Genomic DNA, 57,671 nt, shown 5'->3' with positions numbered 1-57,671 from the left:
GCCAGTTCAATCAAGTAATATCTTATCAACCCGTTTGGCAAGCCATGCGGACGTTTACTTCTCAACGAGAGCCTACCACCCTGGATGAAATTTGGATGTTGGAACATCTGCCTGTTTTTACGCAAGGATTGGCGGGCAAGTCAGAACATATACTTAATACTCATGAGATTCCACTTATTCAATGCGACCGAGGCGGGCAAGTCACTTACCATGGACCAGGACAGCTCATGGTGTATCTGTTGCTTGATCTTAATCGTCTCAATCTTAAAACTCGATCCTTTGTGCGCGCTATTGAAAATAGCATTATTGACTATTTAAAACAATTAGGAATCAACGCCCAAGGAAAGGAAGAAGCACCTGGCGTCTATGTCGGAGAAGCAAAAATAGGGTCCATAGGTCTTCGCATGCGCAAAGGATGGAGCTACCATGGATTAGCATTTAATGTAGCAATGGATTTAACCCCTTTTACTTATATTAATCCTTGTGGATTCAAAGGATTAATGATGACACAAATACGTGATTATGTGAGCAATATTAATTTGCCTACGGTTCGCAAAGCAATCATTCCACTTCTCCTAAAGAATTTCGGATATAATCATCCTCTCATCAAAACAGAAACAACGCTGGAGTTTTTCACCGATGTCTAAGTATGACCCAACTCAGAAAACTCTCGGAAAAGAAAAATTGTCACGCATTCCCATTAAAATCGAAGCTACCGATACGCCGCTGCGCAAACCCGATTGGATTCGTATTCGTTTATCTACCGACAACAAAATCACCCAACTGAAAAAATTACTTCGAAAAAATCGGCTGGTGACAGTCTGTGAAGAGGCTTCTTGTCCCAATTTAAATGAATGTTTTGGTCACGGTACCGCAACGTTCATGATTATGGGTGACAAATGTACCCGTCGTTGTAGTTTTTGTGATGTGGGCCATGGGCGTCCCGATCCTCTCGATCCTGAAGAACCTATCAATTTGGCTAACACCGTAAATCTCATGGCTTTAAAATATGTGGTTATCACGTCAGTGGACCGGGATGATCTACGAGATGGGGGAGCTTTGCATTATGTCCAATGCATTAAGGCCGTACGCGAAAAAAACCCAACGATTAAAATTGAAATTTTAGTTCCTGATTTTCGTGGACGAATGGAAAAAGCTTTGGACATTCTTGCACAAGGACTGCCGGATGTTTTTAATCACAATATTGAAACAGCTCCTCGATTATATAAGCAAGCTCGACCTGGCGCGGACTATCAATGGTCCTTAACCTTATTACAGCAATTTAAAAAGCGCTTTTCTGGAATTCCTACTAAATCAGGCATGATGTTGGGGCTTGGGGAAACGCGTGAAGAAGTAGAAGTAGTGATGCAAGATTTACGAAAACACGATGTGGACATGTTAACACTCGGCCAATATTTACAGCCTACCCGTTATCACATGCGTGTCGATCGCTACGTTACTCCTCAAGAATTTTGTGAATTAGGCAAACTTGCAAAAAGTTTAGGATTTATGAATGTCGCCAGTGGCCCATTAGTTCGCTCTTCGTACCATGCCGATTTACAGGCGAAAGGGGATATATTTCTCATTTCTTAAATAGCAAAAAAAATAATCGGATGATTGAACATTACCTGACGCAAATTAATCATTACCTCCAGGCTCACGCCTGTATTGGGGTGTTATTTGCTTTTCTCGTATCACTCGCTGAATCCTTACCTTTGGTTGGAACTGTTATACCCGGTTCTATCACCATGTCGATCGTTGGTATTTTAGTGGGTCGAGGGATGATTTCGTTAGATGCCACTTTATTTTGGGCGTCGATGGGTGCGTTAGCGGGGGATACTGTGGGTTTTTTTGTAGGAAAACATTATAATGAACATCTTCGTCTGATCTGGCCTTTCAAACGATATCCTCAATGGTTATCGGTGGGAGAAGCCTTTTTCAGAAAACACGGTGGTAAAAGTATTTTAATTGGCCGTTTTGTGGGTCCGGTAAGAAGTTCCGTTCCATTAATTGCAGGCCTTTTGAAAATGAGCTGGCCACGTTTTTTCTTGCAGCTATTCCTTCAGCAATACTTTGGGCAATCGCTTATTTATTACCTGGAGTGCTTATCGGCACAGTCTCCTTGCAATTGTCCCGGCATGTAACCACTACGTTTATATTAACGGGATTAGCTATTATCGTTTTAGTTTGGTTGGTTTTTTGGGCTATCCAACGTTCTTTCAGTTACTTAACTTCCATGGTTAATGACGCCATCGACCGTTTATGGCAATGGTTATATCTTCACCATTCTTCACACTTTTTATTACGACTTATTACTAACCGTAGAATTCCTACTGATCATCATCAATTAACTATGCTACTGTTAGCATTTATAAGTCTTTGTTGTTTTTTCGTATTGGCTATTGTTGTCGCCACACTAGGGCCTGCAACTAACTTTAATGAACCTTTGTTTTATTTCTTAGAAAGTTTGCGATTGCCCAACGCTGATAAATTTTTCACAATCATAACAATTCTAGGCGATCCTAAAGTAATAGTTAGTATCGTTTTACTCTTCATAGCTGCCCTTCTTATTAAAAAACTTTGGCGCCCTGCCTTACATTTAACAGCCCTTACCCTAATAGCAGGTTGTCTTACTTTTATTTTAAAAAATTTAATTTATTCTCCACGGCCCGCCGGCTTTTTAGTTTTTGATCACTCCTCTTCTTTTCCCAGTGGACACATGGGTCTTAGCCTTCCTGTCCTGGGTTTTATTGCCTTCTTAACTTCTCAGCAGATGCCTAAAAAATGGCACTGGATTCCTTACACCCTTGCAACCATTTTAATTATTTTGATAGGCTATTCCCGTTTATATCTAGGCGCACACTGGCTAGAAGACGCTTTAGCGAGTCTTTTTCTAGGATTTTCAATTTTGTTGAGTGTTATCATTTCATATCGACGCTATCCTCTCAAAGCCTTTGGTAATTTAAAATGGTTAATTTTTTTAATTCTTGCTATCACCTTTCCTTGGGCTGGCTTTAACAAAGCAAAATACCACACCCTTATGCACTGTTATGCACCTATATTGGCTATCCAAGAAACAACTATTGAGGATTGGTGGCAAGATCCTTCACAATACATTCCTATTTTCCGGCTTAACCGATTCGGACGTCCCACCCAACCTTTCAACGTTCAATGGGTGGACAGATTAAGTACTATCGAACAAACATTAGAGCAGCATGGGTGGCAAATTATTCATATTAAAACCGATGTCCAAACTACATTAGGACGATTCGCAAGTTATAAACCCGAGCACCATTTACCATTATTTCCTTGGCTTTATCGAAGCAAACCGCCAGTTTTATTTATGATTAAACACCTTTCCCACGCAACTACTATTGTCGAAATTCGATTATGGAAATCGGGCGTGCGGTTTGAAGATACTCCTTTGTCTCTCTGGGTAGGTTCAATCAATTATCATCTAGCACCTAAGCATTTAATCACTTTGCATCGACCTCATGAGATTACGTGGTTGAATGGTGGAGGAATCAATCAACTTATTCCAGCCCTATCTGGCTATCAATGGAGAAAACTACAGATTCATCATCTACCTGGAAAATCCAAAAAAATCCACAGTCTCCCAGACTGGGATGGAACTTTGCTCCTTATTCGATCTTAGGAAGTAGAAATATATCTTATCTTATTGAAAATTAATCAAAAATTGTTTTGTAGGCCAAGTTACATATTTTGTGCTATAGTCTTATTACTTAAAAAATAGGAGACGTTCCCATAAAAAGACAAAGTCAATCTCAACAACAACGTGGACGAGGACAATAACTCCCTTTTTTTAATCCGGTGTTTGTTATACAAAATCCAATCATTCAGTCGAACAGCAAAACGAATAGAAAGTAAATATAGAAAGTAAATAAAAAATTAATAATCTTTTTCTACACCTATTTTTACTAATTCACGAATAATAATCATCGAAGAATGAGAGAAGCCAAAAACAGCAATTGTATCGTCAAATTCACAAATTGCCGCTAATTTTTTTGAGGTTAATAGCATCATAAATATTATTAATTGAGGTCACATTTTTGTAACGATTTTTATATTGAGGTAATGTTTTGGGAGTGGCTCCCGTAGCCCATATTACTTTTTTTGCTTTCCAGACAATACGATGAGATGAACCCCCTAAGGCCAAAAGCTCTCCTAATGCTTGCTTAGGCCTGTTGGGCCTGCACCACAAACCCCACCGCGTATTCGAAATCGGTTGCTGAGCCCATTTAATTACAGTTACCCTACCCCACGCCGTTTTCGCCGTTCATCGGCTTCTGAACGCCGATGTTGTCGACGATAATCCGCTTCTTCATAACGACGCTTTTCAATATCTGTCTCAGGTATTACACCAGGAACTTCGATAGGACTGCGATTTTCGTCTACCGCCACAAAAGTAAAATAGGCTGATAAAATATGATGGACTTCTCTCGTTCTTGAGTTTTCGGCTAACACTTTGACCCCAACTTCCATAGAAGTACGCCAAGCACGATTGAGTGAGGCTCGAATTGACAAAACATCACCTCGTGTGGCCGGAGCCAAAAAATGCAAAGCATCTACTGAAGCCGTTACACACGTACAACCACTATGTCGCTCAGCGACCACCAATGCAGTTCGATCTAAAATGGCCATTACCAATCCCCCGAATACCGTATCCGTAGCATTTAAGTCATTAGGGAAAATTTTATAAGTTTGATCATGTATAGCGGATTCTGATACCGTTTTTTCTTTTTTAAGTTCCATTAATGCCTCTTGTGTAGAACAAAATGATACCAAAATGGACCGCCATAGCCTATAGATATAAAGTAGACATAATTAATGGCGATGGTTTTTTAACTGAGTTAGGAGAAACTTCGATAAAACGGAGGATTTTTATAAACATCATTATTGCCGGAAGGACCGGATTTATTGGCAGTTTCATGATGGAGCGCTATTTAAAGGGAAGATCAACGGAATTACGGTTACTCTAGTCGTTCAGAAGCTTATTGTTAACCTTGAGGGACTGGCATTGCTCTAATAAGCACTGGAGCAAAGCTCGCAAAAAAGAAATTATTGAAAGTCGAATTAAGCCAACAAAAACTCTCACCTCACTTTGCAAGGAGCTAGGAAAAGCAGACACACCCCTTTTCAATGCCAACGCGCTGTTGGGTATTTATGGATTGCAGAAGCTACTACCTCATAATTTGCCCACAGCCTTGTTAGATGAGTCATAATCTATGTTACGAATGAAGCGATTTACCTCTCGAGAAAAGTAGTGCGAGCATGGGAAAAGCTGCCTCATCTGCCAAAAATGAAGGCGTTAGAGTTCTTCATTTGCGCTTCGGTAGTGTGGGGTTTATAGGCAAAGAGGGAGGCGCGGCCCTTTCACGATTTACGCCTGCCTGTAAATTGGGTTTATGAAGATAAATTGGTCAAGGTCGATAACCTTTTTTCTGGATCAGCATCGTTGATCTTTGTCTCGCAATAGATTTTCTCTTGGAAGAACCAGAAATTAGGGGACCTGTTATTGTAGTGGCTCCTGAATGTGTTACCCAGGCTGAGTTTGATGCTACTATGGGGAAGAGGTATTACACCGACTGTTTTTTCTCATTACTTGCGCTTTTGTTGTAAAACTGCTTTTTGGGCAAATAGGTGAAAAGCTTCTTCTGAATGGACAACATGCGATGCTTTGCATGCTTCTGAAGCATGGATTTCATTTTCGATATCCCGATATCGAATTTGCCTTAGGTTACGCTTTGACAACTTAACTATTCCATGTCATAAACTTCCCGTTATTCAGTCTACGGAACTGAAGGAAATAAAAAACGTCATGAGTAAAAAGAATGTCTTTTACGCCCAGTCTGGTGGCGCAACAGCAGTCATTAACACTACAGCCTGTGGTGTCATTCAAACTGCCGCAAAATATCCTTCACAAATCAATAAAGTACTGGCTGGACGAAACGGAATTATCGGTGCACTTAAGGAAGAACTCATTGATACGAGCTTAGAATCTTCCGAAGATATTGCTGCTCTCCTCCACACACCTTCAAGTGCTTTTGGTTCCTGCCGTTACAAGCTCGCAGATATCAACAAAGACCGACGCCAATATAAACGGCTAATTGAAGTTTTTAAAGCTCACGATATTGGTTACGTGTTTTACAATGGTGGCGGGGATTCGCAAGATACTACCTATAAAATTTCGCAAATGAGTCAACTCATGGATTACCCCTTGATCTGCATTGGCTTACCGAAAACGATCGATAATGATTTACCTTTCACGGATAATTGTCCCGGCTTTGGATCGGTAGCTAAATATGTGGCAGTTTCCACGCAAGAGGCTGCTTTAGATGTGAGAGGTATGGCAGCAACTTCCACCAAGGTTTTTATTTTAGAAGTTATGGGACGAAATGCCGGTTGGATCGCCGCTACTGCTGCATTGAGCCAACAATACCCTAATGACGCTCCGCATATAATTTTATTTCCCGAAATTCCTTTGCAAACCGAAGCATTTCTCACAAAAGTCAAAGAAGTGGTCCATAATTATGGCTATTGTGTGATTGTAGCTTCAGAAGGAATTCGTCATCCAGATGGTCGATTTATTACAGAATCAGGATCCCAGGATGCTTTTGGTCATGAACAATTAGGTGGTGTTGCACCTATTTTAGCTCGACTCATTAAAAGACACCTTGGATTTAAATCCCATTGGGCGGTGGCTGATTATCTGCAACGTGCAGCTCGGCATATTGCTTCACAAACAGACCTGGATCAAGCTTATGCGCTCGGACAATCCGCTGTTGAATATGCCTTCGCAGGACAATCCGATGTAATGCTTACTATTCAGCGTGAAGAAAGCCTTGATTATCAATGGCATGTGGGCACAGCTCCTCTCTCTCAAGTCGCCAATGTAGAACACAAATTGCCTCGGAATTTCATTGCTAATGACGGTTTTGGAATAACCGAACCTTGCCGTCGCTATCTGGAGCCGCTCATTCAAGGGGAGAGCTATCCCCCTTATAAAAATGGGGTTCCTGTTTACGTGAAATTAAAAAACCAACTGGTTGAGAAAAAATTAAAAGAAGCTTTCGTATTATAAATTTTTTCCAACTATTGGGTAAAAGCCTCCTGGTCTTTTCTGAATTGATAACTACCAGAAATTTAAGTTCGTGTCCGTTAACCAGAATTTCCCAAGGCCCGGGCCCCATATTAATAAGAAGCCACCACGAGTTTACGACCATTTAACGTCCTATCCCCAATCCATAAATAGCTTCATCCGTATAGATTTTTAAGGTAACGAAATTACGCCCCCGGGAAACATGCAAAAACTTTTGCGTCGGTGATTTTCATTTATTTTTTTCTTCTCTTTTAAAGCTTTTTCTCTCGCACATACAAAGAGGATAGTTTTTTATTTAAATATTTCTAAAGGAATTTCGTTAATTAAATTACGCCCTACCACGGGTATTATTGTTCTAATTTATAAACTACCCCATTTGTTGGGGCTGATACATCGAAAGCCCAGAATATCGCATGTCGCCGCGCAATATCTGCAGGACAGAGCAAAGATCCTGACGGGTGCGTATGGCGCAAAAGCCAAGAATTTTTATTCCCAATGGTGTGGGGGAAGCTTTCACTTCTTTAATCTTGCTTTCGTTCTCAGTTAGCGTCCAATCTACATTTAGCTGATTTACCCGAATACCTTCTTTTCCTAGAGCATTTTCTAGGTTCCGAGCCATAGTCATTAAACCACCCTTCCTAAGAGAATAGACTAACAAATCTGCCTGGACCGCAATAGGCATTTAGAACTAATATTCACAATTATACCACACTCACTGCTTCTTAAATTTCTTAACAACCGCTTGTGTCAAAAATAGAGAGGCTCTGAGGTTTAAACGGACAATCCAATCAAAATCATCCACAGTGAAACTTGAAAGATCATTGCGTGGCAACTTACCAAGCATTATTAATTAAAACTATCAATACGACCAAAATGGTCCATGGTCACCTCTGCAAGTTCGGTAGTGCTTTTGATATCGGAATCTGAAAGTTTCTATAAATTTCTATAAAAAATAGGGGGCCGTTTTATCTTCCCCTGATTTCTTGTACCAGAGCTTTAGCTCGCGCTTCATCTCGGCCATTTATCATCACCTTAACATCCCTTTTGCTATACACACTCTTGTGCGATATCAGCTCCAATACAGCAGCTCCAATACCGGTTATGGATCCAGTCAGGATCCAGTCATTATGACCACTTTATCTTTTAGCAACGTGCAACTTAGCAACACGCAACCTTTCTTTTGGAGAGAAATATGTGTTATGAGTATACGCGAGCTTTACTCTTGTACCAATGAGGGATAGGGTATTACAATCTGATAAAAATCAGGACTGGATATTAAGTGATTGATGACATAAATAATATTCTCGCACCTTTTCTTATCATTCCCGTGATCGTGTTGAATGATGTTGAACACTCTGTGCCCTTGGCCCACGCTTTAGTCGAAGGAGGTATAAAAATAATAGAAATTACCCTGCGAACACCTATCGCCCTAGCTGCAATTAAAGCAATAAAAAAGAACTTACCGAAATATATGGTAGGTGCTGGAACTATTGTAAAACCATGTCAATTAGCGGAAATTAAAGAAGCAAATGCGGATTTTTCAGTAAGTCCTCGTATTTTGAGCAAATTAATTCGAGCCGTTCAGAAAGAAGATACTTCCTACCTGCCGGATGTTGCTACTCCATCCGACCTGTTTCTCGCTATTCAACATAATTTTTCTTTCGTAAAATTCTTTCCTGCTGCTTTAAATGGAGGCCTACTTTAAATGGAGGCGCGAAAGCATTAAGAAATTTTATGAGTATTTTTCTGACTATGCGGTTTTGCCTTACGGGAGAGATTAATCCAAATAATATAATTATGATAATATAATTATGATGAAGTATTTTTTACTCAAAAATGTTGTATGTATTGGCAGCTCATGGTTAGTTCCCCAAAATCTCATTGAAGGTCAGCAATTTGAAGGTCAGCAATGGAAAGCGATCTCTGAATTAGCGGATAAAGCAATAAAAGAAATAAAAAATAAGGAGAAAAAATAATGGCCTTAACTTCATCAAAGATGATCCCATTAGGAACGAAAGCCGCAAGCTTTAACCTGCCTGATGCTGTAAGTGGTGAAAAAAAGTCATTAGCCCAACTGAAATCCGATATTGCCACAGTCATTATGTTTATCTGTAATCACTGCCCTTTTGTTCAGCACATCCAAAAAAAATTGGTTGAAATAACAAAAAAATATCAAGCCAAAGGTATTCAATTTGTGGCTATCAGTTCTAACGACATCAAAAATTATCCGGAAGATTCTCCTGAAAAAATGAAAGTCGTAGCTGAAGAGTTTGATTATCCCTTTCCCTATCTCTATGACGAAACTCAAGAAGTTGCTCAAGCTTATCAGGCAGAATGCACCCCTGATTTCTATGTATTTGACCGCAATCTTGTTTGTATTTACCGCGGTCGTTTCGATGGTTCGAGCCCGGGCAGAGATGTTCCTGTAACGGGTGAAGACCTTAGCAAGGCACTGGACAATATACTTGCGGGTAAACCCATTGACGCCAATCAAAAACCTAGTCAAGGATGTAACATTAAATGGAAACCATAACCAACTGCCGTACATTTAGATTCCATCTTGACGCCTGTCCGTAGAAAGGAGATATTGTCACCACTACAGTTGATATGAAAGCTCGCCATAAATCCTCTTCGGAAGTCATTGAGGAAATTACTCAAGATATAATAAATTTATCTTCAAAATATTACCTTATAATATTATTAACTTTATCTTAATATTAAAAAATTAGAACACTTACTTCATCCTCGTTTAACATTCATGACTTCAGGAGTAATGGAAATAATTAACAGAATCGTTATTTTTGTTTCGCTTTTCTGTTACTTCTACCAATTTCTTTTAGTAACTTCATATTCGCGATACTAATTATCCCATTTAGTCTGAGCCTCATAGAAAGAGATGGAGGGGAGTTCTTATTATTGTTTGGTTATAATTGGAGCTATAGCTATTTATATAAATTTTGTTAAATTTTGTCTATTTGCCTATAGCAACAACAATGAAAACACTCTTTTCTTAAAGATATTCGACGTCAACAATCTCATATTCAGTTATCCCTTCCGGCGTTTCTACTTCTACAACATCCTCAATGTATTTTCCAATCAAAGCCCTCGCCAAAGGCGAGGATATCGAAATTTTATTTTCTTTCAAATTAGATTCATCTACACCTACAATCTGATAGGTGACTTCAGTTTGAGTTTTTAAATTTAACAAAGTAACTGTAGCTCCGAAAATCACTTTCCCTTCATTAGGGATATGCGAAATATCGATTATTTGGCAATTGGACAGCTTTGTCTCGATTTCTAAAATACGTCCCTCTACAAACGACTGACGTTCCCTTGCAGCATGATATTCGGCATTTTCTTTCAAATCACCGTGGGCGCGTGCTTCTGCAATAGCTGCAATGATATTATGGCGTTCGACAGTTTTTAAAAATTCTAACTCCGAGCGTAATTTAGCTATCCCATTTATAGTGATAGGAACAATCGTTTGCATCATTACCACCTCAAGAAAATGTAAAAGTATACAGTATAACAAAACTGCTGTGGCACTGCACATCTTAAGGAGCCGACCGAATTCAGAATAAAAACCTTTTACAAGAAATGCTATGATGCTATAATTATCAGATTAGTATTATCAATGGAAAAATATATTTTTAGGATAAATCCAGGAGCAAACAAACATGAAGTTTAAAAAAATTTAAATGATTCGAATATAGTTGGCCTCAGTGACTTAAATAGGTATTATCAACAGCCGGCATAACTACCCCCCCCCGCGGCTTCACGCTCTCGGTAACCCCGCTTCCTCGCCAGATGCTTTTATGGACCCCGATTATAAAGTCCGTGGAGCCCCACTATACCTCTCTGCTTATCACCTAAAATGGCAGTCCCTCACAAACACTCCCCACAAAGCCAAGAAATCACCACTCTTTGGATACCCGAAAGCTTACTTCGAGTTCCTGTAGGTATCACCATACGATTAACGGATACCGAAAGAAAAACAAATACTTATTATAAAGTTCTCAGCGTTACGCAGCGGGAGTGGTCTTACAACAAGTTCCTTAAATAAGGAAGTGCCCCCTCCTTGTAAAAGAGGGATGGGAGTGTGTTTCACGCGTAGATCTGCTCATCTTTGACGATGAAGATCTTGCAAAGACTGAATACGATTGGAATTCCTCGCCTGTAAGGCTAAAACAGTGGCCTCCCCCCAGCTAATGTCGTCGTGTAACACACTTTGTGTTGGACGGCGCTAATTCGAATAACGTTTGAATCTTCAATGGATTGCTCGCCTTCCGTAGTATTAATAATAAAACTAATTTGGTCATTTTTAATCATATCGAGAATGTGAGGTCGGCCCTCGGTGACCTTATTAACCACGGTACACAAAATTCCCGAATTTTGTAACACCTTAGCGGTCCCTCGAGTAGAAACAATCTCAAATCCTAAATCGGCTAAGGCGCTGGCCACTTTCACCACGCGCTCTTTATCGGCATCCCGAACGCTCACAAAAGCACACCCTCCTCGGGGAATAATATCCCCACCCCCTAATTGACCTTTTGCAAAAGCCTGACCAAAATTTTCCCCTATCCCCATAGCTTCTCCCGTAGAACGCATTTCCGGCCCCAAAATGGGATCGACACCTGAAAATTTATTGAAAGGAAAAACGGGTTTTTTAACAGAGAAATAGTTAGGAATGTACTCTCGCACAGCCTGTTTTTTCAAAGATACATTAACCATACAACGAGCTGCAATTTTAGTAAGAGGAATCCCTGTAGCCTTTGCAAGAAAAGGGACTGTCCGCGAAGCACGAGGATTGACTTCAAGCACATAGATTTCATCCCCCTGAATTGCAAATTGGGTATTAATTAGACCTACTACATTGAGTTCTTTTGCTATTAGCCGGACTTGCTCTCGCAACTGATCTTGAATTTTTGTGCTTAAACTATGAGGCGGAAAGGTGCAAGAGGAATCCCCGGAATGAACGCCGGCCTGCTCGATATGCTCCAAAATTCCTCCAATTAAAACGTTCTCACCATCACATACTGCATCAATGTCCACCTCAATGGCATCATCCAAAAACCGATCTAAAAGTAAAGGTTCATCTTCGGAAACGATAACATCTTTAGTCATATAACGAGTCAATTCTTTCTCACTATAAATAACTTTCATAGCTCGCCCACCCAATACATAAGAAGGACGAATGATTAATGGATAAGCAAATACTTTTGCTAAACGCAACCCTTCTTCAATGCTGCGCACAGTTCCATTGGGCGGCTGTTGTAAATTCAATTCTTGAATCAACATTTGAAATCGCTCGCGATCTTCGGCTCGATCGATAGCATCCGGTTGTGTTCCTAAAATAGGCACTTTTGCCTTTGCTAAGGCTCTAGCTAATTTTAAAGGTGTTTGCCCCCCAAACTGGACAATGACGCCTTTTGGTTTTTCAGCGGCTACAATTTCTAAAACATCCTCTAATGTAAGTGGTTCGAAATAAAGACGATCGGAAATATCAAAATCTGTCGAAACGGTTTCGGGATTACAATTAACCATAATACTTTCATAACCCATTTCACGCATAGCTAATGCCGCATGTACACAGCAATAGTCAAATTCGATGCCTTGACCAATTCGATTGGGTCCACTTCCCAACACCATTATTTTATTTCGCTTCGTTGGGAAGCACTCATTTTCTTCTTCATAGGTCGAGTAAAGATAAGCCGTATCTGTAGCAAATTCGGCGGCACACGTATCGACCCGCTTATAAACGGGACGAATCTTTAATTTATGACGATAATTCCGCACTTGCTCTTCGGTAGTTTTTAATAACTGAGCTAAGCGTTTATCAGAAAATCCTTTACGTTTTAAATAAAAGAAATGTTCGCGAGATAATTTTTTTAAAGATTTATTCTTTATTGTTTTTTCCAAACGAATCAATTCTTTTATTTGCACCAAAAACCAGGGGTCAATTTGACTATCCCAATGAACTTCTTCAACGCTAAAGCCCATTCGAAAAGCATCCGCGAGGTACCATAACCGCTCAGGTCCGGCAAAGCGCAATTCTTTTCTAATCTCTTCACGAAACGCTTCATCGATAGTTTTGGAATCTTCAATCCCCATTTTAGGTTCTAACCCACAAACGCCTACTTCTAAACCACGAATGGCTTTTTGTAAAGACTCTTGAAAAGTGCGACCAATAGCCATCACCTCACCTACTGATTTCATCTGTGTCGTTAGGCGAGGCAGCGTTTGGGGAAATTTTTCAAAATTAAATCGAGGAATTTTAGTCACAACGTAATCAATTGTCGGTTCAAAGGAGGCGGGAATCCTGCCACCAGTAATTTCATTCTGTAATTCATCCAACGAATAACCAATAGCTAATTTGGCTGCGACTTTTGCGATAGGAAAACCCGTGGCCTTTGAAGCAAGAGCTGAAGAACGTGACACGCGGGGATTCATCTCAATTACTATCATTCGTCCGTCCTTAGGATTAATTGCAAATTGCACATTAGACCCGCCAGTCTCTACTCCGATTTCTTGCAAAATCGCAATAGCGGCATCTCGCATTCGTTGATATTCTTTATCTGTTAACGTTTGTGCCGGTGCGACAGTGATGGAATCTCCTGTGTGAATACCTACAGGATCAAGGTTTTCGATACTACAAATAATAATACAGTTATCTTTTTTATCGCGTACAACTTCTAATTCAAATTCTTTCCATCCGACAATAGATTCATCGATTAATATTTTATTAGTAGGAGATAATTCGAGGCCGCGGGTGCAAATTTCTAAAAATTCGTCTCTGTTATAGGCAATGCCACCCCCACTTCCACCCAAGGTAAAAAAGGGTCTAATAATTGCGGGAAATCCAACTTTATCAAGGATTTCCCAAGCTTCTTTCATCGAGTGGGCAAGGCCAGAACAGGTTGTCTGTAAACCAATTTTAGCCATAGCTTTTTGAAAGAGAGCCCGATCTTCTGCTTTATCGATAGCTTCTCTGGAAGCACCAATTAACTGCACCTTATATTTTTCTAAAACACCTTCTCGCACTAAATCCAATGCGCAATTTAAACCCGTTTGCCCCCCCATGGTTGGTAGAAGCGCATCTGGCTTTTCTTTTTCGATAATTTTGGCAATTGTTTCCCAATTGATAGGCTCAATATATGTAGCATCTGCTACATCTGGATCGGTCATTATGGTGGCAGGATTCGAATTAACTAAAATTATGCTACAACCTTCTTCCCGAAGAGCTCGACAAGCTTGCGTCCCAGAATAGTCAAATTCGCAGGCCTGCCCAATGATAATAGGTCCTGCACCGATAATTAATACGCTTTTTATATCTGTTCGCTTTGGCATGTTATTTTATGTCCACGCTCACTTACTAACTTAACAAACTCTTTAAATATCCCCCGCATATCCTGAGGCCCGGGACTTGCTTCCGGATGGCCTTGAAAAGCAATCGCTGGTTTTGTCTTATGTGCAATCCCTTGCAAGGTCCCATCGAATAAAGAACGGTGAGTCACGCGCAAAGTGTCAGGTAAATTTTTTCATTCACCGCAAAACTGTGATTTTGGCTGGTGATATAAACTCGCCCAGTTATACTATTTTGAACGGAATGATTGGAGCCGTGATGCCCAAATTTCATTTTTTCTGTTTGACCACCGCAAGCTAAAGCTAAGAGCTGAAAACCAAAGCAAATCCCTAATAAAGGAATACCGTTTTCTAAAATTTCTTGAATCGCAGCAATGGCATAATCACAAGCCGATGGATCACCCGGACCATTTGACAATACGATCCCACTGGGATTTAAATTCAAAACCTCTTTTATGGGTGTTTGAGCAGGAACTACAGTTACCGAGCAACCATGGTCTACTAATAAACGCAAAATTTGCCGCTTCAAACCATAATCGTAAACAACAATATGATGGTTATCTTTCTGTATAATTTTTTGGCTGCCTTCAAGAGCTAAGGTTCTCTCAATCCAGGTTTGCATTCTTATTGTTGAAGCTGTTTGGGCTAAATCTTTACCTTTTAGGCCAGGATAAGCACGGGCAGATGCAAGAGCTCGATCAGCATCTACGTCTTCACCCGCTATAATACATCCATTCAATGCACCTTGTTCACGGATCAGCCGCACCAACCGTCGAGTATCGATTCCTGCGATGGCAACAATTCCCTCAGATTTTAAATAATTCTCAAGAGATTGCTCGGCGCGCCAATTACTGACTATAGGAGATAATTCACGAATAATTAATCCAGCAGCCCAAATTCGATGTGATTCTTGATCGTCGGTATTTACTCCCACGTTGCCAATGTGAGGGTAAGTCAGAGTAATAATTTGTTCTGCATAGGAAGGGTCTGTCAAAATTTCCTGGTAGCTTGTCAGCGTCGTGTTGAAAATAACTTCCCCGACAGTTTGACCTTCTGCTCCGATAGCGTATCCAAAAAATAAGCTGCCGTCGGCTAATGATAAAATTGCTGGCTTTCGCCCGTTAAGCGGATTTAAGTCGCTCATCGTGGCAGCAGGGACCTCTTTTTTGAGTCTGAAACAAAACTTGTTCAAGGATAAGCGATTCTAGAGCGAATGGGAAGGAAGTTAAAAACCTTGCATTCACGAGATCCCTCGCCGCACTCGGGATGACAAGGTTTTTAAAAGTGGCGGGGGTGACTTCTCGTTTTTATTTAGCGGAAAAAAACTCTTTTACGCTATCAAACCAACTCCGTCTACGTGGACTATGATTCTTATCATCTTTTTCCAATAATTCGGCAAAATATTTTAAGGATTCTTTCTGTTCTGCATTTAATTTTATTGGAGTTTCGACTGTAACATGACAAATTAAATCTCCCACTGTAACACTTCTCAATGCTTTCACTCCTTTCCCTCGCAAACGAAATTGTTTTCCACTTTGTGTTTCCGGAGGAATCGCTAATCGTACAGCCCCATCTAACGTAGGAATTTCAATTTCTCCTCCTAAGGAGGCTGTGACGAAATCAATGGGCGCCTCTGAGTGAAGATCATTACCTTCCCTTTGGAAGATAGGGTGAGGTTTTACTCGAATTTGCACATAAAGATCTCCCGGCGGCGCCCCAAAAAGGCCAGCTTCTCCTTCACCAGAGAGGCGAATACGGTCTCCAGTATCAATGCCGGGAGGAATTTTAACGGATAATGTCTTGATTTGTTGACGACGACCTTGACCTTGACAATCCGAGCAAGGGTCTTTAATAATTCGTCCCGTTCCGTGGCATCCAGAGCAGGTTTGCTGCACTTGCAAAAAACCATGTTGTATCCGCATTTGCCCGCTCCCACCACAGCGTTGGCAAGCAACTGGAGTGGTGCCTTTCTTAGGACCGTTCCCATTACAAGTTCCGCAGGTTACCCAAGTTGGGACTTTAATTGTTTGAGTGATTCCGTGAACTACTTCTTCTAACGAAAGAATAAGATCATAACCTAGATCAGCTCCTCGTTGTGCTCGAGGTTTAGATCGTCCCGCTCCAAAGATATCTCCAAAAATATCACCAAAGATATCTCCGAGATCGCTAAAACCAAAACCTCCTGAGTTCCCTCCAAAAGGTTGCTCTACACCAGCATGACCAAACTGATCATAAGAAGCCCGTTTACGGGAATCAGAAAGCACTTCGTAAGCTTCTCTTGCTTCCTTGAACTTCATCTCCGCTTCTTTATCTCGCGGATTTCGATCAGGATGGTATTTCATTGCCAAGCGACGAAAAGCTTTTTTGATTTCAGCTTCAGTCGCCATACGGCTGACGCCAAGGAGTTCATAATAATCGCGTTTTGATGCCATGGGAGTCTTTTTATTTATCCTGTTTTTTTAACGTCATCCCGAGCATGACCGTCAATCCCGGTTAATCCCGAGTATAGCGCGAGGAATTTAACCGGGATTGACGGTCATGCTCGGGATGAGGCCACTCAGGGTGGCAACTAGCCAGGATGATGGCGAATTTTTATTCGCTATTATTTTTCGTCTTCTTTTTTCCTCTCGTCTTCGACTTCTTCGAACTCAGCATCCACGACATCTTCTTTCTTGTCAGTTTCGGTTTGAGTTTCCGTGGGACCTGTTTCGCTGACTGGAGGAGCTCCAGCAGATCCCTTCTTAGCATAGGCACCTTCTGCCAATTTAGAAGAGTACTTGGTTAATTCCTTCGTTTTCATCTCAATCGCATCTTTATCATTTCCCTTTATTGCTTCTTTGAGTTCTTTAATCGCTTTTTCAATGGCATCTTTTTCATGAGTCGCAACTTCTGCTCCTAAGTCTCTCATGGATCTCTCAACAGCATGAATCATCGCATCCGCTTGATTTCGCGTATCTACTAATTCGTGAAATTTACGATCCATCTCTCGATGCGTTTCCGCGTCTTTGACCATCTTCTCAACTTCGTCATCAGATAAACCGCTCGAAGCTTTAATCACGATTGATTGTTCTTTACCCGTCGCTTTATTTTTCGCCGAGACATGAAGAATACCATTAGCATCAATATCAAAAGTAACTTCAATTTGCGGCACACCACGTGGCGCTGGTGGAATATCTGTTAAGTCAAAACGTCCCAGCGATTTATTCGCTGAAGCCATCTCGCGCTCTCCTTGCAAGACATGAACCGTAACAGCAGTTTGATTATCCTCAGCTGTCGAAAATACTTGATTAGCCTTTGTCGGGATCGTGGTATTTTTATCAATCAACTTGGTCATGACTCCACCTAAAGTTTCAATTCCTAAGGAGAGTGGCGTAACGTCAAGTAACAACACATCTTTTACTTCACCAGACAATACAGCACCTTGAATAGCCGCACCAATAGCCACCGCTTCGTCTGGATTAACGTCCTTGCGCGCCTCTTTACCGAAAAATTCTTTAACGGCTTCTTGGACCTTCGGCATTCGAGTTTGACCACCCACCAAAATCACATCGTCGATTTCGGAAACTTTAAGTCCTGCATCTTTAATCGCTATTTTGCAAGGTTCGATAGTTTTTTCGATTAAATCTTCTACTAAAGATTCTAACTTCGCACGAGTGAGGCGAATATTTAAATGCTTAGGACCGGAAGCATCCGCTGTGATATAGGGTAAGTTAACATCCGTTTGTTGGCTGGACGAAAGCTCAATTTTCGCTTTTTCAGCCGCTTCTTTTAGCCGTTGTAATGCCAAAGGATCGTTATGCAAATCCACCCCTACATCTTTCTTAAATTCGTTAGCTAAATAATCAATCAACCGCAGATCGAAGTCTTCACCTCCTAGGAAGGTATCACCATTCGTGGTCAGGACTTCAAATTGGTGTTCACCATCTACGTCAGCAATTTCAATAATAGAAACATCAAACGTTCCACCACCTAAGTCATAAACAGCGATCTTACGATCACTTTTTTCTTGTCCATTCCATAGGCCAAGGCAGCAGCAGTAGGTTCATTAATAATACGCTTAACATTAAGACCCGCAATTTTACCCGCATCTTTGGTCGCTTGACGTTGGGAATCGTTAAAGTAAGCTGGTACAGTGATTACTGCATCGGTTAACGGATGACCTAAATAATCTTCTGCCGTCTTTTTCATCTTCATTAAGACTTGAGCTGAAATTTGCGGTGGCGCCAACTTTTCAGGACGACCGTCTTTACCAGTCACTTCCAACCAAGCATCTCCGTTATCCGCCTTAGTAACTTTGTAGGGCACCATCTTAATATCTTTTTGAACAACATTATCATCAAAGCGCCGCCCAATTAAACGCTTGATTGCAAAGAGAGTCCGGTCGGGGTTCGTGACAGCTTGCCGCTTTGCGGAGGCACCCACTAAGATTTCAGCGTCTTTAGTATATGCCACAATCGATGGCGTGGTGCGCGAACCTTCGGCATTTTCAATTACTCGTACCTTTCCACCCTCCATCACTGCAACACAGGAGTTAGTGGTGCCCAAATCAATACCAATAGTTTCAGCCATTCTCTTTCCTCTCAAAAACAGAAATTTAGGATGCTTTACTCTCTAAGTGGGGACAGGGTTTAGGATTTCAAGGGATAAAATTCGTTAACATTTTAAAGTCGGTGTAGACCAGAAAACACGACCCTCTAATATGGCCACAATCGTATTCTCCATTCCTCTTCTCTATTCCTCGAAGAAGAGTCAGAGGAAGCAGCAAAGGAAGCATTTCCTTAAGGGTGGAAGTTACTTTGGATCTCATTCAGAATGTTCGTTAAGGCCGTACGATCTACCACCCAATTTCCCTCCAAATAGGCAGCGTCACTTACGGAGATCCTGCAGACTTCCCTCCAAAACACTGCTAAAAATTCCTCAAGTTGGACAAATAATTGATTTTTCGAAGTACTCATGACTTTCCCCATTCATTTAAAAACTTCAGGAAATTTCTCCTGAATAATCGTAACTTCACTTAAAAAAACATAAAATCCCGATAATGTTAACTCACTATAATGCAATATTTACTTAATAAGCTTATTAAGCAGATGAATGACATGGCAGTTATTATTATTCTTTTGTTTCGGATGTTTTTTTCGATTAATTTGGAACGAAATCATATTGGAACTGGAACGTTCATTAAAGACTTTAAATTGCTACACTACGTGGTCAAATTTTCCAATAAATAATTGCTAATATTTTTCCATATCATTTATACGCCGATAGGCATCTATCTCCCAAAACAAATCTATCCATTGGCCTATAAAATCATGGAAGACATGCCATCTCCTCTAGTTTTAGCGTCATCCCACAAAAATAGAGATGATTTTCATAGGCTATTTTAATCCTTAAATATTAAGGCTAATCCTAAACTTAGGCTACCACGAGCACTCGTGCGGCTCGTAATACCCGGCCATTGAGTTGATAGCCTTTTTGCATCACCTGAGCAATTGTATCAGGTTCGGCATTCAGTACTTTTTGAATGGCCATAGCTTCATGAAAAGCAGGATTAAAGGGATCCCCAGGCTTAGGATCAATAATCTCAACACCGTGCTTTTCGAGTGTTTTGTGTAATAAATCCAATGTTAAACTCATCCCTTCTCGCAGACTTTGGGCATGTAGATCACTCGATTCGCGACTTTCAAGACCATGGATTAAACTGTCAACAACCGGTAAAAGATCCGTAATCAATCGCTCTCCACCATATTTTATAGCGTTTACAATATCCCGTTCCGACCGCTTGCGTAAATTATCCATTTCAGCCTGTGAGCGAATGTATTGATTTTTATATTCATCTAATTTTCGCTCCAGACTAGTGAGATGGCTCTCTAACTTTTCGCGGCTGGGAAATTCGAGCTCCTCTCGATTCGGCTCTATCTCTTGAGAAGCATTTTCTTCTACTTTTATTTTTTCTTCCTCACTTTCTAATACTTTTTCCCATTTGTTTTGGAATTCAAGCCCAGATTCGGTCTTCTCTTTTTTGCTCATTCGGATCTCCTCAGTCATATGAGATCAAATACTAAATAAAATATGAGATGCTGTAAAATCCCTCTAGAGTTCTCTGGCTGTAAAAACATAATCTGTAGCTTTCTCATTTTAAAAAAGCTATCCTCAATTCTTATGAAAAAGCCACCATTCCATCGGATCGTTCTAATGGGACGCAAAGGAGTCGATAGGGCCCCCGAAACCCTGCAGGCCCTAAAAGAATATCTTTTATCTCTAAATCGGACTGTTCTCCTTGAAGAACACGCTGCACATATGATGAATGGCCATAATTTAACCGTCCTCTCAGCCAATCAATTGAAAAAAAAAGCAGATTTATTAATCGCAGTAGGCGGAGATGGAAGTTTACTCAATGCCGCACATATTGCTGTTCCTCAAAAGATTCCTGTCCTAGGAATTAATCGGGGACGTCTTGGCTTTCTCACAGATATCCCCCCCATGAGTTCCTAAAAATAAATGCTATTTTGGAGGGAGATTATAGGGAAGAAACCCGATTTCTTTTAAAAATGACTGCAAAATACGAAGGCGAGATCATTACTCAAGGTATTGCACTTAATGATGTCGTACTGCTCCCAGGAGATATAGCAAAAATGATTGAATTCGATATTTCAATTAACGAAGACTTCGTGTGTAGTCAACGCGCGGATGGATTAATCGTTACTACTCCCACAGGCTCGACCGCTTATGCCTTGTCCGGTGGTGGACCTATTTTACATCCGCAATTAGATGCCATTGCTTTAGTACCCATGTTTCCCCACACTTTAAGTAGCCGTCCTATAGTTGTCCAAGCCCATAGCCAAATAAAAATAAATATTTCTTCCCAAAATGATATATCACCCTCTGTAAGTAACGACGGACAACAGCCCGTAGCATTAGCAGCAGGTGGAAGCATCTATATTCATAGATATAAGCATCCATTGCACCTCATTCATCCAACCGATTACAATTATTACGACACATTACGTCGTAAATTGGACTGGGAAAGACACGCCTCGAAGGTGTATCATGTTAACGCATACTCATATTAAAAATTTCACGATCGTTGAATCCATTACCTTTGACTTTGAAAAAGGCTTAACCGTATTAACGGGTGAAACAGGCACAGGAAAGTCTATTATTGTGGATGCTGTTGGTTTATTGTTGGGTGGTCGAAGATCGGATACTGCCCTAATCCGTTCCTCTACAGAACAGTGTGTATATTAGTCTGTGTTTTGATCTTATCCATAATTTGAAAGCTCAAACCTGGCTTAAAATACATAATTTTTTCTCGACAGTGAATGCATAATAGTACGGCGAGTTATTTATCTGGATGGTCGTCGCACTCGAAGCACAATTAATAACGACCACCCTTGTACATAACAATTAATGCGGGAATTTGCTTCTTTTGTTTTACAGATTCATGGTCAACATCAGCATCAAAATTTATTAAAGTGCGATATCCAGAGTGCGATATCCAGCTACAATGATTGGACAATTTCGCACAACATAAAGATTTACTTGAAAAGATTAATGAACATTATCGTCAGTGGCAATCGATCCATACAGAATTAAATCAACTCAACGGACAAGCGAAAAGTCGCGACCACGAGCGTTCCTTATTGCATTATCAATATGAATAATTAGAACGCGCTAAATTATAAGAAAATGAATCAGAAATTTTGAGTCAGCAGCTATGAATCTCACAGTTCTGAATGAAGAAATTTCTGCTTCGATGCTTTTACAGAAAGCTATTGATCATGTAAACAAAATTAAAACCCGAGACCACTCAGCTTATCGCTATCCTTATCGCTATCAGAGAAATGTTAAATACCGCCGCTGTTTATTCACAAGAAGCCGGAACAGAATTAAATCATTATCGCGAAAAACTCGATTCAAGTTCTGAGAACCTATATGAGCACCTATAAACTATGGAATTTCGATTATCTCTTTTACACGACCTTGCTCGAAAACATTATGTTGGTTTTGAGGAATTAATTGATATAAAAAAGTTGCTTTATCATCGTATAGAAAAATTTGAAACTCTTGAAGTACGCATTCAGGATTTAAAAAATCAGAAAATCCGTATTAAATCTGAATATGAAAAAATCGCTCAAAAACTTACCCGAAATAGAAAAGAAAAAGCAAATTACCGAAAAAATGCAACAGCTAGGAATGATGGGTCGATGCTTTGTTATTCGCTTTGAAGAAAGCAAAAAAGAAATTTCGTCCCTGGGGAGAGAAAGAATTGTTTTTTTATATCAATACCAATCCTGGACAGGAACTGCTTCCTTTACAAAAAGTAGCCTCAAGAGGAGAATTATCCCGAATTAGCTTGGCTCTTCAAGTTATCACAGCTCAAAAAAAGGGACGCACACATTAATTTTTGATGAAGCCGACACAGGAGTCGTCCGGGGGTAAAAGGGCGGAAATAGTAAGTCGATTGCTTCACAAATTAGGCGAAAAAACTCAAGTGTTATACATTACTCATTTATCCAAGTGGCTGCTTAGGGCTGTCCCACCACCATCTTTACGTAAATAAAATTACCACAAAAACCGATGTCTTAACAACCATCAACGGCTTTAAAGCCCAAAGAACACATTGAAGAATTAGCGTTAATGTTGAGTGGTGTCAAAATAACTCAACAGACATCAAAATAACTCAACAGACAATTGCTCACGCAAAAATCTTGCTTAAATGCAAATAATGATTCTTTAGCTATCAATAAAGGAATGTCCTTCGCAAGGCTGACAAATACCGTAAATTGTTAGATCATGGTCGGTCATTTTAAATTTGGATTTTTTAGCAATTGCTTTTTGGCGGCTTTCGATAATTTCGTCGATGAATTCTTCCACTTTACCGCAATTGATACAAACCAAATGATCGTGATGGCCTCCTTGGTCCATTTCAAAAACAGAATGCCCACCCTCAAAGTTATGCCGTTTTACCAGTCCAGCTGCTTCGAATTGCGTGAGCACGCGATACACCGTAGCAAGTCCCACATCTTCACCGATATCTACTAGTTTGCGATAAATATTTTCAGCGCTCATGTGATGGGGATCGAAGCTTTCTAAAATTTTTAATATCTTAAGACGCGGGAGCGTTACCTTAAGCCCAACCTTACGCAATTCTCGATCTTCCAACGTAAACATCCTCTGATATTTAAAGTTATTCTAACATAGCAGTTTTTGGAGGTTAGCTCTAGATATTTACCTTAAGAGCAGTGTGTTACCGCTCAAAATCACTAAAGTAACATGGCCCAAAATCCTCTCTTATTTGAGAGCATGGTGGGGGGACAATCTGCATAAGGGAACATTATTACAGATAAAGATCTAAGTAACTTAGATACAGGAATGGCAAAGATACAGAAATGACAAAAGATCAGGTTCGGACAGCAATGGATAATCCAGCGCTTGTCAATATTTTTACTGATAACCGAATGGTGTATATTTATACTCTCCAACCGGTCGTCCATCGGCGAATGCAATCGACCTGTTTAATTTAATTGTTTAATTTAATTATTTATTTATGCAATAATCACGTCACCAACTTTTGGACAGACAAAAACAAACCTATTGGCCGAGTGGATCTACCCAATCCTTAAATTATTTTGCTCTTGCAATCTTACAAGAGAAACGCTGAACTCGTAATAAACGCGCTTGTTTTGGATCAATAAGGAGAGAACGGTAGATTTCAATTCGGTCGCCATCCCGCACGTTACCATCCAAAGTGGTACGTTTACTGTAAATTCCTACGCAGACTTGGGACAAATTAATTTCCGAAAATTGCTGCAAAATACCTGAGCGCTTGATTGCTATAGCTATAGTACAGTTTTCTTCAACTTCCAGAGGAATCTCCACTTGTTTTTTTGGCGTAGCGTAACAAACACTAATCTTAATCATGAATTTTTCCATAAATAATATCAGCACGTTTACAAAAGGCACCAACTAGCATAGTAGCAACTTGGTTGAATAAAGCACCAAACGTCAAGGCAAGCCATCGTGAGGAAAACTCAAATTCCAAATCTAACAACACTCGACAACCCCCTTTCTCCAAAGCTTTAAACTGCCAAAAACCCTCGAGTTGTCGGAAGGGTCCGTTCACTAAACGTATTTCCACCATTTTGTGAGGTTGTAGGCGGTTTAAGGTAGTGAACGATTTATTGAGCCCACCTTTTGAAAATGACAACCTTGCTCGTATTTCATCGTCCGTACGACTATTGATTTGACTATCGCTACAAAAGGGAACAAACTGGGGGTAGGATTCAATATCATTTATTAGGTTGTACATTTCTTTTTGCCCATAGGGCACTATTTTACTTTTATTGATATCAGGCATACCGTTCCGATAATATAACCAACGCCATGAACAAGCAAATCACAAAAAAACCTGCGCCCCGCATTATTGCTTTAAATAAAAAGGCGCTCCATGATTATCATATTGAGCAGCGATTAGAAGCGGGATTAGTCCTGGAGGGTTGGGAAGTCAAAAGTATTCGGGCTGTACAGGTTCAGTTACGGGATAGTTATGTCATTTTTAAAGCTGGAGAAGCTTGGTTAATTGGAGCTCACTTCTCTCCTCTTCCTAATGTAGCTGACTACATGAAACCCGATCCTCAACGATCTCGTAAATTACTTTTAAGTAAGCGCGAAATTGGCAAGCTATTTGGCACAGTTCAAAAAGAGGGGCTTACCGTTGTGCCTTTGGATCTTCATTGGCATAAAAATCATGTTAAGGCCGAAATTGCTTTGGCTAAAGGTAAAAAAATACACGATAAACGGGAAACGATTAAACGTCGGGAATGGGAACGCGAAAAGCATCGGGTGTTGAAGTCTCATGGATAAGCGTCCTTCTTTTTCCACCTCTCGTCCGTGAGATTACGTGTGACCAGATGACAGAACCCGATTTTCAGGGCGAATATACCGCGGCCCTGGCAGATAGGGGAACTTACCTTTGCCGTCAATGTGGTTTGACACTCTCTTTCGTTCAAAGAATAAATTTCACTCTGGCTGCGGCTGACCGAGCTTCGAAGAACCCATTGTAGAAACTGTGAAACGACTTCCCGACTCCGATGGGAAGAGCACAGAAATTCGATGTCAAGAATGCGATTCGCATTTGGTCCATGTCTTTAAAGAAGAAGAAGCGTTCACACCAAAAAATACCCGTCATTGCGTTAACTCGTTGAGTTTGGATTTTGTTATTGATAATCAAGTTCGCGATACAGAAGAAGGGATTTTAGCAGGCGGTTGTTTTTGAGGCGTTTATTATTATTATTTCAAACAACTTCCGGGGGTTTAAAAACAGAGGTAGGCTATACAGGCGAGGAGATGAAGAAACCGACTTATGAGGCCGTTTGCAAAGGAAAGACAGGACATGTGACATGTGGAAGCTATTCTGGAAGCTATTCGTGTTTTATATGATCTCCAACGAATTAATTACGATAAAGTTATCCGGTATTTCTCTAAAATTCATGACCTGACGCAAACGAACGGACAAGGCCATGTATTGGAAAGCAATACGAGAGTATTATTTTGATTATGATAATCGACAAAAACAAATTGCCGAAACAGCCATAAACCAGTTGACAGTAAAAGATTACCCCTGTTGCCATTCGCGTCGTTTCTGTTAGCACTTTTTAGCGAGCTGAAGAGTACTATCAAGACTATTACGGCAAGAACGAGAAAGAAGCTTACTGTCATCACTATGTGAAACGATTTTAGCTATCTTTACGATACCCTCCTGTCTAATCTATAATTATATGGGGGGCGATCAGGCTTCGACGCGAATCCTGAAACCTGAGACGCATGCCGAGCCGGCAACGAAGGCTCGTAAATCCATCAGTTGCAATTGTATATCTGCAAATGATACACAATACGCTGTAGCTGCCTAATAACGCAGCTTCCCATTGTCAGGATTGACTTGTAGATTCTGTCTAATGGTCATATTTTACAAGCTCGCTTTCAAAGCATGGCCCATGACTTGGAAGTTAAACTTCAGGGCTCGCTGTCAATCTCCCCTGTACGTCTGGTGGTTGTCAGCTAAATAATAGACGATGCTAAGCATGTAGGGTCAAAGGCGGATGCATTTACGGACGCGGGTTCAATTCCCGCCGCCTCCACTATGTAATGCAATGTCTCACATTAAAAATCACCGATTCCTTCATTTAGAATGTCTAAATAACGTTGGTAGGTATAAATTTTATGACGTTCTTTTCCTGTAATTTCTTTAGCAATACCTAATGTTTCTAAATGTTTAATGGATTTTGTCGCGATAGGAATCATGATATTGCAATGCACTCCAATTTTTTCCAATATCCGTTACAGAATGCTTTTCTTTCTAAATAATGATGCACTAATAATGCAGAAGCGGATGGGTCTACCTAGATCTTCAATTTTTCGGCGATCTTCCGTACAAAGTTCAATGATATCTTTTGTATTTTTTACAGCTTGATTGAGGGGAACAAACGTAGTATTATCCAGCCATGTGCCGCCAAATCCAGTTTTGAAAGCGACGAAATTCACCAGATTCCTTGACACTGTCCCCTACCTTTACTTAATAAAATTTCATGAATTTCTTTTATCAAACACAAACTCAGTGGAAAGGCTTCACTTAAACGTTTAAAGCCGTACTCCATAGAGGCCACATAATTTGAAACCTCAATGACATCGTATTCCAGCACACCAGATACACTTCTTCATTTTCATACATCAGAAAATTCGACAATGAAGATTGAGTTCTTTCAATTTGAGAAGAAAGCACGGCTTCCTTTCGAATATACATGTAAAGAAATAATTCTTGATTCGGTAAAATGTTCCCAATGCCATCCAACACCGGCCAATGGCGAGATTGGCTCGATCCAAAAAGGGGCAGATCGGCTTCAGTTGCAGCTCAGGTTTCGGTGGTAACAGCTTTGGAATATAAGCAAAGTAGCCCCCGTAGATGATTTCACTTTTTGTCCAATTCGTTCTTTTGTGTTCATGAATCGCGCTTATTAAACTTTAAATCAAAATCTTTTAACTAATCACATCTTAACTAAAAAGCTTAATTAGTAAGATCTAATTAAAGGAAAATGTGCTCTCATACTCCAAACAAAAATTGCAGTCCATCCTCGATGGGCTCATTTTCTTTCTGTATTTTCCACATATTTTCATGAATATTTTCTTGTTCCTTAATCCAGAAAAGAAAGAGGAAACGTTGTCCAATCAGACAGCAGATTGATCTTCCAGGGATTGATTTTCTCTAAAAAAATATAAAAATATGAGAAAAACAACAAACAAGTGCTATTCAACAATTTAGAATAAACGGTCTTAGAAAGCAGTCTTTCTTCGTAATAAACCATTCAACTCATCTTAGTCCAGGAAAGGAACCTCAGTAATTGCCTTTCACTCTCTCCGGATCACCCGTTAAAATAAAATCTCTAGATTGACATCTTGGGTAATTCATCTTTGCTTTCTGAAATTTTATTTGCTAGTTGCAATATGACATCTCGATTAGCGAATTGTTTTTCTACCAGTATTTCTGCTAATTTCTTACTCGTCAATAATTCTAACATTTTAAGTAAACACATTGCTTTCCTTCCTTCAATTGGAATAATATCCGTGTCAGACAAATAATGTGTACCATCTTCCAGAAGATAGATTGCCTTGTCTTTTTCTAGCACGACGTCTTACAATTCTGAATACATAAATTCTAAACGTTCTATTTCATCTGTTATAAGATTAGAAAATCGAATATCAAAAATCTGGATGAAGATCTCATTTTCTACGTGTAGTTCTAAAAAAATTCTCTCAGCTCCTCTAGCAATTTCGTATCTTCACTCTTAAAGATTAACAAGAACTGATTTGAAAAAGACTCGGTTGCTAAAGATATTGATCGAAGATTCTCAAAAAATTTTTCCATCTCCTACACTATATAATGTTGCCCCAATTCTTCACCACTATACCGAAATTCTTCTATATGTTGGCATCGAGCTTTTATCCAAGAAAAGATTTTCCTCCACAAGCCGTTGTCGTAATATCCCAGGATTTGACAGGGCCGACCCTTCCTCATAAAATCGATATACCAAACGATGCGGCACACTTGAGATAGTTCCTTGAGACATAATTTTATCCGATAAATAAACAGTAGCGCCCCTATCAGTCTGTCGACAGCGGAATTGCGTCGAATAGAAGCTCCCTATTCTTTCTGGGCAACATCGACATCTAAATTATCTATTCCAATAAGAGGGAGGGCGTAGTAAGAGGGAGGGTATAGGATGTCATGAATCATCGTGCGATGTTTTTGAAAGGGCTGTCCCTTACCTTATTAAGTGGGATCACCAAAATGGTCATCGCCCAAATAACGCGCCTCAAAAGTTTTAATTTTAGAATCGAATAAACAATTTTTCTGCAATATCAGCGAAGCTACGTCGGCCAAACTGGATATGAATACGCCAGAGATTGACTTCAAGTTTTTTTAGCTGCCTGAACTAAAAATTTATTAAAAATTCTTCTAAAAGTAAGACTAGAAACTATATACCGTCTGGTAAAATTCTCCTATATCGAGTCCTATACTTCTGAATCCTCTGTTACTTTCGTCCCTTCCATTACTGCTAGTATTTCTTTAATAGTATACCGTTGCTTCAATTCAGCTTCGGATAAAAGTTCAACAAAGGTATCATACCGTCCAGCTCCTTTTAGGGCTGAAGCAACGTACTGTCCAGTCTAACTATCCCATATAAATCAATAGCTTGGTATAATCCACACGACCTGTCTTGAGATTTAACCACCGCATATCATCTATCCTTCGAAAGGTAAACAATTGTGTATTGTACTTATGTAACAGGAATCTCATTCGCATTTTCTGCTACTAATTATTTTCTGCTGCTAATTTAAGTAAGGTTAAAAATGGATTTTGAGCAACAGGAATAGAACTTTCAGAGAACAACTCGGCAAAAGGAAAATGAAGTTCTTCCAGTAGGGCATTCAGTGAATTTACCGTCATTCTTTCTCTTGCCTAGAGCTAGCTGGCGGCGAGCAACCTTCCTTCACTAACGCAGAACCCGCTACTTCTTCAGCTCCTTTGGATGCTAATAGATGCTAACAGTCCAGCGTCAAACCACACATCCAAGGAAAGAAAAGCACCTTCCAATAGAACTTCTTTCCAATGTTTATCTTTAACACCATCAACCATCGTTTCGACAGAACTGATTACCAGTAACTAGATTACCAGCAACTAATAGAACCACTCCTTTAAAATTGGCTACAACTACGTTTGATGGCCTTGCGTTTTGTTTTTATATTTTCAAAAACCGCTTTATTTCTTGCTCCAGATTGGCATAGGTGACTTTCATACCCTGCGATTCTAAGGACTGCGTTCGATTTTCCCAAATCTAAAGATCGCTGCTTAAACGATCAACAAGATCATCTATAAAATCCTTTTCTTTTTTCTGTAATTAAGATTTAAGCTTTAAAATTCGGCTATTACAAAAATCCAATTCTCGATGGGTAGCTAATCATTCTCATTAGCATCCATCAAAAATTTATTAATCATATTCCCGATGTTCGAAGGTAACCAGGACCGAGCTGCCCTGGTAGGCTGTATTTGAGTCTTATCAAATTTCCTGAAACTACTTTACAAGTTTGATCCTAGAAAATTTCCTCATCCCACAAACCGTATTCTCTTAGAATTTCCAAGACATCTGTTCAAAAATTAAAATCAATTTTTAACTCATTAGCGTGCTAAGGATCTAAAACCCTTTCAAATTAGTTAGCTAAATAATTCAATAAAAATTTTATCTTTTGCTTCCAGTTTTCACTTTCAATAAAGATTTTTCACTTTTAATAAGGATACTTCTGGAACAAGTCAAATGCAGCGCTAAAAATATTTTCGGCTGAAAAGGACAGTTGTTGCCATTTTTTTCACACACTTTTTCTTCTTCCATAAAAAATTGAATTAATTATTGCTTATTCTTAAACTATAGTAATATTTTAGGATAGCGATAATGAAAAATACGGATTAGAGAGAAATCCATCGAATACCATAATCTGTCAAATTCATACTACGTGCTTTCTCCTATTTTTTCAAACGCTTCTTGAAGAAAATCGTATTTCTGCACTGGCGTCAATTTTTGATAATCCGATATTTTTTCTAATTCTATCCGTATTAACAATATCCAGAACGATTTATTTTTAGCGTTCTTAAAAGAAAATCTATCAAAATAAATATTCTTGCTTTTATCCACATCGCCATTGATTTGAAATAATTGATCAAATATTTTTTGTTTTTGATACCCCGAATTTAATGTTTCTAAATAAACAGAACGAAATTTATTTACTGAAAGTTTATCGCTCATCCGAATATCGTTAAATACATTTTTTTCCAATCGATTCTAAATCAAATCAGGCTCAACCAAAGATCGAAGATGAGGAAACTTTTAATTTTAATATTGAATTGAAGGGTTATCTCCTAGAAATCTGGATCTGGAAAAGTCTGATTATTATGTATTAAAACTGTCTTTAATACTTTTAACGGATGACCTTTTAACGCATCAACTTTCTCAAAATCAACCGATTGCAAATTCTCTTTTAATTTATAAAGACACCTTTCTTCCAAAAAAGTGAAAGCGTCAAAAGTTCCTTATCTTCAAATAAGGAAATCGCGTAATTGTAGATTATATTGTATCCTGATTCAGGATGAAGATCGATATAAGCCCAAATCACCAAGTTTATCAAACCCACTTTTATCACACGTCGGTAGGCGTCCTTATCTAAAAATTACCATTCATTTATTAATCGATCACATAAATATAGATCCACGTTAAAAAATAATTGAAATTGAAGTCGATTATTTAATTCTTTATATACAATTTTTGGAGTACCGTGGGATTCTGATTTTCTAAAAGCTTTCTTGTATTACACTCTTTACTTTTTTATAGAGATGACGCCTACCAATTTTCAAAGAAAGAAGCTAATGAAATACTGAGGAGATATTGTTTCTAAAGGCAAAACAAGAAGAGAGTTATTTTTTGTTTTTGAGGTAGTACTGAAAGAAGAAATCCTCTTGTAAAATTAAAAAATTTATAGGTGATAAAATCGAATGGAAGCATAATTTATATTTTTTTTAAATCAGAAATTTGATTTTACATGATTTATTTTTATTTTCAGTTTTTCAATAAAAAAATAAAAAGAATTTTATTATTACTTGACTTTATAAAAAACCTAAAAAATTATCAGAAAAAATAATTTAATTTTAAACCTGATTTGAACAACGAATAGTTAATTAAAATAAAGATGACTAAATATAAATTATATTATGAATAATAAATATTTTAGATGCCAGATCGTATACTATTGTATATAATCACACAATCTGTTTATATCAACATTATCGTCTTTAAGATTATCCCGATCCACGCATCTTTTACATCCGCTATTTTATTGAAAATAGCGGCGTGATACCCAAACAACTGTCGGTTCTACGATAATTTTCATCCTTTCAACAAAAAAGAGTATTTGTTTACATAATTGATCATTGCTTACCTTTATAATATCTGTTACAGTTTTAATTAAAATAGGTAAAATGAGTTAGCCAATAAATTGAGTTTGTGCGCTATCTGTGACAGTTTTAGGCGTTGCGATACTAAAAATATTTTTTATTTGAAAAGATTGTTGTACATCATTACCTGACTCGGATTCTACACCAATTACAGTGCAATTAGGTGATAAATGATCTGCACCAATAGAAGATCCTAAAATAAGCCAATATCCCTCTCCCCCACCTACAGGAACGAACAAATAATCCAATTGTCCTCTTTCTTTAAAGAGTTCTTTTATTACAGTACTACTTTGAACAGCAATAATATCTTTATGATTATAGGATAGAATCAATATTAAGCTGTGTTATTAATCTGTGTTTTTTCATTAAAACTTCTGAAATTTTTTTGTCTAGCATTAGTTTTGTCATAAAGAACAATCTCAGCCCTATAAATCAAGGGTTTCAAGTAATTTTACAGATGGTGCGTCATTTGGTATCAAAATCGTCGATGGAACTTTTAAAAGATTTGTAGCTAATGCTAAACTTTGTGCATAATTACCTGATGAAAATGCAACAATGCCCTTTTTCTTTTGTGCACTGTTTAATTGAGCAATTGAATTATGTACCCCACGAAACTTAAACGCACCTGTTCTTTGAAAATTTTCACATTTAAAAAATAACTTAACATTTATTTTCTAAGTTATTTAACGAGATGTGAATACAGGTGTGCGATAAGCAATGCTCTCTAATTTTAAACCTGTGTAATAGATATTATCATAAGTTACCTCCAAGTTTGTTGCTTGCATTATTTATTCTCTATAGTCAAGCAATAAGTCAATACAGTTATTCTATTTTAGAATACCATGATTCTTTACCGATCGCTTGCCAAAGTCAGGGAGATCTTTGAGACTCCTCGGCGGAAGTTAAATGGAAAGGCTTATATTGTTTCAATATTTCAAAGTCTTCACATAAAATGGAATATCCATCATTGAAAATAAGAAAAAGAGATCGAAGAACGAGCATGGGTTCCATTCTTTTTTAAAAACCATTGCATCTCATAGCAGCTTTTCAAATTAGGCTCATATAATTTTTTAATAATACCATGTTGTATTAGCCACATTGGTTCTAATAACGTGCGTTGAAATGTGGGGATATTTCATTTCATTTGAAAATACATACTATTTATTTATACCTCTCATTGGGAATCACAGAGATACCTCAAAAAATATAATTTTTTCTTCAGAAGTGATAAAAAATTTTTCTACTCAGGGTAATCCCAATGACGAGAATGAATCCATTGAAAAAATGGAATATATTTTTTCCATTCTGATAAAACTGATCGACATGATAAAGCGTTCCTTCGATAAATTCTTCTGTTTTAAAAGGAATATCCAAAAGTGAATTGCTAACAATAAATTTTTTAAATTCAAAATAATTATTTATTTTTTGACTTAAAACACTTCTTGTTCCTGTTTAGAATTTTATCACCAATATTGGAAATACTTTTTCAATAAGGTTCTGGTAATAAGCTTTAATATCAGAAAGATAATCAGAAAAATTAATAGCTTCATATTTAGAAATAGAAATATTATCTGACTTAAGACGATCTTTCATTAAAAATTTATTACAATAAGGAGAAAGCGATCATAACTTGGACCAAGAATACCATAAGCATCAAGTATTTTTCTCGATAAGGAAAAATTAAAATCATCGTAAAAATAATACGAATATTTTTTTGCGTGAATAAATAATTTGATTTCTTCCTCTACAATTTTTTTAACTTTATTTTTGTCCAATGACAAAAATAAACTTAGTTTATTTTAAATAATTCCTTTAAAATACAGTATCTTAGAAAGATATTTCTTAATAGATTCAGGAAATTTCTGATAGTAATAATCCAATAATAGGGCAACGAATCGATTAGATTCCTGATCTTGAAACTCTTACCAAAAAATTCATCATAATTCCAATGATTTAAAAAAATAATTTTTTTCATGTTTTTATCTTTTTTTACATTTATTTAAGATAAAATTAAAATAAAAAAATATTCAATATTTACTTAAAAGAAGAATAAATCTTTTTTCAAATTATATTATTTCCTTATTTCCTGAATAAAAATAAAAATTTGAAACCAGATATAAATGCAGTAAAAATAAGTAAAGATGAAAAGAAGATAAGCAAATAAAAACGTACAGTCAGTCATCTTACTATGCCAAAAAATCGATTAATTTTATCACTAATGGTTTAGAAAAATTACTCAATAAAGCATCGGTGATATTAATAATAGCTATAATTTAAGACACAAGCCATACGAAATTTAAGGATTTTCCTACCCTAAATCCCTGCATAAATACACCAGTGCTAAATCCAAATAAAAATAAAGAAATACTTTCAAACTAAATTCAAAAACTAAATAAGTAAAGAGCCGTAAGCAATTAGACTAAGGAAAGAACGAGTCCACTCCACATAATGGTGAAATAGCGATTTAATCGGCCAGAAAGCCAACCCAAAAAAATCGGCACTTACAGCTGATAATCCTAAAAACATACATAAAGTTACTAAAGCTACTTCAGGTCTATCTAAATGAAATAGTGTTTGCTTAAACGTTTTCCGCTACAAACCGCCTAATACCGATAATGCCGAAAAAGTCAATCCACTATACAGAATTTAAAAATCAATTGTGTTTTTATTTTAAAAGCGAAACGAAATCGCTCATTTTACAGCGATCATTGCTTTTGAAAATTGTTTCGACTTAAGTCACAAGGCTGTCATTTTTAAATAACTCAGTGTCTCAAAAAATGTCTATCCTAATTAACCTACGTTCCAGCAAGGCACAATTCAATGTCGACATGTGCGAAAAGAAGGGCTGCTCTTCCGAACGATGTATTAGTTTCTGCGATAAATAATCGTGGATTATAGCGATTTAACAAAGGTCTTACTAAAAGTTGCTCCTATAAATAGTGGTAAAAAAGAAGCAGCTAGATTTCCAAATCCAAAACCATTTAAGTGGAACTGGCGCATAAGCTTTTCGACCATCACACTAGAGGAAACTTGCAATACTTATTTATAAAATAAAAATAACGCATATAATCCTAAGACAAGTTAGATATAACAAGATTAAAACTTCGTGTTTTCTCCATTTTTAATTTATTATTGGCTACTATGCTGTCATAATTGTTCAATAATTTCATGATAATTTAAACTATTTTTTATTAAAGAAATTCATTTTTAAAAGTTGTGTTTTGCTTGAATAGGAGCTTTTGCCTAGAGTAACAAAACGCACCACGCTCTACGACATGTGACTCATGAGAATAGATACAAGAAATAGGCTGGGTGGAAGGAGCAACGTAAAGAACGGCAGAAGTTGAAGAGTACGCCTGGATTGTCAAATTCTGAAGCTCATTTAAATTACACATGTATAAAAATTTATCATTTTTTTCGTTAATGTGAATAAACATTTTTTTAAAATATTCTCACTTACTCCAACCTCAATCAATTTCAAGGCAAGACGGATAAGGATTCCTAATCTTTGATCCAGTATTTACAAAGCCTAAGAAAAAGTTCTAAATGCTTTAATTTAACCTGTCAATTTTTTCGAAATGGTAAGAATTTCTTAAAAACTAAAGGATACTTTCCAGAAATTAAATATATAAATAAATAAAAGAGAAAAGAGACTTAAAATTTCATAATGCAAAATATTATGAACAACAATCGGAGAAATAAAGCCTATCACTAAATTTAGTATAGAAGCGATCAACCTACTTCTGGCTACGATAATCACTCCCAAATGACCCGACAGGAATAAAGAAACCATCACGTCTTTCAATCATACGAAAGCGAAGTCCAATGATTGAAGAAAACATGAAATATATATTAACATGTAAATCTAAGAAGTTAAGGCAGTTAATAACAAATAGGATGCATTTACTCCAGGAATAATAAAAAAGTTAGTGCAAAAAATTCATGATAACAGTTTGAAGAATTAATAAAATACTCAGAACATTTTTATGATTGATACTTTCTAATAAAAAATTTATTTCCTTATCTTTAAAAGTATAAAACAATCTATTTATGGGCGAAATAAAACAATTATTAATGTCACCCATATTCCCTCCAGTGACTAACATCAAAGAAAAAATAGGTAAAATCTAATTCAAATTTTAAACGACGAAAAATGTAAAAAATACTTAAATAATACATGAGGTTAAATTTAAATTTCTTAAAAGAACCAAAATAAAAATTGATAAAGAAGTAAAAAAAATCAACAATATTAGAATAACAATGATTAATAACGCCATCAGATAAGTTTTATTTATTTTATGGGTTTCATTAAAATGTACAGTGGAAACTTCCTGGCTACTAAAAGCAGAAATAATTCCAGTTAATAACGGTAAAATACTCTCTTTAGTATGTGGAAAAGTGTCCGGGGTAGGAAATGAGAGACACCCATTACCTATAGAAAGTTAGATAATACTTGCAAATAATAAAATTATAAGGTAATAACAAGTCTGTAAAAACACAAAAATTACTGAATCTGGTAAATAATTTAATTCTGAATAAATTAAAAAAAGTTATTTCCAAAAATACAAAAAGAATGACACCAATTAGAAAAAATTTATTCGTAATTGATGTTTGAGAAAAAGATCTCCTATAATAAAATATAGAATTAAAGAACTAAAAAAACCTATAACAGATAGGTTACAAACATTTTTAACTTAGTCTGCAATTAGCATAATAAGATTAAAAGTTCCTAATACCAGTGTCGCACTTACATTACTCTCTCTCAAAATATATTTTTAAAACACACCAACCACTTAACTGGCTTTAATATCCTAATTTAGAGGGTAGAAATTTTAATGAATCATAAGATATTATCAATTTTTTGTCCTAAAAATGAAAAAAATTTATTTTTCAATTCCTAATTCTTGATTTTATACGCTCATTAAGAAAGGATATTTCTAATATATTGAACCATTAATTGAGATATTTTAGTATACTCTATTTTGTTTATGAGAGTGTTATCAGTAGGAAAGCATATTAAGATTTTATTTAGGTTTTTTCATTCCCTTAATAAGAATTCTCTCTAGTGGATTTTATTTTCTCCATCATATTAATCAAATAAAACAGTTTATGAAAAATATTTTTCTTATTATTAGTCTTCTTATATGTTCTAACTCTTTTATGAATTTTTCTGTTATACCCATCTAAGAAATTTTGCTTCTAAACCAATCATATTTTTCATTATCATCAGTTTAATTTATTGCCTTTTTTGAATATATGTTTCAGGTTCCAGCAAATCGGATCGGTTTTGATAAGGGCGTTTAACTCTAGCGCAATTAAAAATCGTCCAAGAAATTATTACTTTTTCCGTTTTCGTTCATTTTTCTATTTATTATATGGGACAAAAGTTATATCTAAATTTTTTGTTGGCTGGATTATTTCTACTGGGAGCCATATTTTTTATATTTAAAACATACTAATTAATAGTTCGATTATCTGGTAATCGAATGAATTGAATTAAATTTTTCCTTGATAAAATTAAACTAATTTATAGAATATTCTCATAGCCAAAAGAGTTCCATTTTTAATTAGCCTTCTTTTGATTTTTTCTTTAAAATCCACTTTCGGATTCGGTTAAGCGTTCACTTTTTTAGATTTTTTAAACTACCATCCTCTCATGCTGTTTTAGAATGTACCAACCAAATATTATTTATTCGTCCTATTGCAATGGAAAGAAATAGGAAATATCAGAACTTCGAATTATACAGAATATAAATATCTTTTTACCTATCTTTCATGACCGAATCTAAAAACCAAAGACATAATTTCTCCTAATGTTTGGATACATGAATTAAATATCTATATTCTAAAGTAAAGAAAACTTTCCTCCAATTATGAAGGAACAAATTCCTCACATATATAAAACTTATGATCACCACTGACCTTAAGTGATTATTTTAATTGATTATTATAAAGAAAATATTCCGAAATTCTCCAATCCTACGAATCCCTTTTACTCAAATTATTTAAAATTAATACAAATTGAGGATTTTTTCTTATTTGTCTGACCAATTTTATGGTGAAAAATTATTCACTCTACCTAAATATATCGTTAACTAAAGCGGAGAAGATTTTTTTCTGCCAGATGCTTCTCATTTTTATTTTAAAGAATTACCTGGCCAGAAATTGTTATTTTATATTGCTAATTCAAACCATTTTATTAATAAATTATCACAGGCACTGTTAATATCCTTTTCCTTTCTTGCCTTTTTATGAACGAATTATTAGTCATCGCCCTCTTCGGCTCTTAGAAAAGAGCCAGACAAAAAAGTAGAAATTTTTTATAGAGAAAAATTAAAAAAACTAACACTTCGGATCGCTTATAATTCAATAACTAGAAATTTTCGTTACACATATGGAATAAAATATAAACCCATAAATTTGGCTATTGGAGTTTCAGAAACCGATCTTCAACTCCTACTTCCTAAAGGAACGGAATAGAACGCAGTATTTATAGAAGCTGATTGCAGCGGACTCCATGTAACTACTCCTATCTTCATTTCTCCCCAGACATACCCCACTAAAGAAAATCAAATTATGTCACAACATGATATGTTCAGACTTATTAAGGTACCGAATTTTAATAAATCTAGCAAATAGATACCTCTTCTAGAACAGAAAATTATTCTATAATTTAGATTGAAAATAATTCTTCGGGAGATTATATGAATGGTCGAGAAAAAACAGAAGCTCCTTCATACCAATACGCTACCTATAACCGAGAGGTTTCCAAATCGGCAGCCTTATCCGTAAAAGGTGTCGATTATATTCGCCATTTCTACAGCCCCAAGTCTCTTGAATCTTGGAAAAAAGAAACTCAACAGATAGAGTAATAATTAAAAAAACTTGTCTCTCAACAGATGAACAAAACCTTGGATTATTTATAAATCTAACTGAAATAAATCACTTTATTAATTACAGCAATTTAAGGATGATATTTCTTTAAGATGCCGCCAAGTAAAATAGATGTAGCATTAAGTAAAACCTAGTTTGGCTAAATAATACATTATCTTAGGATGTGTAAAAACCTCTGCTAGAAAGATAACATCGGGATATTCTAATGAGATATTCTAATTTAATTTTGAAAATCAACTACTCCTAAAAAAGAAGGGTTTAGTGTGGGGATTATCTACTCGAAAAATTTTGATTCCTTCCTTGATCCAAAATAATAAAATTTTTTTGCATTCTTTCCATAAAGATTTCTAATCCTCGGTATCAAAATGAAAAGGATAAATGTCTTCATATTTTTAGGATGATTTTCGACATATTGAAAGCTTCCATCCGGACAGATTTTGAACCTTTGAACCATTGAGGGTGATCTTTTAAATGGGTAGGTGGACGCAGCCCTTAGAGCATTATTTTTGCCTTTGCGATTTGAATGACCAATTGGATGGATAGGCGGGAAATAAATTATATCAAATCCCATAAGCTTTGATTCGAGGCAACTACCTCAACATTTTTAAATGAACCATCCTTAGGTTCACTATTTTTTAAATCACAGGACCAAGGAAACAATTCATACTATATGAAGTAACGATAGCTTGGACAGCTTCCGGATTTGCTAACGTTGAAATATTTCCCAGACTATCAAGTTCCCTATTTACTGTTTTACGTAAAATACGTCTCATGATTTTTTCCTGATCAAATCTTAGTGCAAGTCTTTGGCCCATTGAATGCGATCTGGTGTTGCGATGGGATTAATTTTTTTTGTGAACTAAATTATAAATTAATTAATTCTGTCGATAAACGATCATCGATCATCAGGGACTATTCCAAATTTAGGCATCACAAAGGCAAAAAATACCCTGGCCTTTATCATGAGGAAAATCAACTACCGCAGCTTCTGCAATATCAGAATGCGCCACTAAAGCGCCTTCTATCTCATCTGTATCCAATCGATTCCGGATACGTTGATCACATCATCGATACACCCAAATCCAATAAAAATCGTTCTAATCTCGGTGAACTCCATCTCCCGCATAATATACATGCTAGGATATTGAGAAAAATACGTGGTTTTGTAGCTTTGTACCGTTCTGGATCTCCATAAATAGTTTGCATTTGCCCTAGCCACAGTGCTGAGTTTATGAGATTGCCTGATCTTCTCCTTTTAATTTTTGCCCTTTCTCACTCCAAAAAAAAGCAAATGTCGCAGATCCAAGTTTTAAAGGCGTGACTCACTCCCTCCCCGGAAAATCGGCAATCATAATACCGCCGGTTTCTGTTTACCACCATATGTCGACAATAGGACAACGTTTTTCTCCAACGATATTGTAATAACCAAACCCAAACTTCTGGATCAATGGGCTCGCCTACCGTGCCTAAAAACTTTAAGGTCTGAACGGCTTGTGGTTCGTTTAACAACCTCCTCCGATTCTTCGCATTAATGCTCGAAATCGCTATTGGAGCTGTATAAAAAATATTTATCTCATGATTATCAATCTCTTTCTTCTAATAACGAAGAGGACCCCCAGGGTAAGTCAGAATACTTGAAAATATTAGCGTTGTTGCTCCGCTGGCTAAAGGACCATAGACCAAATACGAATGTCCCGTAATCCATCTAATCTGCCGTACACCAGAAAATATCATTTTTTGATAATTAAAAACTAATTGAAAAGTCATAGTTACATATAACAAATATCCTGCATGAATATGCAATATTCCCTTCAGGTTTCCTGTCGAACCATTTCCTGTCGAACCAGACGTATATAAAATAAAAAATGGATCTGTAGCTTCCATAAGTTCCGCAGGATATTCAGGGATTTCGGTAGAAATCAAAATCTTATATTCAATATCCCGAATATTACTTTTTATCCGCTGATTCGTCCGACTTAACGATCACATGCTTGACAGAATCACATGCTTGATAGAAAAGCATTCATCAATAATTTTATCAACGTTGGCCTTAAGGGTATAATTTTTCCTCCTCGCTGATTAACGCACACGGTTACAATGACAGAACATTCAGTATCGTTAATCCTCTTCTTTAAACTCTCCGGAGAAAATCCCACAAACACGACCGAATGCACCGCTCCGATACGCGCGCAAGGCCAACATTACCACACCGCTACTTCCAGTATCATGGGCATGTAAATACAAACACACGGTGGCCTTTCGAAACACCTAATCTCTTTAGACCGTTGGCAAAACGACAAATTTCTTCATACAACTCATGATAAGTTACATTTCTCGACTGCGAGGGATCGTCGTCCCCTTCCCATATAATAGCAGTTTGATTAGTACGCTCGGGGAGATAGGGGATCAATGCAATTCGTACAAGCATTCAATAATGCTCCCGGAAAATGCTCCCGGAAACCAACGGACATTATTTTCGAAAAAATCACCCGTTAAGACTCGACCCCCGATGCCCGCCGTATTCAACTAATGTATTTCTCCGATTGTTCTGCCCAAAAATTTTCTGAGTCTTAGATCGATTTTTGATAGAGAGTTTAATATTCATCGAAAGAAATTGGCACAGTGCTCGAATGGAAACAGTTATGAAATATCTGAGACATTCATTTTCTCTAATTGAATCTATCTAATCATCAAGCTTATTTTAAAATTTCATTTAGAACTTCTGAAGCATGGCTTTCTACTTTAACCTTGGACCAAATAGCGGAAATGTTACCCTTTTCATCAATAAGAAAGGTGGTACGTTCAATTCCTCTATATTTTTTTCCAAAACGATTTTTATCAAACATAACACCGTATCGTTCACATACAGCACCTTCTTTATCGGACAATAAAGGGAAAGGCAAACTATATTTTTTCTTAAAAGATTGATGGGTTTTAATGCTATCTTTTGAAATGCCAAGAATGGTTGCTCCTGCCTTAATTAAATCAGACCATACATCACGAAATCCGCAGGCTTCTTTTGTGCATCCTGGAGTATTATCCTTAGGATAAAAGTACAAAATAATTTTTTCCCCTTCAGGTTTTTAAGCGACAAAAATTCTCTTTCATCAGTTTGTAAAGTAAAATTAGGGGCCGGTTGTCCAATCTCAATAAGCATTTTAGTCTCACCTCACGAAATAAACTCAAAGTCAATTTACAATAGACGGTTCCATATCGAAAGTTATTAATTTGAATTTGTCAATTCGAAAGTAATCAATTATTGCTTCAGCCAAAATTTGATTTTTCCTACTGATTTCTTTATACTTGGGGATTAAATTCCGAAGTGAATCTGTTTCAATATATTCAAAGATATAAATTTACCTTGATTTAGAATCGTATAAATATTCCTCTAAGGAGATCTTCAGAGAAAGTGCTCACCTTACCCTCACAAAAGCTTGATAAATAATATTCCTTTCCATCTTTATAGTACTTCTTGTATTTTGAAGCTGAATTTCCACAAGAACGTGTTGTTGCGTATTATTGTCGTTACAAATATCGATGCCCCACCCTTTGCCTATACAAGATAGGCCGTACTAAAATCCTTTTGGATCTTTCAAAGAGGAAGGATAGCTTACCTGAAATTGATACTCCGGATTAGAAATAGGTTCTCCATTGGGCACTTAAGCAAAAAGGAGCATACAGAAAAAAGTATACAGCTATCATCCAAATTTTCATTATTGTTCTCCTCTTTTAACTTTATCATCCTACTAAAACAAGCTCAAAGAACCAGAAAAAATAGCTAACAGAATTGCTGAGATACTACTCCAGTTGGTAAATCTTTAATTATTTCATATAATTATATAAAAACATAGCCAAGCCAAGTCTTTAAATTACGTTCACCACCCAAGCTCAAGGAGCTGTATGTTATTCGGTAATAAGATTTATATCTGCCTTAGAAAAAGAAAATTTGAAGTTCGTCTATGGAATTAAATAATAACTTTTCGATTATGTCATACTGGTTTGAAGAAGAGCCTTAGGAATCCAATATATAGAGCTAGAAGAAGATCTGCATATTAAACACATTCATGATCAATCTGAAAGGCGTTTTATTACTAAAGACAAAGCAGATCTTAAAGTTGGACTGGTGGAGCTAATGGAAATTAATTTCATTCATCGACGTCGCCAATTCACCATAATTATTTCACCAAATCAGGAAGGGAGGGGCTATGCAATCGAAGCTACGTAACTTGCGATAAAATATTCATTCAATGTCCTTAATTTACTAAACTTTATCTTTTAGCCAAGTCTATTCCGACCTGGTATGGGGTTTATCAATTGATAATAAGAAGACGAGAGCGCAGGCGCCGGATTTTCATTTAAGTGGCGATAAATAAAGAAAATAAATAAAGAAAAAAGTCAGGAAACCGATCGAAAAAATTTTCGTGACAATAGCGAATACATAATGGCGATAGCGAATACATAATAAGGATATTAAAAAAACGCCGATTAAGTTCAGAGCTGACTCGAACTCAATCGGCGTTGAATGAAGAACCGCTACCAATGAAATTAAATAGAGCTTTTCTTATGCGAACGCCCGATTTTTTTTCCAGCTTTAACCGACTTCGTAATGTTTTTTTTGCGTTTTGTTCCGGTTTTCATTGGTGTTCTTTTATTCAGTATCGTATCTCGTCTTTTTTCTACTTTTTTACTTGATTTTCTTATCTTTTCTAATTCCTTTTTAACTTTTGCCTCAGCTTTTTTCAATCGCACCTTTAATTTTTTTACTGCCATTTCAGCTTTTTGAAGAGCAGTTGATTTTGTGGATTTTCTCATCTTACCTCCTTACTCTACCATTTCTTTTAATCGCTTGAGCGGGCGGATTTTAATAACATTTCGTGCTGGTTTAGCCTTAAAAGTCATCGGTTCACCCGTAAATGGATTAATTCCTTTACGGGCTTTTGTCGCTGCTTTCCGCTTAACGACACATTTAGCTAGACCTGGAATAACAAATTCTCCTACGCCACCTTTTTTAAGATGAGCCTGTGCCAAATCAGCTAATGCCTCAAATACTCGGGTCACTTGTCTTTTAGTAAGATCCGTTATTTCAGCTACGTGAGCAAATACTTGAGTTTTCGTCATCCGATTTTTGACGGTTGATATTCTTGTTGTTCTGGATTTTCCAGATTTAGATTTTCGAGAAGTTTGTTTTTTTGTTATCATGATTTTTTTCCTTTTAATAAAGTAGGAACAACAAATTGTAAGTAAATTTAAAAAAAAAAGGAAGTATATTTTTATTAATTCTGATTCGAATAATGAATTATAATCATAACAATAATCCTAAAATGAGCATTTCCATCAAATGAGAGAGCATCATAGTTAAAAAATCAAAAAATATAATTTTTTTAATATAATATAATTTTTTTTAATATAAAATATCAATCGGTAATACATAAATTTTAAAAATGAAAAAAAGAATTAAATAGCTTACTCTATCAGTCCACCTGAATCCCTCAAAAATTTTACAAAAACCAGACACTTTTAAACCACGAAGATCAATGAGAAGTCTTTATTTTATTGAATCCCACGCAGTATAGTTAAGTTAACTTCTCACAATTGACGTTATTGACGTTAAGCTTCTCAAATAAGCTGCCGTATCACACTATGATCTATTGCTATAATCAAAACAAAGAATTCTGGAGACCTAATATGATTTTTCGCGATCCGAAAGATGCTGGAAAACGGCTCCCAAGGCGCTAGGAAACTATTCGAGGCGCCCCAATACCTTTATTCTCGCTTTACTTCCCCGAGGCGAGCCGTGTGCCGGTAGTATTCGAAGTCGCCCAAGCTCTCCTGGGTTACCTTTGGATGGATATTTCCTAGTTCTGAAATTAAGTGTACCAGGACAGGAAGAACTTGCTATAGACGCTATCGCATCAAATGATATTATGGTTTTAAATAAAGACATCGTCCAACAACTCCTAATTTCACGAGAAACAATCCAACATGTAAAAGCCGAGCAGGAGAAAATTCTAAAAGAGCGAGATTTACGTTATTGTGGTCACCGCCCTGCTCCCAATATCAAAGATAAAATAATAATTTTAATCGACGACGGTATCGCAACAGGCGCTACTATGCGGGTTATGCAATTAAGGATCTCTCAAAGCACTTGGATATTATCAGTGTCTAATTATCGCGACCCCGGTTGCTCCGGGATCGACTATTCAGGAATTAGACGCGAAAGTGTATGAGGTGTATTTTGCCTAGAACTTCCCCGAACCCTTTTTCGCTATTGGCAATTGGTATAAAGTATTTCTTCAGACTTTCGACGAAGAAATCCAAAACCTTACTGGCAGAAGCAAACGTAAAATAGACAAATTGGAGGATTTAGCCATTACACCTGGAGAAAATTGAAATGCAAAGGCTCTATTAGAAAACCACGGTATTTGTTGCCAACTAAGGGATGATTTACTCTCCGGAAGCTACCCACTAGGCAAAATTGAGCAGTTTATGGATGAAAAAGATGCTACACTAGCTCGTAACGTGCTTGCAAATAGCATTGGGTGAGAATCATCCGTATTAATTAAGGAAGGTATTTCATGCCTCGGAAAAAAGAGAAAGAGTTTAATTTTGAAAAAGCACTTAATCAATTAACCGAACTCGTCGCAATTATGGAACAGGGAAGTCTACCTCTCGAGGAGTCTCTCAAAAAATTTGAAATTGGAGTCAATCTCATCCGCAACTGCCAACGCGCGTTGGCGGAAGCTGAACAAAAAGTCAAACTCCTAACTTCTCAGCAAGGAAAGGACGTATTAGTCCCATTTGAAACCGATTCTGATACCTAACCTCATGACCCCTCGATTTTTGCGTCAACAAATACACTCATAAATGCCCTCTTCATTGAATTCAGAATTCATCATATTTACCACTAAATGTTCTCTCATACCTTTTTCATAGGTAACAAAATAAGCTTCATCACTTAAAAGTTCCGGCCATTGTGCTTTGGTTTTTTTAATTTTTTCCATTGTTTGGTCTCCGTTTAATATGGCTCACTGGGATTAAGACTTCTTGCTCTTGATCGCTTTGGAAGGAAGTAACCTCGGACCCGAAAGCATGACCATAAATGACTTCAATCGTTGCGGGAATGGTGTGATTTTCGTCTCGCCATTTTTCATAAGCCTTCAGCATTTGATGCCACTGGTTTCTTCCCATTAATCCTCGAGATCGATCCTGAGCAGTATTATGTGCGCCTATAGCTTTTAGATCCGCTATCAGCTGAAGAACTGAAGAATAACGTACGCTCAAGTATTCCATATCCATAACTGGATCAACAAAATGAAAATGGGTAAGCATATCGCCAATATCATGCATGTCGTAGAAAGTATGGACATGCCGCTTCTTATCGGAAAAGCTTGCTCGTAATTCCTTCAATGTATCGGGTCCCACAGTACTAAACAACAAAAGCCCTCCTGGTCGCAAAATTCGTTGACATTCTTTCAAAGTTTGTTGAAGGTCAAAAGACCACTGGAATGTTAAATTAGAAAAAATCAAATCGACGGACTGATCTACAAACGGTGGAAGAGTATATTCCCCCACTACCATTTTCGGATGGCGCCTCCAAAAACTACCCTTAGCTCGATTTAACAAAGATATAGAAAAATGAAAGCTAATAATGTCAGCCTTCTTATAGCGATTTAACAACGCTCTTGTGGTATATCCCGTTCGAGAACCGAAATCTACTACCCGAAAAGGGTTGAGACGAATGAAATCCAGCCGTTCTAAAAGCCGATCAGCGATGGCGCGAGGGATTATTTCTGCTCCTTCTCCGTAAGTCTTAGCAACAGACTCCAGAGATTTTGCTACCGCTCGGGAATCAATACTAAAGGGATCTTGTTTCACAATCCCTATTTTAGGGTTTTTGTTCTAGATTAAAACCCTGTTAGAGACAGATTTGACTCATTTAGCAAGCTGATTCGAAGGAAGATTCTGAAAAATATCTCCTTGAAATTTACTGTATTGAAGGAGCTTTTAACTAAGAGTCTAATATCCCAACCAACTTTTTCCAGTGTAAAACTTATGAGGTATTCTATGCACCAGCTTATCGATTGGCTATTTCCACAAAAATGTCTTTTTTGTTATGACTACCTCGATAAGTCTCCCATGGTCTGTGAACTTTGTAATAGAGAGCTTGCCTTGGAATTTAATTTCATTTGACTGCCAATCCTTAACTTTATTTCTCTACGCTAATCCTATCGATTCGATCGTTTAATTTCTCAGTTGAAATTTAACCAAAAAATTTTGTATGCCTAAATTGTGTTAATTCCTGTGCCTTTACAAAAAAACTTCTGAAAAGAACGAGGTTTCAATCAAGCCTTAGAAAATCGCCAGACAAATCGCCAAACAATTAAAAATACGATTGCAAATCCGGCTCAATTTCCGAAGTATTAATCGAATCGAGAATACTAAACCACAAAGTGAATTGCCTGCATCACAGCACATTAAAAACGTCAAAAACGCTTTTGTGTTGAAAAAAATCATTTTTCAGATAAGCCATATTGCTGTCTTAGATGATGTGATGACAACAGAAAGTACGATTAATGAAATTGTTCGGGTTTTAAGAAATTAAGAAATAACGACGGAAACGTAGAAAAAATTGAAATTTAGTGTTGTGCCAAGAGATAATAATATATCTTATTGTCATTGAGTCACCTTTTTAGTTGGACTACACGTCTGCGGTGCTAATCCCCCATTTCCCCAGATTGGGGGAGAAGATAGAGTGAAAACAAATTTTTTGGGAATGAGTGCTTATTTCCTTTTAGGAGGAATTAAATCCGTAATAGTCCCTTCAAACATTTCACAAGCCATCATTATTGTTTCCGATAAAGTCGGATGAGGATGAATGGTAAGCGCCACATCTTCCGCATCACAACCCATTTCAATAGCTAAGGCTATTTCAGAAATTAAATCACCTGCATTTACACCAACGATGCCCCCCCAATCACTGTGCCATTTTCATCGAAAAGCAATTTAGTAAAACCCTCAGTGCGACCTAAGGATAAAGCACGGCCACTAGCCACCCAAGGAAATACGTCCTTTTCGTACTTAATCCCTCCCTTTTTTGCCTCGTTTTCCGTCAACCCAACCCAGGCTACTTCTGGATCTGTATAGGCTACGGCTGGAATGCAATGAGCATCATTGTAATGTTTCTTACCGGCTATTACTTCAGCTGCTAATCGACCTTCATAGGTTGCCTTATGGGCTAACATGGGTTGGCCAACGACATCGCCAATAGCATAAATATGTGAAACATTCGTTCGCATCTGGTTATCCACCGCAATAAATCCTCTATCGTCAACTTTAACCCCCGCTTTTTCTGCATCAATCAATTTACCATTGGGACTACGACCCACCACCACCAAAATGCGATCGTATTTTTGCGGTTGTTTAGGAGCGTTTTCACCTTCAAAAGACACATATAATCCATCTTCTTTAGCTTCTACTTTTTTTACACTGGTTTTCAATAAAATTTCGTTATAGCAGTTCTGAACGCGTTGGTAGAGGGGCTTCACTATATCTGCGTCTGCTCCAGGAATAATCTGATTCATTCGCTCTACTACGCTGATCTTACCGCCCAATGCGTGGTAAACCGTGGCCATTTCTAAGCCGATAATGCCACCCCCTATTATCAATAAATGACTTTCCACCGCTTCTAGTTCTAGCGCATCTGTGGAATCCATTACTCGCGGGTCGTCAGGAATAAAGGGGAGTTTTACGGGTTGTGAGCCTACGGCAATAATTGCTTGTTCAAAGCGAATAACTGTTTTTTCTTTATTATCGATAAATAATTCATTGGAAGAAGTGAATTTTCCATAACCCGTAACAATTTCGACCTTGCGCTGCTTCGCCATCATTTTTAGGCCGCTTGTTAACTTTTTAACAACACTTTCTTTCCATTCGCGGATTTTACTTATGTCTAATTTTGGTTTTCCAAAATCCACACCAAAAGACGCCATATCGTAAGTATCATCAACGACTTTAGCTACATGCAATAAAGCTTTTGAGGGAATGCACCCCATATTTAAGCAAACACCACCGATTGGTTCATATTGTTCTACTAGAACGACCGTTTTTCCCAAATCAGCGACCCGAAATCCTGCTGCGTACCCTCCAGGTCCGCTCCCTAAAACTACAACATCAGTTTTAATTTCTTTTGCCATCTTTCCTCTCGTTTTTATCAGTTATTAAAGCATATCTACCCCTTTTCTCATCTTTCCCCTAATTTATGAGAAAAGCCAGAAGCTACAATAATAGCGTTCTAATATCCGATAAACGTTCAGCCAAATAAACAATAAACCGCGCTCCATCAGCACCGTCAATGACACGGTGATCGTAAGATAAACTCAAGGGCAACATTAGTCGGGTCTTACAATTACGGCTTTTAGAACAGACAGATTTCCATTGCATTTGCGAAACTCCTAAAATCGCTACTTCGGGCGTATTGATGATTGGCGTAAAAGCTGTGCCTCCGATTCCTCCCAAACTGGAAATACTAAAACAACCGCCTTGCATGTCATTCAAACTTAGACCCTTGGTACGGGCTTTTTCACTAATTTCGCCCAGTTCTTTAGCCAATTCGAATAATCCCTTTTTATCCGCGTCCCGAATAACGGGAACTACTAACCCTTCAGGTGTATCGACCGCCACACCGATATGAAAATATTTTTTTAAAATCAAATATTCCCACGAGGGGTCTAACGACGCATTAAAATGGGGAAATCTTTTAAGCGCATTAACTACTGCTTTGATAATGAACACTAAGGGAGTCAATCGAACATTATTTTTCTCTGCATAAGCTTTTTGACTTTGACGGAATGCTTCAAGCTCAGAGATATCTGCTTCTCCAAATTGAGTCACATGAGGAACACTCATCCAATTACGAGTGAGATTAACGCCTGTAGCTTCTTTAATTTTAGATAAGGCTTTTTGTTCAATAGCACCAAATTTGGAAAAATCAATTTTAGGTGCAGGAGGGAATGGTAACCCTTCATCCCCTTTTCTTTTCGCAATTTTTAATTGCTGTTTTACGTATTGCTGAACATCCTCTTTGAGAATACGATGATCCTTCTGACTAGTTCCTTTAATTTTATTCAAATTGATACCAAATTCACGCGCGACTCGACGAACACCGGGTCCCGCATGAACAGTAGTGCCAAAACCTTCGCCTTCGGAAACCTCTATTTTAGTTTTTTCTTCTGGTTTTGCTTTCTTTTCTTTAGGAGATTCTTTTACTTCTTTTTCCTCGGATCTTTCTTTCTCAGCTTCTTTTTCGTCCTCTTTTTCTTCTTTTTTCCCTTTGTCATCTTTTTCGCTCTTCTTCACCTCAATAGTTAAAATTTCATCTCCTTCTTTAATTTTGTCCCCAACCTTTACTTTAATGTCTTTAATCGTACCAGCTAAGGGTGAGGGAACATCCATCGAAGCTTTATCGCCTTCCAAAGTGATTAAACCGTCTTCTTTTGCTATTCGATCACCAGGTTTTACTAATAATTCGATGACGTCAACTTCGGACGCTCCACCCAAATCTGGTACAGAAATTTTTTCTATCGAATTTGCCACTATCTTCCCCTTTTTATCTTGTCCACGGATCAGGTCGATTCGGATCAATTCCTAGTTTCTGTATGGCATTTATGAGTTGACCCATTTCAAATTCACCTTGGTCTGTTAGCGCCTTCAATGCTGTATACGCAATCATCTTGGCATCTACTTCAAAGAAATCCCGCAAGATAGATCGAGTATCACTACGACCGAAGCCATCAGTTCCTAACACATAATAAGGCTTTTTAATTGCCTGGCGAATTTGATTCGCCTGTAATTTCATATAATCGGTAGCAGCAATCACTGGACCCTTTCGATCATTAAAACACTCTTCTACATAACTTCTTTTGGAAATTTCTTGAGGATGCAAACGATTATAACGATCTACAGATTCGATATCATGACGCAATAAATTAAAACCAGGAACGCTCCAAACATCGGCAGCTACATTAAATTGCCGCTCTAAAATTTTGGCAGCTGCAATAACTTCAAGTAAAATAGCTCCCGCTCCCAATAATTGAACGCACTGGGGCAATTTTCTATTGCCTTCTTTAAACAAATACATCCCTTTGATAATTCCTTTTTCAACTCCTTCGGGCATCGGCGGATGTTGATAACTTTCATTCATGAGTGTGATGTAATAAAACACGTTTTCTTTGTCTTGATACATCCGGCACAAGCCATCTTGAATAATTACAGCCAGCTCATAACCAAAAGCAGGATCATACGCCCTGCAGGTGGGTACCATACTGAACATCAATAAATTATGGGAATCTTGATGCTGCAATCCTTCACCCGCCAAGGTGGTTCTGCCTGCCAATCCTCCTAAAATAAAACCTCGTGATTGCATATCCGCAGCCGCCCACACTAAATCACCCACACGTTGATAACCGAACATCGCGTAATACACGTAAAAAGGGATTAGAGGACAATTATTATTAGCGAATGAGGTAGCAGCAGCGATCCAACTGGACATAGCACCTGCTTCCGAAACGCCCTGCTGCAACATTTGTCCGGATTGATGTTCACGATAATAAACTAATTTCTTTTCATCTTCCGGAGTGTATTTTTGCCCTTCTACTGCATAGATACCCGTCTGTCGAAACAACCCTTCTAATCCCAACGTTCGAGCTTCATCGGCTACGATTGGAACAAGGCGCTCTTTGATATTTTCATCCCTTAACAACAATCCCATAATTCGAGAAAACGCCGCCCCTGTTGAAATTGAGCGATCACCAGTACCTTTTAAGATGGGCTCAAATAAGCTTAAATTCGGAATTTTCAAAGCTTCATAAGAACCATCGCGCACTGGCAATGGCCCTCCTAACTTCTCACGCTGTTTATGTAAATACTGTATCTCGGGAGTTTTTTCAGCCGGTTTATAAAATTCTAGATCTTTTAATTGTTTATCTGAGAGGGATAATTCAAATCGATCACGAAAGGTCTTTAACCCTTCGTCGCTAATTTCTTCTAAATTATGAGCAATATTTTGAGACTCTCCTTCTTGGCCGTAACCGTAACCTTTAACAGTTTTCATTAACAGGACGGTCGGCTTTCCCGTTTCCTTTAGTGCTTCCGTATAAGCCGCGTAAACCTTTTGAGGATCATGACCTCCATCCGTTAATTGTTCCAATTCACGATCACTCATATCAGAGACAAGCTCCTTCAATTCCGGGAACTTGCCAAATAAATGTTCTCGTAGATAAGCACCGCCTTTGGCACAACACGCTTGGTATTCTCCATCTACCATCTCACCCAGGAGTTTTAGTAATAAACCGGATTTATCTTTTTGAAACAATCGTTCCCAATTATGGCCCCAAATAACTTTAATCACCCGCCATCCCGCTCCGCGGAAAATACCTTCCAATTCTTGAATAATTTTTCCATTGCCTGAAACAGGTCCATCGAGACGTTGTAAATTGCAATTAATAATAAAGATGAGGTTATCGAGATGCTCACGAATTGCCACCAATAATCCACCTAAATTTTCAGGCTCGCCCGTTTCACCATCACCACAGAAAGCCCATACTTTGCGCTTCGCCGTATCGGCCAACCCTCGATAGTGTAAATATTTCAACAATTGGGCTTGGTAAATAGCCATTAATGGTCCTAGACCCATGGAAACGGTGGGAAATTGCCAGAAATGGGGCATTAAATGGGGGTGGGGATAGGAAGAAATTCCCTTAGTTAAAGCTTCTTGACGAAAATGAACTAATTCATCTTCTGTTAGCCGCCCTTCAAGAAAAGCACGTGCGTAAATTCCTTCCGAGGAATGGCCTTGAAAAAAAACTAGATCGTCCGCGTGAAAAAAATAATTTAATCCTACTTCGACTAAAGTTGCTATCGAAGCATAACTGGAAAGATGTCCTCCTAGTCCAGCTTTTTTACGACCCACACGCATTACCATAGCGAGGGCGTTCCATCGCATATAATTCGTTAAACACTGTAAAATATTTATTTCATTCTCGGGCAATTTAGCTTCTGCGTTAGCAGGAATTGTATTGATGTAGGAAGTATGAATACCAGCGGGAACAAGCACACCAATTTTTCTGGCATGCAACCATAATTGTCGTAAAATAAATTCAGCACGCTCGATGCTTTCATATTCAACAACCGAATCGAGCGCTTCTTTCCACTCCTGGGATTCTATGGGGTCAACATCCTGAGAATCTATATTTTTCTCAGTCATAATCTCACTCTTTAAACTATTTTTTATTTAAACGATTCCTGCTTAATGGGTGATTATCGCTTCGTAAGCTAACCAATCCAGCGCCCAATTGTAAACAAGGCTATCACCACAAGCCACACCCATAACGCTCGATTAATTAATCCATCAATAGCCACCAATTTTTCCACTAATAACGGATGACTTTCTTCAATTCCTAAAGCGGTTAGCCCATATTCGATGATCTGCTGTCGCGCAGAAGCAATTCCAGTGTACACATAGGAATACCATCGTTTAAATGTTGCTGAGAAGTAACCAACGAGAGCGAATGTAATACCAGTCAACCTTACAGGAACCCAATCTAATACGCCTTCTATTCTCCTTGCTGCCAAGTACAAATTGTTATCTTCCTCCAAAGAATGATTTCCTAAATGGCGATTCAAGTTTGCTACTAATGTGTAAAGGACCACGCCTGTTGATCCAAGAATTAATAACCAAAAAATCAATGCGAAGATGCGTCGATAGGCATTAATCAAAACCTCTTCAACTGTTACATGAGCTATATTTTCTGGAGCATGGGAACGTGTATCCATACAATACCATAAAACCACCACCGTTAGAAAATAATAACCAACTATCGTTAAGAGATGGCAGACAAAAAGAGCAATCAAAATGTAAATAAGAAGCAGGGGCAGGACAACAATACCAACACCGCCAATTCCACGCCAAAAAGACAAATGTTCAAACCTTTCCTTCATCCAATGAAAATAAGCGTCAAACCAATGATATTGCCTGCTATAGCTATCAAAATGAAGCCACCACTGTATCACCAAACACAACAAAATGGCGGTCAAAGCCATAATAACTATCCACTCTCTACTGACTTTCAAATGGGTCTCATTCTCGCTTATCTTTTTGGCTATAGCAATCCATTCTTCAACCATCCCATATAGCTAGCTCTCAATCTCGTCGCAGACGGTCGGACATTGCCAAAGGCGTAGGGTATTTAATAACAACCCAATATGAGGAAATGATGAAAGATAATATAGTAACACTCTCAATTAAATAGCCTGATTTATCTGAAATAATATGACTGCTAAGAGCCATGTAAGCAATAATCAAAGAAAATTCGCTGATTTGACCTAAGCGTACTCCTACTTCCCAAGCTACTTGATTGGATTCTCCCATCCAACGTAGCAACAATCTATAGGTTAAAGGCTTTATCCCCATCAATAAAATAAGCAAAATTAATGCAGGGATGATAACAAGAGGTAAAAAATTAAGATCGAAAGTAGCCCCCACAGAGAAGAAAAATAAAACTAAGAAAAAATCCCGTACTGGCTTTAAACTTTCAGAAATATAAACGGATACCGGTCTTGAAGCCAAGCTAACCCCAGCAATGAAAGCACCTACCTCACCCGACAAACCCAATAATGAAGCTAACTGAGCCATACTGAGGCACCAGCCAATTGCCAATAAAAAGAGATATTCCTTAATCCGATTAAATTTAGAAAATAAAGGAAATAAAACCAAACGATCAAATAAATAAGCGAAAATTAAAATAGCAGGGAATCCTAATACTACTAAGCTAATATCAACCAGCACCTTCCCCTCACGTGAAGTTCCGTGTAATAAAAACAGAACGGCAATAGCGATTAAGTCCTGCAGCAGAAGAACACTGATCATTACCTCTCCGGTATGTTGATGATGCAGAATCGTGGTTGGCAATAACTTAATGCCGATAATCGTACTGGAAAACATCATCGCACCACCAATAACTAAGCACTCCACTATCGAGTAACTAAAAAAGTAAGCAACGAGATATCCTATAATCGCGAAGACGATCGAACTGATTAAAGCTACCCAGGTGATTTCTTTGAACATAGTTATCAATTTTTGCGGAGGCAAATTAAGGCCTAAAAGGAATAATAAGAAGATAATTCCCACGTCGCTGACCGTTCGAAGCATGTCGGTATTAGCAATTAATTTTAATCCCCACGGCCCAAACAAAATCCCTAATAGCATGTAAGCAACCAACATCGATTGGCGGGTCATTAAAGCAAAAGTTGATAGGACTGCCGCACCAGCGAAAATGAGAAAAATTGAAAAGATTATATTGTGCTCCACATTCAGGTCCTATCGTCTATTTTCCTCTCAGCCAGAGGATTTCCTCTCCCCTTCCTTCTTTTAAGAGCTCTAAAACACCAAAATTCTACCACTTCCGCCCGATTTTTCTATTAAAATGATAAAATGATAAAATGATAAAAAAGCCACTTATTTCTTTACACTTATTGATTTTTTATGTAAAACTTAATTGTCGTTTTTATTATCTAATCAGAAAAAAAGATGCCAGCAAAAAAAACGAAAAACTTCTCGCAAGCGAGGACATCTTAACAGGTAGAGCTTCCATAAATTTTGCGCGTTTGAAAAGTGTCACGAAGCAGCGTAACGACGTGCGCAAGAAGTTACGTGGTCGCACAAAAGAAATTAGCGAAAGTAAAGAAAAGATGCTGCACGTAAACTCGCTAAACTTCGAAAAGATACAGCTCGAAAAGTAGCTGCGGCTAAAAAATCACGAACCACAATTAGAGCTGGTAAAACCGCTGGAAGAAAACGAGCGGGGTCGTCCCCGTAAAATAGCTCGCAAAGTTAGCACGACAAAAACGAAACGTGGTCGCGATTACCCAAGAAAAACAGCTTCGATGGCGTCAACTGCTGCCATCGTCGCCGTGGACGTCCTCGTAAAACAGCGGAGTAGCTTCTTTGAAAAAACTCCGCGAAGCGGGGTTTTTTCTTTATTCTCATTAAAGAAAGAAACCGGCTTTTAGAGAATTGCTCAAGTTAATTATATTGTTCACGTTATATCTTTAATTAATTAATACCATTGCGATTAGCGAATTTGTAGCTCGAATTTGTAGCTATTTAATAGCTTTAAAATACGATCCCGCACTTCATCCATAGTACCAAGGCCTGATATACGATAATAATGGGGTGCCTGAGAATCTCCTGATTTTTCCCACACTGAATAATAGTGGTTAAGAGGACTAGTTTGTTGTTTATAAATCGCTAAACGTTTTCGAACCGTTTCTTCATGATCATCAGCTCGCTGAACTAAAGGTTCACCCGTTAGATCATCTTTACCGGGTATTTTTGGAGGATTGTATCGTCGATGATAAGTGCGACCCGAAGCAGGATGGACCAATCGACCTGTCATACGTTCAATAATTTCTTCTTCTGGCAGATCGATATCAATCACCAAATCGATTTTAATTTTCTTACTATGTAATGCTTCTGCTTGTGCCGTGGTACGTGGAAAACCGTCTAATAAATAGCCCTTTCGACAATCATGTGAATTCACGCGTTCTTTCACCAATACAATCATAATGTCATCTGAAACGAGCCCCCTTCTTCCATTACCTTTTTTACTTCTAACCCTAAAGGAGTTCTTGCTTTGACAGCAGCACGTAACATATCTCCTGTCGAAATTTTGGGTATATCCAATCGATTGGCAATAAATTCTGCTTGAGTTCCTTTACCGGCTCCGGGAAGCCCTAATAAAATAATTCGCATTATGAATTAACCCTATTAATTAATTGAAAAGAATCATACACCTTAGCACGGTTTAGACGTAATCGACCACTTTGCGTGATTATTAAACTCACGGTAGTTTGTTTATGCTTAGAGGGGGCAAAAAAATACCAAAAAAATACCTTTGTTGGCCTCTGGTAAAGCCACTGACAGTAAAATCCAAATGACAGTAAAATCCAAATAAGTATTATGATTTAAACTACTTCACTATATTTAACCGATATCCGGAGAAATATTTGGCATAATATTGACGGAGCTTTTTGGTATTCAATTCTTGAATGATTTATCCCTGGCTCCATTGATGATCGCAATGTTGTCCATCACGACACTACATAAATGCATCACTTGGCCTTGCTCAACGGCAGTATTTTGCGCCAAATGAATAGCTCCAATTAAACGATTAACAAATAAAGTAATTTGCTTCTTAACAACAACAACTAAACCTTTAAAACTTCCTAAGTAAGGAGTGTTCAAAGAGATAAAAATTAATAAAAGCAAGGGGATGCAGTTATTAATTGCAATAAAGTCATTCCTTGACTCAGCTATTTGTACATACCCTAACCAAACGAACGGCATTACGACTTACTTTAATTACTTCCATACAGTATCCGGCTAAACGCAAAGCAACTCTCGACAGAGGGATGCTTTCTAAATATTCAACCATGAGAAGCCCACTTAATGTCTTAGGCCTCGTTATTGGCAAATTCCATTGCATAAAACCGATTTAAATCGCACACACTAATTCGCTCATCTATATAAAAAACTGCCTTCTTTTTGTTTATGAATCAATTGCGAGGAATCACCAACACCAATCGAAAATTCTCCTACAATTTCTTCCAAAATACCTCGTAAAGTTACAAGCCATTGAATGTCTCCATACTCATCTAACACCAACTCCATTGTTTTATTTTTTTGTC

The 57,671-nt window shown here is 37.6% G+C and carries 57 protein-coding genes, 1 other RNA gene and 10 pseudogenes (2 of these 68 running past the window's edge); 28 read left to right on the top strand and 40 right to left on the bottom strand.

The features are described 5' to 3' along the window. The 4 genes in view from lipB to MRH55_RS04230 are tightly spaced (at most 20 nt apart) and all read left to right on the top strand, a layout consistent with a single transcriptional unit that may run on beyond the window. On the top strand, window positions 1-647 hold the 3' portion of the coding sequence (gene lipB, locus MRH55_RS04245) for a lipoyl(octanoyl) transferase LipB (RefSeq protein WP_439647871.1). Its footprint begins 16 nt before the window's first position; 647 of the gene's 663 nt are visible here — the last part of the coding sequence; its start codon lies beyond the left edge, outside the window; its stop codon occupies window positions 645-647. Further along, window positions 640-1,593, top strand: a complete 954-nt coding sequence (gene lipA, locus MRH55_RS04240; RefSeq protein ID WP_304985046.1) for a lipoyl synthase — start codon at window positions 640-642, stop codon at window positions 1,591-1,593. The genes lipB and lipA overlap by 8 nt, the downstream gene beginning before the upstream one ends. A gap of 20 nt (window positions 1,594-1,613) precedes the next feature. After that, window positions 1,614-2,144: a DedA family protein gene (locus tag MRH55_RS04235; RefSeq protein WP_304985045.1), complete on the top strand. Its 531-nt coding sequence runs from the start codon at window positions 1,614-1,616 to the stop codon at window positions 2,142-2,144. Next, window positions 2,123-3,655 carry an LssY C-terminal domain-containing protein gene (locus MRH55_RS04230; RefSeq protein ID WP_304985044.1) on the top strand — a complete coding sequence of 511 codons (1,533 nt, stop codon included), beginning with the start codon at window positions 2,123-2,125 and terminating at the stop codon, window positions 3,653-3,655. The genes MRH55_RS04235 and MRH55_RS04230 overlap by 22 nt, the downstream gene beginning before the upstream one ends. Before the next feature lie 254 nt (window positions 3,656-3,909). Here the strand turns inward: MRH55_RS04230 and MRH55_RS04225 are convergent, their stop codons facing one another. Beyond that, window positions 3,910-4,044, bottom strand: coding sequence for a hypothetical protein (locus tag MRH55_RS04225; RefSeq protein ID WP_304985043.1), 135 nt, complete (start codon window positions 4,042-4,044; stop codon window positions 3,910-3,912). Window positions 4,045-4,269: 225 nt separating this feature from the next. Further along, window positions 4,270-4,773, bottom strand: coding sequence for an acyl-CoA thioesterase (locus tag MRH55_RS04220; protein WP_304985042.1), 504 nt, complete (start codon window positions 4,771-4,773; stop codon window positions 4,270-4,272). 23 nt (window positions 4,774-4,796) lie between these two features. Here MRH55_RS04220 and MRH55_RS04215 point away from each other — a divergent pair, with 23 nt between their 5' ends. The 5 genes from MRH55_RS04215 to MRH55_RS04195 all read left to right on the top strand — a co-directional run bounded on the left by MRH55_RS04215 (window position 4,797) and on the right by MRH55_RS04195 (window position 7,102). After that, window positions 4,797-5,000 carry a hypothetical protein gene (locus tag MRH55_RS04215; protein ID WP_304985041.1) on the top strand — a complete coding sequence of 68 codons (204 nt, stop codon included), beginning with the start codon at window positions 4,797-4,799 and terminating at the stop codon, window positions 4,998-5,000. A gap of 24 nt (window positions 5,001-5,024) precedes the next feature. After that, window positions 5,025-5,243 carry a hypothetical protein gene (locus MRH55_RS04210; RefSeq protein ID WP_304985040.1) on the top strand — a complete coding sequence of 73 codons (219 nt, stop codon included), beginning with the start codon at window positions 5,025-5,027 and terminating at the stop codon, window positions 5,241-5,243. Window positions 5,244-5,292: 49 nt separating this feature from the next. Further along, on the top strand, window positions 5,293-5,430 hold the full coding sequence (locus MRH55_RS04205) for a hypothetical protein (RefSeq protein ID WP_304985039.1): 138 nt from the start codon (window positions 5,293-5,295) through the stop codon (window positions 5,428-5,430). A 176-nt stretch (window positions 5,431-5,606) separates the two neighbouring features. Continuing rightward, a complete protein-coding gene (locus MRH55_RS07775; protein ID WP_369421521.1) occupies window positions 5,607-5,777 on the top strand; it encodes a DUF1731 domain-containing protein in 171 nt (56 codons plus the stop codon). A 62-nt stretch (window positions 5,778-5,839) separates the two neighbouring features. Next, window positions 5,840-7,102 (top strand): 6-phosphofructokinase, encoded by a 1,263-nt coding sequence (locus tag MRH55_RS04195; protein ID WP_304985037.1) that lies wholly within the window; start codon window positions 5,840-5,842, stop codon window positions 7,100-7,102. 113 nt (window positions 7,103-7,215) lie between these two features. Here MRH55_RS04195 and MRH55_RS04190 read toward each other — a convergent pair. Then, window positions 7,216-7,353, bottom strand: a pseudogene (locus tag MRH55_RS04190) (bifunctional D-altronate/D-mannonate dehydratase); the annotation flags it as partial. A gap of 134 nt (window positions 7,354-7,487) precedes the next feature. Then, window positions 7,488-7,802, bottom strand: a complete 315-nt coding sequence (locus MRH55_RS04185) for a hypothetical protein (RefSeq protein ID WP_304985036.1) — start codon at window positions 7,800-7,802, stop codon at window positions 7,488-7,490. 597 nt (window positions 7,803-8,399) lie between these two features. Here MRH55_RS04185 and MRH55_RS04180 point away from each other — a divergent pair. From MRH55_RS04180 to MRH55_RS07770, 4 genes are all read left to right on the top strand, one after another. Next, window positions 8,400-8,825 carry a beta/alpha barrel domain-containing protein gene (locus MRH55_RS04180; RefSeq protein WP_304985035.1) on the top strand — a complete coding sequence of 142 codons (426 nt, stop codon included), beginning with the start codon at window positions 8,400-8,402 and terminating at the stop codon, window positions 8,823-8,825. A 106-nt stretch (window positions 8,826-8,931) separates the two neighbouring features. Continuing rightward, the gene (locus MRH55_RS04175; protein ID WP_304985034.1) at window positions 8,932-9,096 is read left to right on the top strand and encodes a hypothetical protein; all 165 of its coding nucleotides are present in this window, start codon (window positions 8,932-8,934) and stop codon (window positions 9,094-9,096) included. Continuing rightward, window positions 9,096-9,653, top strand: coding sequence for a thioredoxin family protein (locus MRH55_RS04170; protein ID WP_304985033.1), 558 nt, complete (start codon window positions 9,096-9,098; stop codon window positions 9,651-9,653). Before MRH55_RS04175 ends, MRH55_RS04170 begins: the two co-directional genes overlap by 1 nt. A gap of 281 nt (window positions 9,654-9,934) precedes the next feature. Then, window positions 9,935-10,084, top strand: a complete 150-nt coding sequence (locus tag MRH55_RS07770) for an exopolysaccharide biosynthesis protein (protein ID WP_369421519.1) — start codon at window positions 9,935-9,937, stop codon at window positions 10,082-10,084. Window positions 10,085-10,130: 46 nt separating this feature from the next. Here the strand turns inward: MRH55_RS07770 and greA are convergent, their stop codons facing one another. The 6 genes and pseudogenes from greA to grpE form a co-directional block, all read right to left on the bottom strand. Further along, a complete protein-coding gene (greA, locus tag MRH55_RS04165) occupies window positions 10,131-10,673 on the bottom strand; it encodes a transcription elongation factor GreA (protein ID WP_439647870.1) in 543 nt (180 codons plus the stop codon). A 567-nt stretch (window positions 10,674-11,240) separates the two neighbouring features. Beyond that, window positions 11,241-14,467, bottom strand: a pseudogene (gene carB, locus MRH55_RS04160) (carbamoyl-phosphate synthase large subunit). Next, window positions 14,446-15,626, bottom strand: a pseudogene (gene carA / locus MRH55_RS04155) (glutamine-hydrolyzing carbamoyl-phosphate synthase small subunit). Before carA ends, carB begins: the two co-directional pseudogenes overlap by 22 nt. Before the next feature lie 163 nt (window positions 15,627-15,789). Continuing rightward, the gene (gene dnaJ / locus MRH55_RS04150) at window positions 15,790-16,914 is read right to left on the bottom strand and encodes a molecular chaperone DnaJ (RefSeq protein ID WP_304985032.1); all 1,125 of its coding nucleotides are present in this window, start codon (window positions 16,912-16,914) and stop codon (window positions 15,790-15,792) included. Window positions 16,915-17,084: 170 nt separating this feature from the next. After that, window positions 17,085-19,051: pseudogene (dnaK, locus tag MRH55_RS04145) on the bottom strand (molecular chaperone DnaK). An 843-nt stretch (window positions 19,052-19,894) separates the two neighbouring features. Next, entirely contained in the window at window positions 19,895-20,509 is a 615-nt protein-coding gene (gene grpE / locus MRH55_RS04140; RefSeq protein WP_304985031.1) for a nucleotide exchange factor GrpE, read from the bottom strand. Between the two features lie 132 nt (window positions 20,510-20,641). On the opposite strand from grpE, the pseudogene MRH55_RS04135 reads away from it, so the two are divergent. The 5 genes and pseudogenes from MRH55_RS04135 (at window position 20,642) to MRH55_RS04115 (ending at window position 22,883) form a co-directional block, all read left to right on the top strand. Next, a pseudogene (locus MRH55_RS04135) lies at window positions 20,642-21,552 on the top strand (NAD(+) kinase). Then, complete coding sequence (locus tag MRH55_RS04130) at window positions 21,530-21,727, top strand: AAA family ATPase (protein ID WP_304985030.1); 198 nt, start codon at window positions 21,530-21,532, stop codon at window positions 21,725-21,727. The pseudogene MRH55_RS04135 and the gene MRH55_RS04130 overlap by 23 nt, the downstream one beginning before the upstream one ends. A gap of 263 nt (window positions 21,728-21,990) precedes the next feature. Continuing rightward, window positions 21,991-22,143, top strand: coding sequence for a hypothetical protein (locus MRH55_RS04125; protein WP_304985029.1), 153 nt, complete (start codon window positions 21,991-21,993; stop codon window positions 22,141-22,143). Window positions 22,144-22,431: 288 nt separating this feature from the next. Next, a complete protein-coding gene (locus MRH55_RS04120) occupies window positions 22,432-22,707 on the top strand; it encodes a hypothetical protein (RefSeq protein WP_304985028.1) in 276 nt (91 codons plus the stop codon). Then, window positions 22,692-22,883 (top strand): hypothetical protein, encoded by a 192-nt coding sequence (locus MRH55_RS04115; RefSeq protein ID WP_304985027.1) that lies wholly within the window; start codon window positions 22,692-22,694, stop codon window positions 22,881-22,883. The genes MRH55_RS04120 and MRH55_RS04115 overlap by 16 nt, the downstream gene beginning before the upstream one ends. Window positions 22,884-23,215: 332 nt before the next feature. Here the strand turns inward: MRH55_RS04115 and fur are convergent, their stop codons facing one another. Beyond that, complete coding sequence (fur, locus tag MRH55_RS04110) at window positions 23,216-23,644, bottom strand: ferric iron uptake transcriptional regulator (RefSeq protein ID WP_304986124.1); 429 nt, start codon at window positions 23,642-23,644, stop codon at window positions 23,216-23,218. Window positions 23,645-23,871: 227 nt separating this feature from the next. On the opposite strand from fur, the gene bamE reads away from it, so the two are divergent. After that, window positions 23,872-24,006, top strand: coding sequence for an outer membrane protein assembly factor BamE domain-containing protein (gene bamE, locus MRH55_RS04105; protein WP_304985026.1), 135 nt, complete (start codon window positions 23,872-23,874; stop codon window positions 24,004-24,006). Between the two features lie 100 nt (window positions 24,007-24,106). On the opposite strand, the gene MRH55_RS04100 is transcribed toward bamE, so the two are convergent. Further along, entirely contained in the window at window positions 24,107-24,403 is a 297-nt protein-coding gene (locus MRH55_RS04100) for an RnfH family protein (RefSeq protein WP_304985025.1), read from the bottom strand. Then, window positions 24,396-24,839, bottom strand: coding sequence for a type II toxin-antitoxin system RatA family toxin (locus tag MRH55_RS04095; RefSeq protein WP_304985024.1), 444 nt, complete (start codon window positions 24,837-24,839; stop codon window positions 24,396-24,398). The genes MRH55_RS04100 and MRH55_RS04095 overlap by 8 nt, the downstream gene beginning before the upstream one ends. 26 nt (window positions 24,840-24,865) lie before the next feature. Between MRH55_RS04095 and smpB the strand changes: the two genes are divergently transcribed. The 3 genes and pseudogenes from smpB to ssrA all read left to right on the top strand — a co-directional run bounded on the left by smpB (window position 24,866) and on the right by ssrA (window position 26,622). After that, a complete protein-coding gene (smpB, locus tag MRH55_RS04090; protein ID WP_304985023.1) occupies window positions 24,866-25,345 on the top strand; it encodes an SsrA-binding protein SmpB in 480 nt (159 codons plus the stop codon). Continuing rightward, a pseudogene (locus tag MRH55_RS08030) lies at window positions 25,338-26,221 on the top strand (bifunctional methionine sulfoxide reductase B/A protein). Before smpB ends, MRH55_RS08030 begins: the two are co-directional and overlap by 8 nt. A gap of 41 nt (window positions 26,222-26,262) precedes the next feature. Next, window positions 26,263-26,622, top strand: a transfer-messenger RNA (tmRNA) gene (ssrA, locus tag MRH55_RS04075). Window positions 26,623-26,641: 19 nt separating this feature from the next. On the opposite strand, the gene MRH55_RS04070 is transcribed toward ssrA, so the two are convergent. The 8 genes and pseudogenes from MRH55_RS04070 to MRH55_RS07755 all read right to left on the bottom strand — a co-directional run bounded on the left by MRH55_RS04070 (window position 26,642) and on the right by MRH55_RS07755 (window position 32,707). Then, a complete protein-coding gene (locus MRH55_RS04070; protein ID WP_304985020.1) occupies window positions 26,642-26,812 on the bottom strand; it encodes a hypothetical protein in 171 nt (56 codons plus the stop codon). 6 nt (window positions 26,813-26,818) lie between these two features. After that, window positions 26,819-27,037, bottom strand: coding sequence for a hypothetical protein (locus MRH55_RS04065; RefSeq protein WP_304985019.1), 219 nt, complete (start codon window positions 27,035-27,037; stop codon window positions 26,819-26,821). Between the two features lie 73 nt (window positions 27,038-27,110). Next, window positions 27,111-27,281 carry a Fic/DOC family N-terminal domain-containing protein gene (locus MRH55_RS07760; protein ID WP_369421516.1) on the bottom strand — a complete coding sequence of 57 codons (171 nt, stop codon included), beginning with the start codon at window positions 27,279-27,281 and terminating at the stop codon, window positions 27,111-27,113. Between the two features lie 637 nt (window positions 27,282-27,918). After that, entirely contained in the window at window positions 27,919-28,068 is a 150-nt protein-coding gene (locus MRH55_RS04060) for a hypothetical protein (protein ID WP_304985018.1), read from the bottom strand. Window positions 28,069-28,805: 737 nt separating this feature from the next. After that, the gene (locus tag MRH55_RS04055) at window positions 28,806-28,949 is read right to left on the bottom strand and encodes a hypothetical protein (RefSeq protein ID WP_304985017.1); all 144 of its coding nucleotides are present in this window, start codon (window positions 28,947-28,949) and stop codon (window positions 28,806-28,808) included. A gap of 399 nt (window positions 28,950-29,348) precedes the next feature. After that, the gene (locus MRH55_RS04050; protein WP_304985016.1) at window positions 29,349-29,483 is read right to left on the bottom strand and encodes a hypothetical protein; all 135 of its coding nucleotides are present in this window, start codon (window positions 29,481-29,483) and stop codon (window positions 29,349-29,351) included. Window positions 29,484-30,540: 1,057 nt separating this feature from the next. Next, window positions 30,541-30,834 carry a hypothetical protein gene (locus tag MRH55_RS04045; RefSeq protein WP_304985015.1) on the bottom strand — a complete coding sequence of 98 codons (294 nt, stop codon included), beginning with the start codon at window positions 30,832-30,834 and terminating at the stop codon, window positions 30,541-30,543. Between the two features lie 1,231 nt (window positions 30,835-32,065). Then, window positions 32,066-32,707 (bottom strand): annotated as a pseudogene (locus MRH55_RS07755) (pyridoxal-phosphate dependent enzyme). Between the two features lie 4,585 nt (window positions 32,708-37,292). Between MRH55_RS07755 and MRH55_RS07750 the strand changes: the two are divergent. From MRH55_RS07750 to MRH55_RS07745, 3 genes are all read left to right on the top strand, one after another. Further along, entirely contained in the window at window positions 37,293-37,340 is a 48-nt protein-coding gene (locus MRH55_RS07750; RefSeq protein WP_369421514.1) for a hypothetical protein, read from the top strand. 17 nt (window positions 37,341-37,357) lie between these two features. Beyond that, entirely contained in the window at window positions 37,358-37,495 is a 138-nt protein-coding gene (locus MRH55_RS04035; protein WP_369421512.1) for a DMT family protein, read from the top strand. A 658-nt stretch (window positions 37,496-38,153) separates the two neighbouring features. Next, window positions 38,154-38,291 (top strand): PhoPQ-activated protein PqaA family protein, encoded by a 138-nt coding sequence (locus MRH55_RS07745; RefSeq protein WP_369421510.1) that lies wholly within the window; start codon window positions 38,154-38,156, stop codon window positions 38,289-38,291. Window positions 38,292-39,853: 1,562 nt separating this feature from the next. Here MRH55_RS07745 and MRH55_RS07740 read toward each other — a convergent pair. The 6 genes from MRH55_RS07740 to MRH55_RS04015 form a co-directional block, all read right to left on the bottom strand. Further along, the gene (locus MRH55_RS07740; RefSeq protein ID WP_369420968.1) at window positions 39,854-39,970 is read right to left on the bottom strand and encodes an AMP-binding enzyme; all 117 of its coding nucleotides are present in this window, start codon (window positions 39,968-39,970) and stop codon (window positions 39,854-39,856) included. A 232-nt stretch (window positions 39,971-40,202) separates the two neighbouring features. Then, entirely contained in the window at window positions 40,203-40,439 is a 237-nt protein-coding gene (locus tag MRH55_RS04030) for a hypothetical protein (RefSeq protein WP_304985013.1), read from the bottom strand. A gap of 87 nt (window positions 40,440-40,526) precedes the next feature. Next, window positions 40,527-40,814, bottom strand: a complete 288-nt coding sequence (locus tag MRH55_RS04025) for an AMP-binding protein (RefSeq protein WP_304985012.1) — start codon at window positions 40,812-40,814, stop codon at window positions 40,527-40,529. A 234-nt stretch (window positions 40,815-41,048) separates the two neighbouring features. Next, window positions 41,049-41,198, bottom strand: coding sequence for a hypothetical protein (locus MRH55_RS04020; protein WP_304985011.1), 150 nt, complete (start codon window positions 41,196-41,198; stop codon window positions 41,049-41,051). Continuing rightward, complete coding sequence (locus MRH55_RS07735; RefSeq protein WP_369420965.1) at window positions 41,155-41,358, bottom strand: AMP-binding protein; 204 nt, start codon at window positions 41,356-41,358, stop codon at window positions 41,155-41,157. The genes MRH55_RS04020 and MRH55_RS07735 overlap by 44 nt, the downstream gene beginning before the upstream one ends. Before the next feature lie 268 nt (window positions 41,359-41,626). Then, window positions 41,627-41,989, bottom strand: a complete 363-nt coding sequence (locus tag MRH55_RS04015) for a peroxiredoxin (protein WP_304985010.1) — start codon at window positions 41,987-41,989, stop codon at window positions 41,627-41,629. 841 nt (window positions 41,990-42,830) lie between these two features. On the opposite strand from MRH55_RS04015, the pseudogene MRH55_RS04010 reads away from it, so the two are divergent. After that, window positions 42,831-43,152 (top strand): annotated as a pseudogene (locus tag MRH55_RS04010) (GNAT family protein); the annotation flags it as partial. Between the two features lie 323 nt (window positions 43,153-43,475). Here MRH55_RS04010 and MRH55_RS04005 read toward each other — a convergent pair. Beyond that, window positions 43,476-43,742: a hypothetical protein gene (locus tag MRH55_RS04005; protein WP_304985009.1), complete on the bottom strand. Its 267-nt coding sequence runs from the start codon at window positions 43,740-43,742 to the stop codon at window positions 43,476-43,478. Between the two features lie 9 nt (window positions 43,743-43,751). Further along, window positions 43,752-44,132, bottom strand: a complete 381-nt coding sequence (locus MRH55_RS04000; RefSeq protein WP_304986121.1) for an HU family DNA-binding protein — start codon at window positions 44,130-44,132, stop codon at window positions 43,752-43,754. 638 nt (window positions 44,133-44,770) lie between these two features. Here MRH55_RS04000 and MRH55_RS03995 point away from each other — a divergent pair. Both MRH55_RS03995 and MRH55_RS03985 read left to right on the top strand, forming a co-directional pair. Then, window positions 44,771-45,157: a hypothetical protein gene (locus tag MRH55_RS03995; RefSeq protein WP_369420962.1), complete on the top strand. Its 387-nt coding sequence runs from the start codon at window positions 44,771-44,773 to the stop codon at window positions 45,155-45,157. 348 nt (window positions 45,158-45,505) lie between these two features. Then, a complete protein-coding gene (locus MRH55_RS03985) occupies window positions 45,506-45,751 on the top strand; it encodes an exodeoxyribonuclease VII small subunit (protein WP_304985008.1) in 246 nt (81 codons plus the stop codon). A 24-nt stretch (window positions 45,752-45,775) separates the two neighbouring features. On the opposite strand, the gene MRH55_RS03980 is transcribed toward MRH55_RS03985, so the two are convergent. From MRH55_RS03980 to MRH55_RS03930, 11 genes and pseudogenes are all read right to left on the bottom strand, one after another. Next, window positions 45,776-45,931: a peptide-methionine (R)-S-oxide reductase gene (locus MRH55_RS03980; RefSeq protein WP_304985007.1), complete on the bottom strand. Its 156-nt coding sequence runs from the start codon at window positions 45,929-45,931 to the stop codon at window positions 45,776-45,778. Beyond that, the gene (locus MRH55_RS03975) at window positions 45,918-46,805 is read right to left on the bottom strand and encodes a methyltransferase domain-containing protein (RefSeq protein WP_304985006.1); all 888 of its coding nucleotides are present in this window, start codon (window positions 46,803-46,805) and stop codon (window positions 45,918-45,920) included. The genes MRH55_RS03980 and MRH55_RS03975 overlap by 14 nt, the downstream gene beginning before the upstream one ends. Window positions 46,806-47,711: 906 nt before the next feature. Beyond that, window positions 47,712-49,123: pseudogene (lpdA, locus tag MRH55_RS03970) on the bottom strand (dihydrolipoyl dehydrogenase). An 82-nt stretch (window positions 49,124-49,205) separates the two neighbouring features. Beyond that, a complete protein-coding gene (aceF, locus tag MRH55_RS03965; RefSeq protein WP_304985005.1) occupies window positions 49,206-50,522 on the bottom strand; it encodes a dihydrolipoyllysine-residue acetyltransferase in 1,317 nt (438 codons plus the stop codon). Between the two features lie 13 nt (window positions 50,523-50,535). After that, the gene (gene aceE, locus MRH55_RS03960; RefSeq protein WP_304985004.1) at window positions 50,536-53,190 is read right to left on the bottom strand and encodes a pyruvate dehydrogenase (acetyl-transferring), homodimeric type; all 2,655 of its coding nucleotides are present in this window, start codon (window positions 53,188-53,190) and stop codon (window positions 50,536-50,538) included. Window positions 53,191-53,258: 68 nt separating this feature from the next. Next, window positions 53,259-54,110: a regulatory signaling modulator protein AmpE gene (gene ampE, locus MRH55_RS03955; RefSeq protein WP_304985003.1), complete on the bottom strand. Its 852-nt coding sequence runs from the start codon at window positions 54,108-54,110 to the stop codon at window positions 53,259-53,261. A 16-nt stretch (window positions 54,111-54,126) separates the two neighbouring features. Continuing rightward, a complete protein-coding gene (locus MRH55_RS03950) occupies window positions 54,127-55,221 on the bottom strand; it encodes a cation:proton antiporter domain-containing protein (RefSeq protein ID WP_304985002.1) in 1,095 nt (364 codons plus the stop codon). Window positions 55,222-56,056: 835 nt separating this feature from the next. Continuing rightward, window positions 56,057-56,736, bottom strand: a pseudogene (gene adk / locus MRH55_RS03945) (adenylate kinase). A 285-nt stretch (window positions 56,737-57,021) separates the two neighbouring features. Then, complete coding sequence (locus MRH55_RS03940; protein WP_304985001.1) at window positions 57,022-57,330, bottom strand: hypothetical protein; 309 nt, start codon at window positions 57,328-57,330, stop codon at window positions 57,022-57,024. Between the two features lie 171 nt (window positions 57,331-57,501). Continuing rightward, complete coding sequence (locus tag MRH55_RS03935) at window positions 57,502-57,645, bottom strand: hypothetical protein (RefSeq protein ID WP_304985000.1); 144 nt, start codon at window positions 57,643-57,645, stop codon at window positions 57,502-57,504. Beyond that, window positions 57,639-57,671 carry the end of a hypothetical protein gene (locus MRH55_RS03930; RefSeq protein WP_304984999.1) on the bottom strand. It continues 123 nt past the right edge of the window, so the window shows 33 of its 156 coding nt (coding positions 124-156); its start codon lies beyond the right edge, outside the window — the gene reads right to left on this strand; the stop codon is at window positions 57,639-57,641. The genes MRH55_RS03935 and MRH55_RS03930 overlap by 7 nt, the downstream gene beginning before the upstream one ends.

This window comes from Coxiella-like endosymbiont, from assembly GCF_030643785.1.
In the GTDB taxonomy this organism is placed as follows: Bacteria; Pseudomonadota; Gammaproteobacteria; order Coxiellales; family Coxiellaceae; genus Coxiella.
The sequence above is the reverse complement of the archived record's forward strand: the minus strand, read 5'-3'. Positions and strand labels throughout refer to the sequence as shown.

Excerpts from the sequence above, each read along its gene's own strand:
- MRH55_RS04005 (WP_304985009.1), bottom strand. The coding sequence starts at position 43,742 with ATGAGAAAATCCACAAAATCAACTGCTCTTCAAAAAGCTGAAATGGCA.
- MRH55_RS03940 (WP_304985001.1), bottom strand. The coding sequence starts at position 57,330 with ATGCCGTTCGTTTGGTTAGGGTATGTACAAATAGCTGAGTCAAGGAAT.
- MRH55_RS04130 (WP_304985030.1), top strand. The coding sequence starts at position 21,530 with ATGTTAACGCATACTCATATTAAAAATTTCACGATCGTTGAATCCATT.
- MRH55_RS07735 (WP_369420965.1), bottom strand. The coding sequence starts at position 41,358 with ATGCTTGTACGAATTGCATTGATCCCCTATCTCCCCGAGCGTACTAAT.
- MRH55_RS04095 (WP_304985024.1), bottom strand. The coding sequence starts at position 24,839 with ATGCCTGATATCAATAAAAGTAAAATAGTGCCCTATGGGCAAAAAGAA.
- MRH55_RS04045 (WP_304985015.1), bottom strand. The coding sequence starts at position 30,834 with ATGAGCGATAAACTTTCAGTAAATAAATTTCGTTCTGTTTATTTAGAA.
- lipA (WP_304985046.1), top strand. The coding sequence starts at position 640 with ATGTCTAAGTATGACCCAACTCAGAAAACTCTCGGAAAAGAAAAATTG.
- MRH55_RS03985 (WP_304985008.1), top strand. The coding sequence starts at position 45,506 with ATGCCTCGGAAAAAAGAGAAAGAGTTTAATTTTGAAAAAGCACTTAAT.
- MRH55_RS04175 (WP_304985034.1), top strand. The coding sequence starts at position 8,932 with ATGATGAAGTATTTTTTACTCAAAAATGTTGTATGTATTGGCAGCTCA.
- grpE (WP_304985031.1), bottom strand. The coding sequence starts at position 20,509 with ATGAGCAAAAAAGAGAAGACCGAATCTGGGCTTGAATTCCAAAACAAA.
- MRH55_RS04205 (WP_304985039.1), top strand. The coding sequence starts at position 5,293 with ATGGGAAAAGCTGCCTCATCTGCCAAAAATGAAGGCGTTAGAGTTCTT.
- MRH55_RS04235 (WP_304985045.1), top strand. The coding sequence starts at position 1,614 with ATGATTGAACATTACCTGACGCAAATTAATCATTACCTCCAGGCTCAC.
- dnaJ (WP_304985032.1), bottom strand. The coding sequence starts at position 16,914 with ATGGCATCAAAACGCGATTATTATGAACTCCTTGGCGTCAGCCGTATG.
- greA (WP_439647870.1), bottom strand. The coding sequence starts at position 10,673 with ATGTGCAGTGCCACAGCAGTTTTGTTATACTGTATACTTTTACATTTT.
- MRH55_RS03980 (WP_304985007.1), bottom strand. The coding sequence starts at position 45,931 with ATGGAAAAAATTAAAAAAACCAAAGCACAATGGCCGGAACTTTTAAGT.
- bamE (WP_304985026.1), top strand. The coding sequence starts at position 23,872 with ATGACAAAAGATCAGGTTCGGACAGCAATGGATAATCCAGCGCTTGTC.
- MRH55_RS04100 (WP_304985025.1), bottom strand. The coding sequence starts at position 24,403 with ATGATTAAGATTAGTGTTTGTTACGCTACGCCAAAAAAACAAGTGGAG.
- MRH55_RS04220 (WP_304985042.1), bottom strand. The coding sequence starts at position 4,773 with ATGGAACTTAAAAAAGAAAAAACGGTATCAGAATCCGCTATACATGAT.
- smpB (WP_304985023.1), top strand. The coding sequence starts at position 24,866 with ATGAACAAGCAAATCACAAAAAAACCTGCGCCCCGCATTATTGCTTTA.
- MRH55_RS04195 (WP_304985037.1), top strand. The coding sequence starts at position 5,840 with ATGAGTAAAAAGAATGTCTTTTACGCCCAGTCTGGTGGCGCAACAGCA.
- MRH55_RS04225 (WP_304985043.1), bottom strand. The coding sequence starts at position 4,044 with ATGATGCTATTAACCTCAAAAAAATTAGCGGCAATTTGTGAATTTGAC.
- MRH55_RS04050 (WP_304985016.1), bottom strand. The coding sequence starts at position 29,483 with ATGACGGTAAATTCACTGAATGCCCTACTGGAAGAACTTCATTTTCCT.
- MRH55_RS04215 (WP_304985041.1), top strand. The coding sequence starts at position 4,797 with ATGATACCAAAATGGACCGCCATAGCCTATAGATATAAAGTAGACATA.
- MRH55_RS04120 (WP_304985028.1), top strand. The coding sequence starts at position 22,432 with ATGGAATTTCGATTATCTCTTTTACACGACCTTGCTCGAAAACATTAT.
- MRH55_RS04185 (WP_304985036.1), bottom strand. The coding sequence starts at position 7,802 with ATGCCTATTGCGGTCCAGGCAGATTTGTTAGTCTATTCTCTTAGGAAG.
- aceE (WP_304985004.1), bottom strand. The coding sequence starts at position 53,190 with ATGACTGAGAAAAATATAGATTCTCAGGATGTTGACCCCATAGAATCC.
- MRH55_RS03950 (WP_304985002.1), bottom strand. The coding sequence starts at position 55,221 with ATGACCCGCCAATCGATGTTGGTTGCTTACATGCTATTAGGGATTTTG.
- MRH55_RS04170 (WP_304985033.1), top strand. The coding sequence starts at position 9,096 with ATGGCCTTAACTTCATCAAAGATGATCCCATTAGGAACGAAAGCCGCA.
- ampE (WP_304985003.1), bottom strand. The coding sequence starts at position 54,110 with ATGGTTGAAGAATGGATTGCTATAGCCAAAAAGATAAGCGAGAATGAG.
- MRH55_RS04025 (WP_304985012.1), bottom strand. The coding sequence starts at position 40,814 with ATGGAAGCTACAGATCCATTTTTTATTTTATATACGTCTGGTTCGACA.
- MRH55_RS07760 (WP_369421516.1), bottom strand. The coding sequence starts at position 27,281 with ATGTATATTCGAAAGGAAGCCGTGCTTTCTTCTCAAATTGAAAGAACT.
- MRH55_RS04060 (WP_304985018.1), bottom strand. The coding sequence starts at position 28,068 with ATGTGTTTACTTAAAATGTTAGAATTATTGACGAGTAAGAAATTAGCA.